Consider the following 54733-nt stretch of genomic DNA (forward strand, 5'->3'; position numbering starts at 1 on the left):
TCCAGTCGAACCAGTCGGTGATGTCAAAAGCCTTGTGGGACAGACCCGGAAGCCATCCGACCGTCTGAAGGGCGCCGATGCCGTAGGACAGGATGCCGGCGGCCACCACCACCAGAAAGGCCCCGGTGTACTTGAAGAACTTGCTCAAGTTGATCTTGATCGCGCCGCGGTACATGCCGTAGGACAACGCGGCCGCGGCGGCGACTCCGGTAACGAGTCCGGCTAGGGGCCAGGCGGTTCCGGCCTTGGCATACCCGACCATGAACAGTGCGGTCTCAACACCCTCACGGCCGACCGAGAGGAATGCGACGGTCAGGATCGCCAACGAGCCCGTTTCCAACGCCTGGGCCATACCGTGGCGCAGTTCGCCGGCGATGCTGGCCGCCGCGGTGCGCATCCACAGCACCATGGTCGTCACGATGGCCACCGCGATCAGCGAGGCCACCCCGGCGATCGCTTCGGCGCCGAGGTCGCTGATGGTGTTACTGCCGAAATGGATCGTCACGAAGATGAGCAAGGTCAGCGCGATCGCACCGGCCACACCCAGCCATACCCATCGCAGGGCATCGCGGCGGTTCGACTTCACCAGGAACGCCACCAGGATCATTACGACGATCCCGCATTCGAGCCCTTCGCGCAGGCCGATGAGGCCGCTGCTGAAGTATTGCGAGAAGCTTGTCGGCCCGTCGGCTAGGACGCCGATACTGCCCATGTCCAGGGTCCTTTTCGTTCATGTGACTTTGGCTAGCCAACGCTTGCCAAGGTGCGGCTGACCTTACCTGAATCGACCGCTGTCGAGCGATGGCACCGCATCGGCTGCGTTCGTGTGTGTCCAGGGCGTGCAACGATGGGGGGCAATCCATCGCACCGTCTAGGAGTTCCGTCGTGTCGTCCCTCGCCGTGCGCTCCCTGTCGGCGCGCTTAGTGCGGATTGTGCTCGTCGTCTCCATGTCGATGTTTCTGCTGGCAGCGGGCTGTTCCTGGCAGTTGGGCGGACGCTCGCCGCTACCGCAGGGGGTGCCGCCGCCCACCGGGGATCCGGTGCCCAACATCGCGACGCCGCCCGCGCACATCCAGGGGCGTCCTGCCGACCAGCTGCGTGAATGGTCGACGCCACGCGCCCAGAAGACGGGAATCCCCGTCATCGCGCTGGAGGCGTACGCCTACGCGGCCAAGGTTGCCGAGCAGGAGAACCCGCGGTGCAAGATCGCCTGGACGACGCTGGCCGGAATTGGCACTGTCGAGAGCCACAACGGCACGTACCACGGTGCGCAGCTGCAGCCCAACGGTGACGCACTGCCGCCGATCCGTGGGGTGCGCCTGGACGGATCCAACGGAAACCTGCGGCTTCCCGACACGGATAAGGGCGTGTTGGACGGCGACGCGAACCAGGATCGCGCGATGGGACCCATGCAGTTCATCCCCGAGACCTGGCGTATCTACGGCGTCCGGGCCGCTGGTGAGGGCGAGCCCAGCCCCGACAACATCGACGATGCGGCGCTGTCGGCGGCCGGGTACCTGTGCTCGCGCGGCGGTGACCTGAGTACCACCGAGGGCTGGATCAAGGCATTGTGGGCCTACAACATGTCGGACGTCTACGCCGAGCAGGTACGGGATTGGGCCACGGCCTACGCCAAGGGCGGCACGCTGTAGCACTAGTCTGTACCCGACGTTCTTCGCCCAAGCGGCTCATCAACGTACGACGACGGAACCGCAGCATCCCAAAAGGAGAGACAGTGCCGATTCTTGAGCAGGTAGGCGCACGCGAAATCCTCGATTCACGCGGCAACCCGACCGTCGAAGTCGAGGTCGCCTTGACCGATGGCACGTTCGCACGGGCGGCCGTCCCCTCAGGTGCCTCCACTGGTGAGCATGAGGCCGTCGAACTGCGCGACGGCGGCGCGCGCTACGGCGGTAAGGGTGTCACCAAGGCGGTGAACGCCGTGCTCGACGAGATCGCCCCGGCCATCATCGGTGAGAGCGCCGATGATCAGCGCCTCATCGATCAGGCTCTGCTCGACCTTGACGGCACCCCGGACAAGTCACGCCTCGGCGCCAACGCCATCCTGGGTGTCTCGCTGGCCGTCGCGAAGGCCGCTGCCGACTCGGCCGGACTGGCCCTGTTCCGGTATCTGGGTGGCCCGAACGCGCATATCTTGCCGGTGCCGATGATGAACATCCTCAACGGTGGCGCACACGCCGATACCGGGGTCGATGTCCAGGAGTTCATGGTCGCGCCCATCGGTGCGCCGAGCTTCAAGGAGTCGCTGCGCTGGGGCACCGAGGTCTACCACTCGCTCAAGTCCGTGCTGAAGAAGCAGGGCCTGGCCACCGGCCTTGGGGATGAGGGTGGATTCGCGCCCGATGTCGCCGGCACTCGGGCCGCGCTGGACCTGATCAGCATCGCGATCGAGGCGACGGGCCTCAAGCTGGGCTCGGACGTGGCGCTGGCACTGGATGTCGCTGCCACCGAGTTCTACAGCGCCGCAGATGGTTACAGCTTCGAGAAAGAGAAGCGCACCGCCGAGCAGATGGGCGCGTTCTACGCCGAACTGCTCGACGCCTACCCGCTGGTGTCCATCGAGGACCCGCTGTCCGAGGACGACTGGGATGGATGGGTGGCGCTCACCACGGCGATCGGTGACCGTGTTCAGCTGGTCGGTGACGACCTGTTTGTCACCAATCCCGAGCGCTTGGAAGAAGGCATCGAGCGGGGAGCCGCGAATGCCTTGCTGGTCAAGGTGAATCAGATCGGCACCCTCACCGAGACGCTCGACGCGGTGACACTGGCGCACAGCAGCGGCTACAAGACCATGATGAGTCACCGCAGTGGCGAGACCGAGGACACCACCATCGCGGATCTGGCCGTGGCGGTGGGCAGCGGTCAGATCAAGACCGGCGCCCCGGCGCGTAGCGAGCGGGTGGCCAAATACAACCAGCTGCTGCGCATCGAAGAGACGCTCGGGGACGCCGCTCGCTTCGCGGGCGACCTTGCCTTCCCGCGCTTCTCGATCGAGACGTCCGACTAGCGGACAAGCCGACGGGCTGAGGCCGAGCTATGGCTGAATCCAAACGCCGCCCCGCGTCCGGTAGGTCGCGTGGCCCAGCTCCGGCTGCCCGTAAACGGACACCGGTGAAGCGGCCGGCGCAGAAGGTCGTCAGGGGACCCGCCCGAAGTGGTCCGGCGGCATCCACCAAGGCCTCCAAGTCCGGCGGGACCACGGACGCGGTGGCCGCATCGATCGAACGCAGCGCCGAGCATCAGTCCGAGCAGCGCCTCGGTTCCACGGCGCGCCGCGCCGCCATCCTGGCGGCCGTGGTGTGTGCACTGACCCTGACCGTGGCCGGTCCGGTTCGCACCTATTTCGCGCAGCAGGCAGAGCGGAATCAGCTCGCGGCCGCGGAAGCCCAACTGCGCGGCCAGATTGCCTTGCTTGAGGATAAGAAGCGCCGGCTGGCGGATCCGGCCTACATCGCGGCCCAGGCGCGCGAGCGGCTGGGGTTCGTCATGCCGGGCGAGGTGCCGTTCCAGGTGCAGCTGCCCAACACCCCCGTCGACGCCCGGCCCCAGGGGCAGGGGCCGGTGGACAACGGCAATCCGTGGTACACCAACCTGTGGCACAACATCGCCGACTCTCCCACGGCCGTACCGACTGCGCCGCCGGCGTCACCGGCCCCGCTGCCGTGATCTCCGACGACGACATCGCTGCGGTCACCGGGCAATTGGGCCGCGCGCCGCGCGGAATGCTGGAGGTCTCCTACCGGTGCCCCAACGGTGAGCCGGCCGTGGTGAAGACCGCTCCGCGGCTGCCCGACGGCACGCCGTTTCCGACGCTCTACTACCTGACGCATCCGGCTCTGACGGCCGCGGCGAGCCGCCTGGAATCCGGTGGGCTGATGCGCGATATGACCGATCGCCTTGCCAACGACGAGGATCTGGCCGCCGCATATCTGCGTGCGCACGAGAGTTACCTGGCCGAGCGTGATGCCATCGAGCCGTTGGGCACCGCGGTCACCGCCGGCGGCATGCCCGACAGGGTGAAGTGCTTGCACGTGCTGATCGCGCATTCGCTCGCGATGGGCCCGGGTGTCAATCCCTTGGGGGATGAGGCAATTCGAGAGCTGACGGGCACCATGCCCGGTGTGCTGCCGGAGGTGTGGTGACGGCCGTTCGGGTGGGCGCCGTGGATTGCGGTACCAACTCGATCCGTCTGCTGATCTCGGATATCGACGACTCCGGGCGGTTGACGGACGTGCATCGGGAGATGCGGATCGTGCGTCTGGGGCAGGGTGTCGACGCGACGGGCGAGTTCGCGCCCGAGGCCATCGCGCGCACCCGGGTGGCGCTCGGGGCGTATGCCGAATTGATGAACTCCCTGGGGGTGCGGCGGGTTCGCATGGTCGCCACCTCGGCCGCGCGTGACGTCTCGAACCGCGAGACATTTTTCGCGATGACGGCCGAGTTACTCGGATTCGTCGTTCCGGGGGCCGTGGCGGAGGTCATCACGGGCACCGAGGAGGCCGCGCTGTCGTTCGCCGGCGCGGTGGGGGAGCTGGACTCGACGGCCGGGCCCTACGTGGTGGTGGACCTCGGCGGTGGGTCCACCGAGACGGTGATCGGTGATACCGGCGGGGTCAAGGCCAGCTTCTCGGCCGACATCGGTTGTGTGCGGCTCACCGAACGGTGCCTGCACTCCGACCCGCCCACCGCCGACGAAATCGCGGCGGCACGCGAGGTGGTGCGGGCGCAGTTGGCGCGGACATTCGACGCGGTGCCGGTCGAGCAGGCGCGAACGTGGGTGGGGGTCGCGGGTACGTTCACCACGCTCGCGGCGCTGGCGCACCGGCTGGACGCGTATGACCCGGCCGCGATCCATCTGTCGCGGGTGCCATTGGGGCGCCTTTCCGAGGTGACGTCCGAGTTGATCGCGATGCCCCGAGCGCAGCGGGCTGCCCTGGGGCCGATGCACGAGGGGCGTGTCGATGTCATCGGGGGTGGATCCATCGTCGTCCAGGAATTGGCGCGTGAATTGTCCGGCCGCGCCGGGATCACCGAGCTGGTGGTCAGCGAGCATGACATCCTCGACGGGATCGCGATGTCCTTACGCAAGTAACTGGGCCTTAACACGCGCCCCTGTGACCTGCGTAACAGTTGACAGTCTTACCCCTCCTCCGGTTGACAAGTGAACCAAATCAACTGACAGTTGATATATCAACACGACCAGATAACGGGCAGTTGAAGTCTGGTAAACGGTCAGTTGAGAGGCGCAGCGTCGCGCACGAGCCCGGATCAGCAGATGTTTGATGACGTGCGGAAGGTTTGGATTCCTAATGTCCGGATTGCTGTCGAACGCCGACGTACGCGAAATTGGGGTCTCGGAAACAGGTTTCGTGCGACGGCCCGACCCGGATGGTGCCGCGGTCGCCTATCGGACATATGGGCGTGCCCGGCCCGGTGTCGCCGACGTGGTGCTGGTGCATGGCAGCCTGCAGAACTCGGCGGTGTGGTCCAAGCACGGTTACATCGCGCAGCTGTCTCAGCAGTACCGGGTGACCACCATCGACGTGCGCGGGCACGGCGCGAGTGAGAAGCCCGAGCACCCCGGTGGATACGCCATCGCCTCGTCGGCGCGGGATGTCTGCGCGGTGCTGGATCACCTGGGCATCCATCAGACCCACTACATCGGCTACTCGCTCGGCGGGCGCATCGGGCTCACCCTCGCGGCCACGGCCCCGGAGCGGCTCACCTCGCTGGTGGTGGCGGGATCCTCGCACCGGCCGCAACGCGGGGCGGTGGACGTGCTGATCTTCCCGAATGCCGTTCGCGTGGTGGAAGAATCCGGGCTGGCGGCCTTTGTCGCGGGCTGGGAGGCACACCGCGGTCAGCAGATGGGGTCGGGATTCCGGGCGACCATCGAGGCGCTCGGTCAGCGCGGGCTGGCGGCGTTGTTGCGACAGTGGGATGCCGAGCCGGGCGTCGCCGAAGAGGTCCTACTTCAAATCGAGACGCCCACACTATTTTTCGCGGGTTCTGAGGATCCGATGCGGCTGGCCGAATCGCGGGAGGCGGCGGTCCGGATGCCGCGTGCCTACTTTGCCCTGCTGGCCGGCTGCAACCACGGCCAGACGGTGACGATGCGCGAGCGCATTCTGGACCGCGCCGAGGCGTTCTTCCGCTTGTCCGAGTTCTCCGATATCGAGAAGCTGCGGGTGGCTGGATGAGCGAGCGTCCTGGATTGGGGACGCTGGCCCGCATTGGTGTGTTCGGTGGCCTGTCGGGCGGCCTACTGGGTGGTGGCACCGGAGTCATCACCGTGCCCGCGCTGGCACGGGCAACGACGTTGAGCCGGGCGGTCATTCACGGCACCTCGACGCTGCCGAACGTGTCCGCCGCGGTGGCGGGCAGCATCGTCTACGCGCTGCACGGGGCCAAGGTAGACGTGGTGGCGGGCGCCGGACTGATGGCCGGCGGGGTGATCGGTGCGGTGGTGGGAGCCAAGCTGGTGGCGCGAATCCCGGAGTGGATCCTCAAGGCGCTGTTTGTGTTTGTGCTGCTGGCGACGGCGCTCAAACTGCTGTTGAGTGCGGCGGGGATCGACCCGTCCGCCGGTGAGGCGTTGCTTCCCGACGCCGTGTTGTCCCATGCCCCCTCGGTCGTCGCGATCGGAGCGGTGGTCGGGTTCGTCGTGGGTGCCTGGTCGGCCGCGCTGGGCCTGGGTGGTGGGCTACTGACGGTTCCGGCGATGCTGGTGCTGTTCGGCTCCGACCTGCACGTGGCGGAGGGCACCTCGTTGATGGTGATGCTGCCCAACGCGCTCGTCGCGTCGACCACCCACTTGCGACAGGGCACCGCCGACGCCCCGATCGGGTTCCGGTTGGCGGCATTCGCGTTGCCGGGAACCGTCATCGGGGCGCTGTTGGCGCTCGCCCTGAACGCGCGATGGCTCGCGCTGGTGTTCGGCTCTTATCTGGTGTTCATCGCCGTGCGCGAGATCGTGCGGGTGTTTATGAGCTCGCCTGCCCGTACGACGACGAAACCAAGTCCGGCGCCGGCGTCGCAGGCGTGTGTTGGCGGTTGATTTTCTGCAGCTCTCGGGCGACGTCCAGGAGCCAGCTCAGTTCTTCCTTGCGATTGGCGCCCGTACGTTCACCGATGATCTTGGTGCCGGAGGTCTTGTCGTTCTGCGGTGCGGTGCGCTGTTGTTCGATGGCCGAATGAACCTGGCGCGCTGCTGACGTGGTGGAAGCGTGCTCGGTGAGGTAGGGGCGGATGGCGCTCAGACCGTCACGAATCTCCACGATTCTGCGGTAGAGCCGGTAATTGTGATCACCGATTGAGGCCTGCGGCGGTGCCAGCGCGATCTGGGTGTTGCCCTCGTACAGCGCAGTCCACAGTGGTTCGAGTTGACGGTGCTGCCGGTAAGCCTGGATGCGTTGGCGCGCCGATGTGACCAGCTGTGAGAAGGACGGTCCCGCAAGGCCTACCACGATGAGGATCTGCCCGATGGTGGCGGCCAGTGGGGCTAGACGCTGCCAGGAGAAGCTGTCGTTGGTGATCATGCCGTAGATGGCCGAGTGCGCCCGCATGAGGCAGAACAACAGGCACATGGCTGCTCCGGCGGCGGTGAGCAGCATGCTGCGTCGCAGCCAGGCTACATCATGAAAACGGGCGTACTGCAGGCATTTGACGGTGATCAGGAGTGCGCCCAGGCCGTAGGTGATCAGATAGATCAGCATGTAGAGCACCCAGGCGGGCTTGTTGCCGTGCGAGGCATAGAAGTCCTGTGGCAGTTCGGAAGTCGGTGCCACAAACCAGCAGAGAACCAGTGCACCGCCGATGGCTACTGCCATGCCGACCCAGAGCCGTGCGCGCTGCACCGCACGCGGACCGGATTCACCCCAGAAGGTGATGACCGTGAGGACGCATGCGGTCCACGCCATCCCGCCCGAGAGGTTCAAGACGAGCCGGCCCATGTTGTGCACGCCGACCAAGTTGTCGAACTTCTCGTACAAGGGTGGAGTCGCCAAGGTGACGGCAATTCCCTTGAAGAGGAAGGACAACAACAGTGCCACCGAGGCGGGTGGGCGGACTCGAGAGCGCAGCATCGCGGCGGCGACAATCACCACGGCGGCAAAGCTGAAGACGGCCGCTACCGAGTACGCCGCGGCGGAGTCTTCAAAAACTGAGGTCACGGTGCCGCCGGTGAGCCTTCCAGCACGAGTGATGCCAGGATGCGCCGGAGGTTGGCGTTGGTGACGGGGATGGGACGGTGGCTGTCGGGGCTGACGCGCTGCCCCATCATGGAGGCGAGCATCTCCGCCTCGACTTCCTGGTCATCCAAATAGCTTTCGCGGCAAAGGATTTCGGCCAGTTCACGGCTGCTTGCCCCAGTGTGTCCGCACATCACATGGCTCAGTTCGTGCAGGATGATGTGCTCGCGATGCATGGTGGTGGTGTCGCTGTCGTACACCACGTAGTCGGTGGCGTCGGTGCGGACCAGCAGGCCGTGCACGCCGCTGCCGGAGAGCGCGTAGGGCACGAGCTGGATATCACGCTCGCTGAGCTCACTGGCCCGGGCGCGGATGTCCTCGACGGTGGTCAGCGTATCCAGGCCCAGATCCGCAAGCTTGCGGGTGCATTGCTTGTGGATCGCCTGAAGTTCGCGAGTGGACCGTAGATCTGTTGTGAGACAACGCATCTTCGGCATGTTTACTGCCCGTTATTGACCGAGTTGTCTACCGTGGGCAGGCCCTGCAGCGCGCGCACGTGATCGAGCACGGCGGCGACAGTTTCCAGGCTCTGCTTGTTCAGGCCGATCGCGCGCAACGCGATCAGCTCCACCTCGTCCCGGGTGGTCTCATCCAGGGCGCCGAGGCGCTCATCGAGCGAGTAGGTGCGCTCTGGGTCGGTGAGAACCGAGAGCGGTACGCGGAAGAAATCGGCCAATGCCCCGAGCAGGTCGATGGCGGGACGGGCGCGCTTACCGGTGCGCAGCGCCGAGAGGTAGGCACCGCCCACCTTGATGCCGGGGCTGGACTTCTTGATGCCGTTGGCGACCTCGTCATTGGTCCACATGCGCCCGTCGGGCCGCCGATGCGAATGGAAGAGCGCATTGATGCGATCAGCAAGGTTCGCGTCGGCGGATTTGGCGTCCTGAAAGGACACCTGCGGCGGGCTCGTCGTGGCCATCTACTAAGTCAAACACCGATGTCGCGAGCCCTCAACGCGAGGGGGCAGACTCACAGTGTGATTCAACCCACAGTTGAGGCGTGAATTAGCCGTATACGCCCGCGAGATACTCGGCCTGGCAGGCCCGGCGCGCGAGCTTTCCACTGGTGGTGCGGGGAATCGCGCCCGCGGCGACCAGCCGTACATCGGCCACCGGCAGGGCGTGCGTGCGTGAGATGGCGGCGCGGATGACTTCGGCTACCGGTGATTGCTCCACGCGTCCGGATCCGGGCGCCCGTTCGGCGACGATCACCAGCCGCTCGCTGGTGTCGGCGATGGCGGCCTCGGCGAGCTGATTGGCCGCCACGGAGAACGCCGCGACGTATCCGGAGCGGACGGCGGGCGAGGACGCCGAGGCGGTCGCCTCGATGTCCTGGGGGTAGTGGTTGCGTCCGTCGATGATGACAAGGTCTTTGATGCGCCCGGTGACGTACAGGCTGTCGTTGAGGTACACCCCGAGATCCCCGGTGCGCAGCCAACGGCTGTCCGCCGAGGTTCCGGTGGCATGGCTGCGGTGTTCGAGCCGGGAGCGCAGCCTGTTGTGGAAGGTTGCCTCGGTCTCCTGGGTGCGGCCCCAGTACCCGCGACCGATGTTGTCGCCATGGAGCCAGATCTCACCGATCTCTCCTTCGGGCAGTTCGGCTCCGGTGCGGGGGTCGACGATCACCAGCCACTGGCTCGAGATCACCTGACCGCAGGAGACGTGGGCTACCGCGGTGGGGGCGTCAGCGGACACAGGGACGGCACGGTCCTCGGCGAGCTGCGTGCGGTCCAGGTAGATCATGCTGGGGCGTTCGTCGGGGGCGATGGTGGCCACGGAGAGCGTCGCCTCTGCCATGCCGTAGGACGGCTTGATGGCGGTGGGCGGAAATCCGTAGGGGGCGAAGGCCTCGTTGAATTTCTCGATCGCCGAGAGGGTGACCGGTTCGGATCCGTTGAGCAGGCCCGCGACATTGGACAGGTCCCAGGTTTCGCCGGCCGGCGGGCGGCCGCGCTGTGCGGCGAGTTCGAAGGCGAAGTTCGGGGCGGCGGCGAACACCCGTCCGTACGCGGACTCGGTGGCGAGCTGTTTGATCCAGCGTCGTGGGCGCCGCACGAAGGCCAACGGGGACATCAGGGTGATGTGACCGCCGCACAGCGGGGGAAACAGGATCATGATCAGACCCATGTCGTGATATAGCGGCAGCCAGCTCACGCTACGGATGTTCTGATCCAGGCCGCCGGCCAGGATCATCTGCAGAACGTTCGTACACGCCGCGCGGTGAGTGATTTCCACGCCGGCCGGAGTGCGTGTGGAACCCGAGGTGTACTGCAGGTAGGCGATGTCCTCGGTATCGAGCGCTGCGGGGATGAATGTCGCCCCCACCGAGTCCGGTACCGCGTCGATGGCGATGACGCGTGGCCGGCGCTGACGGGGAAGCTTGCGCAGGAAGGCGTTTACCGATTCGGCGGCCGCATCGGTGGTCAAGATGACCGACGGCGTCGCGTCGGAGAGCACCGCATCGAGGCGTTCGGTGTGGCCGGGCAGCTCGGGGGCGAAGAGGGGAACCGCGATGTTTCCGGCCTGGATGGCGGCGAAGAACCCGATGACGTAGTCAATGCCCTGTGGCGCCAGGATCGCGACCCGATCGCCCGGTTGGGTGACCTGCTGCAGGCGTGCGCCGATGGCCCGCATCCGGGTGCTGAGCGTGGTCCAGCTCAGTTCGATGGCCACGCCATCGTCGTCACGCGTGAAGTCGAGGTAGCGGTAGGCGGCGGTACTGCCGAACTCGGCGATGTTGTGTTCGAAGTTCGAGAGCAGAGTGCTGCCGGGAGGGAGGTCGATGGCGCCATCGGCGTCGAGATAATCTTCAATTCCGTTCTGGCGAACGGCCACTCCGTCTGACATATCCAACTCCCGACTCACGATGGAAAACACTACCTGCGCTAACTAAGCTATCTCTTGGTTCGCAGGTGACCCGTCGTGCGAGGAGCGGGCGGCAACTGTCAATGTCGGCGATCGCGCGATCTGGTGACGAATCACACCAGAGCTCAATCGAATTCTAGTGGTGTACAAGGGATATCACTATCTGCCGGAAACGTTCAATGTGACGCCGGGGTGTGTCGGGTCGGGGTGTGATTTTTGTCGTAGGTGAGAGGGGGTGGGGCGGAAGTTGGCGCAGGGGAAGCGCCAGGTAGAACTAGGGCTGATCTGCGAGGCCCCCATAGCCCAATTGGCAGAGGCAGCGGACTTAAAATCCGCCAAGTGTCGGTTCGAGTCCGACTGGGGGCACAGAGTAGATGGGCATGTTTTCGTTGCCGATCTGCATGGCGCACCAGTCTGCACACAGCCCGCAGGAATCTCCCACGCTCGTCGCAATGGCGGCACCCAAGTGCAGCGTCCGGGGCAATACAGAGGACCGCTGGCGCCGGCCCGCTCGACGCAAACCCGTTGATGCCGCAAGCTTCGATTCCGAGCTCTCCGCTCACGTCAGCGGACTTGTGTCTACGGGTGACTGGGGAAAAGTTCCTTCCGCTGCAGCTACGTTCGTGGAGCATAAGATTCGAACGTGGTCTGGTGGACAAACCAACTCTGTGGGAAGGGGTCTACGGATGGGCGTTTGGCGTCGCTGGACCATTACGTCTGGGTGCAGTTAAGTCGGAATGGGAAGGGTGGCGTTCCCTTGCCGTATGGTTCGCGCAAGCAGTCGGCAATGTTGATCGGCACCGAATACAAGAACGTGCCGACTTTCGGCAATATGCTATCGGTGCGCTCGGAACCGCCAGTCTCCTGCTTGTTCAAGTTCGCAAGGAAGACGCAGAGACTATCGCTGTGACCGATTCCTCGTAGCGAGGGCGTTAATGATGTTATTCCGGGCAGCCCTCAGTCTTCCACTGAGGCGAGGACGCGATAGACAGTCGCACGCGACACACCAAGCGCCGAAGCAATCTCGGTGGTCGGCGCACTGTTCGCGTGCATACGTTAGACCAGAGGAGTTTTGGACGAGTCAAGCGCCTTCGGGTGTCAAACTGACTGGCTACGTGCCTTTCGTGCCTCTCAAGACGCTGCGCGCCGCTCCCGACCAAGCTCCAACTCAAGCTCGACAAGGCTCGCAAGCACACCCGCTGGATTCGAAGTGTCGATTCCGTCGTGCAGCGACTGCAGAGCAATTCTACGCTCGGCGCTATCTGGCGTCGCGGGCGGTTCGTCGATGATTTGAATGGGGTAATGAATGAGGTACTTGACGGCGGTCACCAAGAGCGGGAGCGAGTTTGATCTTGATGGGTTGACGGTACTGGTCGGACCGAACAATTCAGGAAAATCGACTACTTTGCGTGACATCTATTCGTACGCAATCGCTGACCCACACAATCAACCGATTCTACTTGACAGATTAGTGCCGGCTTCTCCAATGACACCTGAGTCGCTGCGGGCGATAGCGAGCGGCTATAACCCCGATGGATTCAAATATCGTGGTATTGCTCCTGACTTGCGAAGCAGGCACAATTTCGAATCCGACACGCCCAACCTGGAATACTGGATTTCTGAGGAGCTCGCAGGTAATCGTCCTCATTTTCGTGAAAATTTTGGTCGATACGACGTGGCTCTTCTTAATGCCGAGTCGCGGCTAGAGTTGGCAAAAGCATCCGATTCACACGATGCGTCTCGAGACACACCGAACAACATGCTGCAAATGCTCTACAGGAAGAAAGAGATCCAAGCAGCTTTAAATGATGTATTTTTTTCAACATTTAACCATCACATAACCTTTGATTACTCGGGCCTTGCAAAATTATATTTACGTGTCTCGCAGACCGAGCTAATACTTCCAGAGAGTGCCGAGGATGCAAATCCTTTGCTAGCGCAAGTGCCGCAGCTAGATGTGCAAGGTGATGGAATGCGCAGCTTCACGGCAGTTGTGCTTAGTATCCTACTCACTGAAAACAGGATCGTTCTGCTTGACGAGCCGGATGCGTTCCTGCATCCCGAACAGGCACGGCGTCTCGGTCGGTGGATAGCGGATCGTGCATCAGGTGACCAGCAGATTGTAATCGCGACTCACAATGCGCATTTCTTGCAGGGAATGGTCTCATCCCAGAAGCCGCCACAAATTATAAGGCTGAACCGCAATTCTCCAACTACCACCGAGTTTAAGCGGATGTCAAATGCTACGGTAAAGAAATTAGGGGCTGACCCTCTACTGTCTAGTCAGAGAGTGGTTGAAGCGATTTTCCATTCTCAAACGATTGTATGTGAGGCCGACAGTGACAGGACTATTTATCAAGCCGTTGCAGCCCAAGAACTTGGCAATAATCAGGTTTTGTTTGTAAATGCGCAAAATAAGCAGACGTGCGCCAAGGTAGTTGAGACACTCAACGATGCCGATATTCAGGCGCGTTCGGTAGTCGATTTTGACATTCTCCGGATAGCTGATGAACTGGCGGTACTGATGGGGGCGCATGAAGTGCCTGTTGAAGTCCAAGCAAGTGTCGAGGAGGCTCGCAAAGAGATTTGTGCCGCAATTGAGGAGACAGTCGAACCTGGCGAGGCAACGGGCGTCGCAGACGGTTTAAGAGAGCTTGCAGATCGGATTTCAAACGAGTCGTTAAGCAAAAAGAAGCTCGAGTCGGCCGTAGGTGAGCTATTAGGCAAGAGCAAGTGGTCTCCGGTCAAAGCCACTGGCGTTTCGGCACTGGAACCTGCGGTCCAAGCCAAGGCTAGTTTCGTGATCAGTGCGCTCGAAGGCTACGGAATTTGGATAGTTCCAGTTGGCGAGCTTGAGAGTTGGATTTCTCTTGAGCAAACGAAGAGCAAGTGGGTCACACGAGCGCTCGAAGTAATTTATGCAAAGGGAACGCCGGAGCCGTTGAAAAAGTTTGTCACAAGGCTGCTCGCTCCGAAGGCGCAGACTGATGGTGCCTCGGTCGGCGGAGCCGAAGATGTGGTTCCCTAGTTTCGCTTCGCGTATCCCTGCAAGGGCTTATCGACGGTATGTGTGCCTGCCAGCACCCCCCCGCAACAAGGCTCGCGTCCCCGCCCATTGGCAGCAGGCAAAGGGGTAGCCATATCCGTACTCGCATCCGTCGGTAAAGGCTCCGCCGCCCACCTCGCGGCGGAGCTTCGCCATGCGCTGACCTACGTGCTGGCCAGCGCGCGTCATCGTGCACCGTCGCTGCAGTACGCCGCATCGCCGCCTGCGGACGGCCCGGACATGCCTTCGCTGTAACCGGTCGTCGATGGTTGGGAGAATCGTGCACGCGTGACGAGCGAGGACGGAGTCAACGCACCCGATTTCTACGCCGCAGAGGTATTGCCGACCGGGCCAAACGCGGGTGCCATTGCGTCGGCCGCACGAATCACGGCAAGCGACACGGCGTGCCCGAGATCAGCGGTGTCCCTGACTACTGGAAGATGGGGGCTGTATCGGGTAGAGCGAAATTGTCAGCGACAGGTGGGGATGAGTGGCGTCTGAAAAAGACATGCGTAAATGGATGCGTATGGCCGTCGAGTTAGGCAAGCAGAGCGTTTCAGAGAACGAGTTGAATCCTCACGTCGGCGCGGTGGTCGTAAAGGACGGTGAGGTCATCGGCTCCGGCTACCGGGGTCAGACGGGCGAGGGTGACCACGCCGAGTACGGCGTATTGACGAGCCTTGCGGATGCGGACCTCAACGGCGCCTTAGTGTTCACGACCCTTGAGCCATGCTCGAAGCGTAACCACCCCAAAATCCCTTGTGCAACAAGACTCGTAGAAGCCGGTGTCAGTGAAGTTTGGATCGGGCTTTACGATCCAAACCCAGTGATCTATCGCCAGGGCTGGCGAATTCTGCGCGATGCCGGGGTCCAGCTGCACGACTTCCCGTTCGACTTGCGGGATGAAATCGCAGTTGACAATGCCGATTTCATCAACCAGTACAAGATGGCCACCGGTGACGCGGGCCAGGTTACGTTCGATAGTCACGCGACAGCGAGCGGCATCGTTGTGAAAAGCTCCATCGGTGAATTCAAAATTCACACTAGCCCGATGGGTTTGGGCGGGGTATGGCTGATCGACAATAGCCACAACGTTGCGGAGGTTCGTTACGGTCTTGATTTCGACGAGATTGACGATCCGGGAACCCTCGTTTTCGGCGGCAGCCACTATGCGGCGCTGGGGCCTCACCAGATGGCTTGTCTTCGAAGTCAAAACGGATACTTGTTGCTCAAGAACGTTTCGAGTCGAGGGTCTAACGTGATCGACCTGCTATATCAGGTGCGTGGTCGTCCTTCGGCCTAGCCCACTGTATGCCCTCACGCCGCGATGCTCTGTGCCGAATTCCGACGTTTCGACCTCTTCGAATGGGTCGCGCGGCCTATAACTCACTGCTTCGCAGTCTAGATCGGGAATAGTCGGCGTGAAGTGTCTTGGCGGGCCAAGCGCCGGTGAGTAGGAGGAGTTGCCGCCGCTGCCGAACGTGCACACGTTCGAGTTTCATGCACGTCGCGCATGTTGCACGGTGCTGGTCAGCCCGCAACTCGATCTGGCTGGGATGCCGGGCGAAATTGACTCGGATGGAAACCATTTGATCAGCATTCCGCAGGCGATCGCAGATGCCGCGAAGCTGCGTTCCGACGTTCGGGTTTGGCCCTGCCGCAGCTCCCGGGGATAAAACCTGTACAGCCAGCCTGTCACAGTCATACATTGAGCCGTGGAGCCAAAACGGCTCACGAGCCGACCCACGAGGCTGATGCCAGCAGCGAAGGCGCCGCCGCTGCGGGTCATGGTCGTCGGCGCCGGTGTCGGCGGTATCTCCATCGCCCGGGGGCTGTTGCGCGACGGCCATGACGTCACCGTTTACGAGCAGCGCCCGGACGTACACGCGGGCGGCGGCGCGGTGACCATCTGGTCGAACGGCGCGACGGTGCTCAGACAGCTGGGCGTTGATATGGACCGGGCCGGCCAACAACTGTCCACGGTGCGGGTGATGACCTCGACGGGGCGCCCGCTGGCCACTTTGGACGTGGCCACGATCGCCGACCGGCTGGGCGAGCCGGTTCGGATGGTCCCGCGTCATGTCCTGCTTGAGCGGCTGCTGAAAGACTTTCCGGCGGAACGTATTCGGTGTAATGCCCGGGCCGTCGCAGTGGTGAGCAACGGCGACGGGGCTCGGGTCGAGTTCGCGGATGGCAGCGTGGCCGAGGGGGACCTGGTGATCGGAGCCGACGGCAGGCATTCGATGGTTCGCGATGTTGTCGGTGCGGGGCGCGGGGAGCCGACCGGCTGGTGCAGTTGGCAGGGACTGACAACCCTCCCGAATGGCGCCGATGAGCACGTCGCCTTCGTCGTCATCGGTGAGCACGGGAGCCTCGGCCTATGGCCAGCCGGAGGCTCCGAGGTGCAGTGGTGGTTCGACCTGCCCTGGTCGTCTGGTTTTGTCCGGCCGGCACGCCCGATCGACATGATCCGGTCTACGTTCGCCGGGTGGTCCGAGCCCGTCGATCGAGTGCTCGCGACGCTCACCGACGACGATCTGGCCCATTCGCCCTATCCCCATTTCCGGCATCCCATTCCCCGACCGGGCCACGGCGCGCTGACCCTGCTCGGCGATGCGGCTCACACCATGCCGCCCACCCTGGCGCAAGGGGCCAACCAGGCGCTGCTCGACACGATGGTGCTGTGCAAGGCGGTTTCGGAATTTCAGCGCGGCGCCAACACGGACCTGCCCGATGCGCTGCGCTGGTATGAGAAGACCCGCCGACGCCGTGCTGCGGCCGTGTCCCGGGTTGCCTCGCTTCAGGTTTCGCACGGTGAGACCGTGCTGAGGACGGCGGCGATGGTCTCGGACCGTTTCATGACGTGGGCACTAGCGACGTTCTTACAGTCGGTGAGTCATCGCCGGATGGCCGCTGACATCGACCGGGGACATACCGCCGACACAGCCTGCCGGCCGTGATGGCCGTGCCGGCCGTGATGGCCGTGCCGGCCGGCGCCGTCCGTGTGCGAGGTGCGATCGACGCGCCCTCACGCTGGCTCTTTCTCGTCAAATGGTGTGTGCTGGCGGTTCCGCACTACCCGATATTGATCGTCCTTTATGTCATGTATCCGGTATTGACGGCCGTCGCCGGTATCGCGATCTTGTTCACCGGGCGATATCCGCGGATCATCTTCGATTTCAACGTCGGGGTGCTGCGCTGGTCCTGGCGGGTGATGAACTACCGGTTTCCGATGAACAGCACAGATAGGTACCCGCCTTTCACGCTCGCCGCGCGGCCCGACTATCCGGGCGAACTGGAAGTCGACTATCCGGAACAACTTTCCCAGTGGGCGGTGCTGGTGAAGCTGATACTGGCACTGCCGCAGATCATCATCTGCTGGGCCATGGAGCCACTGCTGCAGGTTCTGGCCGTGATTTCCGCGGTGCGGTTGTTGGCCAGAGGCACGGTGTCGCCAGGCATGTTCGACCTCCTCATGGGAATCGTGCGGTGGCGTTACCGGGTGGCGGTGTACGTCTCGTTGATGTGCGACGAATATCCGCCATTTCGAATGGATTTGGGTGGTGGTGACACGTGAAGCATCGTAATCCGTTGTTCCCCTATGTATATCGGCTCGGCATGCCGATATTCGACCGGCTGTTCTATCGCCGATACCGGCGTGAAGCGATGAGTCTTGCGATGGGCAGACTGCTGATCGTGGGCGTTGGCCCGGGAACCGACCTCATGTTTCTTCCGTCCGCGGTGACATCGGTCGCGGCGGTCGAGCCGGAGGCGGCGATGCGTCGGATGGCTGGCTCCCTTGCGCGCCGCCGCGGCCTGGACGTCGACATCCTGGACGGAGTCGGAGAGTCGATACCATTCCCGGACAACAGTTTCGACTCGGTGCATGTCGGCCTGGTGCTGTGCTCGGTGGACGATGTGGCCGCAACCCTCGGCGAGATCCGGCGGGTGCTCGTCCCGGGAGGCAGGTTGGTGGTCCTCGAGCATGTCCGCGGGGACGGCGTGATGGGGCGATTTCAGGATCTGATCGCCACGCCATGGTCGTGGCTTGCCTCCGGGTGCGAGCCGAACCGCCGGACCGTCGAAGCGATTGCCGCAGCCGGATTCGATACCAGGGGACTGCGCAACGTTCGGCGAACCCTGGTGCCGCCGCCGTGTACACCTCACCTGCAAGGCGTCGCCACTGTAGTCGAATAATGCTATTCGACATCGTTATTCGACGCTGATGGCCTCGATGATGTTGAGCCGCGCCGCGCGGCGTGCGGGCGGGACCGAGCCCAGCAGGCTGATCGCCAGCGCGCCCACGGTGAAGGCCACCGCCATCGGGCTCGGCCGGAAGGTGACGGTGAAGTTCATGATGGTGCCGCTGACGAGGCTGAACAGCCACTGATCGACCAGACCGACCAGCAGCCCCGCGACACCGCCCACGACGCCGATGGCCGCGGCCTCGGCAAGAACCATGCCCAAGGTGTACCGGCGGCTGGATCCCATCGCCCGCAGCACACCGATTTCTCGGCGTCGTTCGAGTACCGAAAGCGTCAACGTGTTCAGCAGCGCGACCGCGGCGACGAACACCACGATGATCCACACGGCGTTGGCGATCAGCATGCTCTGGTGCAGTGGGGCTTCCAAACCGGCCAACGCCGCGCGGCCGTCGTACACGTAGTTCGGTGCGGGCACCACAGCGCGAACGTCGGCCAGCAGGCGTCCCGGATCAGTGCCCTCGACGGCGGTGACTTGCAGTGTCGTCGTGCCCGGGCGGTCAAACCATGCCCGCATGCGTTCCAGGCTCATCCCGACGGTGCCGATGACCGTCGAGAAATAGGGCACCAGGGCCAGCACGGGCGTGCGCTGCGGACCGTGGGGCGTTTGCAGCTCCAGCTCGTCGCCCACCCGGACGCCGAGAGTCTTGCCCAGGTTCTGGGAGAGCACCACGCCCCGGCCGGCGAGCACGTCATGACGTACCCGTTCGCCCAGCGCACGGAAAAGCGGATCGTGGGTGCCGGCGGAGAATCCATTGAGCATCACGCGGGTGCCGCCGATGACGGCGAATCCGGAGGCGCCTTCGACGACATTCGCGACGCCAGGGACCGCAGCCACCTTCTCGGTAAGACCTTGCGGCAGAACGTCAGTGGGGTAGCGGTCGGGTGAGTTGGCGCTCACCCAGACATCGACATCGGCGACGGGCGCGAAGATGTCGCGCGCAGATCGGATCATGTCGTTGTTCGTCCCGGTGATGACCACGGTGGTGACCACGGCGATGAGCACGGTCATCACGGTGGCCCACACCCGCCGCGGCGCGCGCTGGACCGTCGGCGCCGCCAGCGCCCCGGGCGCACCGAACACTCGTGCCACCGTGGCTGTCGCGCCGACGATGGGTCCGGCGAGCGCGAAACCCAAGGCGATCTCGGCGACGAACAGGGCGGCGATCGCGACGAAGGCGAGCGCCCCTGGTCGGTAGAGCACTGTCAGGAGCGACGCTGCCAACACTGCCACCGCCACGACTCCGCTGACGATACGCAGCCAACGCGGCACGTTGTCGGCCACGGAAACTCCGACGGGTGCCAGCGCCTCGATCGGTGACACTTTGTATACCTGCCGTGCGGCCATCGCCGACGCGGCAACGCTGGTGAGTACCGTCGCGGCGACGGCGGCCGGAATCGCGTAGTCGGGCAGCCAGTACTCGATACGGGCTTCGAGCCCCTGGGTTACCGTCGGCGGCAAACGGCCAATCGCCTTTCGTCCCAGCAGTATTCCGAGGGCCGAACCGATGGCGCCGCCGATCAGCCCGAGGATCGCGGCCTCGGCGAGCATGTCGCGAACGATCGTCACGCGGCCGCCGCCGATTGCGCGCAGCATCGAGATGACCGGGCGGCGTTGGGCAATCGCCATGGTCATCGTCGTGTAGATCAGGAAGGCCCCGACCACCAACGCGACGGCCGCGCCCATCAGGGCCATGTAGTTCATGAGCTTGACGCCGTCGCCGGCCCGGACCGCCCGCAGGCTCGGATCGGCGACGATCGCCCGGCCGTTCACGGCGGTGGTGACCCCGTCCCGGACTGCGGCTAGATCCGCGCCCGGTGTCGTGGTGACCAGGATCGAGTCGAGCTGACCTTGCCGTCCGGTGACCTCCTGCGCCAACGGCAGTGCGGCGAGCACGTAGTGCCCGCCGTTGAGATCCGCGAGTTGCTTGCCCTGGAGCACCTCGGCGACGGTCACCGAACCTGAGCCGAGCCGGAATGTATCGCCTTTCGCGTGGCCGACGGACGGTCCGATCTGGACACCGGCGGCCGTCCGCGACGGTGCGTCAACCTTGACTCCGACAGCATCTTTCAGGGCGCCTTCCAGTGCGGCGCTGCGGTCGTCGGCGCCGAACAGTAGAACCGGTTCGGTATCGGTGGGTGCGGACATCCGGATCATCGGTGCCGCGGTCGCCACGCCGGGAATCTCGGTGACATCGGCCAAGACCGCTTCGGGGAACCCCGCATCGGTGATACCCGATACCTCGAGTGCGGCGACTCCGGCGACTCCGTCCGCCAGCCGGTTGACCGATCCGGTGATCGACCCGAAGATGCCGAATATCGCCACGAGATACATTGCGGAAACTGCCATTACGGCGATCGAGGCGATGGTGCGTCGACGATGTACGGTCAATTCGCGCAGACTGAACACGCGTAGCCGGCTCGCTGCGGCGGCGATGGTGGCTCCGGGGCCGTGCTGCTCCTCGCGTCCGCCGCTACTCACCCTGGCGCCACCGACATCTCGTCGGAACCGAGCCGGCCGTCCTGCAGTGTGATGACCCGATCGGTTGCCGCGGCGGCGTCGGCGTTGTGGGTGACCATCACCACCAGGCGGCCGGAGCCTTCTTCGTGGGCGACCTCGGCGAGCAGAGCCAGGATGGCGGTGCCCGTATGGGAATCCAGGTTTCCCGTCGGTTCGTCGGCAAGGATCAGCGGTGGGTCCATCATCATGGCTCGCGCCACCGCGACGCGTTGCATCTCGCCGCCGGAGAGTTCGGCCGGGCGGTGTTCGGTCCGCTTACCGAGGCCGACCCGGTCCAGCAGCCGGACCGCGTCTGCTTTGACCTTGCCGAGGCGGACGCCGTCGAGCAGCTTCGGCACCGCCACGTTCTCCCACGCCGAGAGCGTGGGCAGCAGGTTGAAGAACTGAAAGACGAACCCGACCCGATGATGGCGGAACTCCGACTGTTGCTCGTCGCGGAGCCTGCCGATCTCCTCACCGTCGAAGGTGATCGATCCCGAGTCGGGGGAGTCCAGTGCCCCGAGCAGATGCAGCAGTGTGCTTTTCCCGGCCCCCGACGGCCCGACGATCGACACGAACTGGCCGCCGGCCAGGTGCAGGCTGATCTCGTTGAGGGCACACACCGTCTGCCCGCCAACCCTGTACTGGCGCACTACATTGCGCAGTTCGATGGCCAGTTCGCGCTGGGGTGTATCGGCGTTGTCCAGTTGTCTCAAGGTGGCCTCCCGCGAGACCGAGTTACCCGGCGCGCGGAGGCGCGGTCGGGATATGCGGAGCCTACTCCCGGCGTTCTCGCCACATATGGTCTTACGCGAGGTTCTTCGGTGAGCCCGGCAACCCCATTGGTCGAGCACCGCCCACCGGTTCATGCAAGATGGGTGCCATGCCGCAGGAGCTCACCGCCGAACAAGCCGCTGCACTGTTGAACCCCACCGATACGCTGGGAATCCCTCTTGGCCCTGGCCAGCCACCGGCCTTACTGCGTGCCCTCGGCGCACGTAAAGACTGGACGGATCTGCGGGTGTACGGCGCGCTGCTTGCGGTCGGCACCGAATTGTTCTCCCGCCCGGGTGTGCACTACCTGTCGGGCTTCTTCGGGCCGATCGAGCGCGCGCTGCGCGATATGGGCGCCGATATCGAATTCGCGGCTGCGGACTTCCGCCGGTTCGGCCCGTTGCTTGAGCGCCAGTCGCCGCGGGTGATGACGACCGTCGCGACGCCGCCCGACGCCGACGGCTGGTGCTCTCTGTCGCTGCACGCGGGCGGGACGATCGGTGAGTTGCGCCGTGCGGGCGCTGATCCGGAGCGCCTGCTCATTGTCGAAGTATCCGAAGGATATCCGCGCACGTTCGGGTTCGGGGAGCAGCATCGCCACGCACTGCACATTGACGAGATCGACATCATTGTGCAGTCGACGGATGCCCCGCTGGCGTTACCCGGCGGCGATGCGGGGCCGTCGGATATCGATCGGGCCATCGCCCAACACGCCGTGGCATTCATTGGTTCGGGGTCGACATTGCAAACCGGAATCGGGGCTATTCCCAACCAGATTGCGACGCTGTTGGCCGAGGGGGACGGCGGCAGCTACGGGCTGCACAGCGAGATGTTCACCGACGGCTGCATGCAACTGCACCGCGCCGGCAAGATCACCAACACCGGCAAGGGGCAGTACGACGGCGTGAGTGTGACAACCTTCGCCTTCGGATCGCCGGATCTCTATGCGTGGCTGGACGGCAACCCCGAAGTTGCGTTCCTCCCGGTCGAGATTGTCAACGCACCCGAGGTGATCGGCGCCAACAACGACATGATCTCGATCAACGGTGCGCTCGCCATCGACATCCAGGGGCAGGTTGTCGCCGACACCATCTCTGGAGGGCAGTTCAGCGGGATCGGCGGTGCCGAGGACTTTGTGGCCGGGGCCGGGCTGGAGCTGTCGGACCGGTCGTTGATCTGTCTGCCTTCGACATTCGAGAAGGACGGTGTGGTGCAGTCGCGCATCGTGCCGTGGTTTGGTCCCGGTGTCGTTGTCACCACGCCGCGTCACCAGGTCGACGTGATCGTCACCGAGTACGGCGCCGCGGAATTGGAGGGCAGGACGGTACGAGAGCGCGGCGAGGCGCTGGCGGCCATCGCGCATCCACAGTTTCGGGATGCCCTATTGGGGGCCGCCGAGCGTGCGTCGAATGGCCGCTCACCGGTGAGCTGAGCGCCGTCCCTTCAACCCTGCTCTACGGTGTTGTTGTCGCCGGACTTGGAGACTTCCGGTTCCCCGGAGTGATACGTGACCTTGTTGTCGAAACCCGAGGCGCCGATCGTGCGCGCGGCTTCTACGGTCACCGTGTTCTCGACACCCGATACCGTGAGGGTGTCGCAATTCCCAACGATGTCAACGGTATTGGATACTCCGCTGACGCTCACCGAGCAGTCGTCGCAGTTGACCGTTATCTGCTTGTGCGTACCGGAGACGCTGAAGGTTGAGCCGGGCGGCGCATACGTGGGGCCGGGGGTTGACGTGGTCGACGGTGTCGCACTGGTCCGAGTCGGGAGCTTGACGACGGTCGACCTGGCGGGCCGCGTGGCCGATGGGCCCGAGCCCGTCGGAACATTGTGCGGGGCTGTGGGTTTGGCGGCGTAGAAGATAAGCCCGGCCACTCCCGCAGTGATCACGGCGAAGAACACCATGAATCGTCGGAGAAATTTGGGGGCGGGAGAACGGGTCGGATATGGCGTGCCATAGAGCGGCGGTGGATACGGACTCGACGTCTGCGGCGGATACGGGCTCGGGTTGGTGACGCCCAGTTCCGATCTCCGGGCCGTTTCGCTCAGTGAGCGTTCCAGCTCCCGGATTCGGGCTTCGGGGTCACCATCCGGCTCCACCTACAGATGGTCGCACACTGAGACTCGCACGGCGATAGCCTTCGGAAATGACAGACGCGGGGGATGGCACGAAAAACGCTCGCTGCACGCAATGTGGCACCGAGGGCTCCGAGATTGGATTCCTGGGAGACAGTGGGCAGGCCGCTGCCGGACATGTGTGGTGGGTGGGAGGTCCTCTCAAGGTTGGCTTCTTTGGTGCCAAGCGTGGCGGCGCTCGCCGCGCGATTGACGCGTGGCGCTGCCCCAACTGTGGGCATCTGGAGTTGTTCGCGGGCAAATGGTTGTAGCGTTTTGGCTATGGGCTCCACCGAGATTGTGGCCGCCGAACCACAGCTCTTCGTCGCCGACTTCGAACGCGCCGTCGGCTTCTACGTCGACACGCTCGGATTCGAGCTGACCTTCACCTACGGCGAGCCGGCGTTCTATGGCCAGGTGCGGCGCGGCGGCGCGAGCCTGAATCTACGCAAGGTCGCCGCCCCGGTGTTTGACACTAATTTCCTTGCCACTGAGCGTGATCCGATTTCGGCCACGCTCACCACGTACAAGCTAGGACCGCTCCATGACGAGTACCAGGCCGCGGGTGTGGACTTCCATCAGCCATTGCAGGCGGAGGAGTGGGGCAGCGTCACCTTCATCGTGAAGGACCCCGACGGGAACCTGTTGCTGTTCTCGGGCGCCGAGGCCTAAAAGAATTCCTCGCCACCGACGCTGTCGGCGACCACAATGGGCGGCATGCAATTGCCTAGCTCATTTGAAGGACTCGTGACCGACGGCGGCAAGTCCATCGTCTACGGCGAGCCATACACAACTGCTGACGGCACCATGGTGATCACGGTTGCCAAGGTGCGCACCCGGGGCAGCGGCGCTGGCGGCGAACCCCTGGAAACACGGGCGAGACCGCTGGGCGTCTTCGTCGTCAAGGACGGGAATGCTCAATGGCAGCCCTCTTTTAACGCCGATCTAGCCTCGACATTGGGCATACTCACCGGCCTGATCTCGGCCGTACTGGGACTGGCAGCCATCATCCGTCGGCCGCCATGGCCAGATCTCACCTTGCCGGGTTGGTCGCCGGCGGAGAACCCGCGCTGGTTCCGCGACAGGCGCTGACTGCTCAGCGCCCGCCGCGGCCGCCAATCGCTACTTCGGGGTGACGGTGTCCTTGAAGGTTCCGTCGCCCTGGTTCAGCCAGGTGATGGAGCCCTTCTGGAATTCGCCGATCCAGCCGCCCTTGGCCACATCGGGTCCGCCGGCCGTCTCGGCCTCGTCGGCGGTCGGGAAGCCGAGCGTGCCGCCCGCTCCACCCTGCTCGGTGTACACCTTCAGGATTTCGCCCTGTACCAGGTGCGCACCGGTGGCCGGCGAACTGAAAATGGTGCCCTTGGCGAATGCCTGCACCGTGCCGTCGCCCACCTTTTCGGGCTGTCCGGTCGGCAGGCCGAGCTTGGCCTCTCCGCCGGCCTTGGTGTACGCCTCGGCCACTGGCGGCTCCAACGTCACATCGCCGACACCCGGCACATTGACGGTGGAAGGTGCCCCGGCGACGACGGAGGACACCGCACTGCTTGCCGACGATGCGGCACTCGATGCGGCGCTACCACCAGCGCTGATGGCCGACGATGCCGCACTGGTCGCGCTGGATAGCGACTCCTTGGCGGCGTTTTTGTCATCTTGAGAACACGCGACAACGACCGCCGCGGATAAGGCGACGATGGAAACCGCGCCTGCTGCTCGTTTCATCAGATTGGTATCCATGATCCGAACGTAACAACATAAGCGCGCCATTTAGGTGAGTTTGTCGATGTTCACCTATTGGCCATTGAGTGATTTCGTTGCAAATGTCAGGTGCTATTCGCCCGAAAATGCACCGAAATGGCGTGGCGGACTACGAAGCCGGAGTCAGCTCGCAGACGTAGTCGCCGACATCAATGTGCACCTCGGCCGCATCCGGAACGATGGGCGTGGGCACGACGTTCAGTTGGAACTGCTCGCGGCCGAAGTCGTCGGTCGTTCCCGGCCACTGTTCCTGCAGGATGTCGCTGATCAGGCCCGCGACCGCAGGCTCGGTGACCCGGTAGGTCTCGGCCTGGCAGAACTTCGAGTACACCTCGGTGACCCGGATGCGCGCCTTTTCGATGGGCAGCGTGCCCAGGTCATCGCCGGTTTCGGGATCGCGCACGGCGGTCCCGGTGGCCCCGATGACCGAGAAGATCATCCCGACCTCTACGCCGGCGTCGTCACCCTTGTTGACCAGCACCGAGTAGCGGTCGACGATGTCGGCGACCTTCCCGATGATCGGGTCGACGGGCTCTGGCTCCAGGTCACCAGCCGATTGCTCCGCTGGCTTTGTCTCTTCAGGCATTGCCCACGCCGACGGTGTAGTTGTTCGGGCGCGCCGCGGTCTCGATTTTTTGCCGCTCCGGCTGTCCGGCGGTCTCGGCCGTGGCGAAATCGGTTTTGGCCTTGGCCACCGCGGTGCTCGAGACATTCTCCGACTCGCGCAGTGCCTGGAAGGCGTGGCGCAAAGTCAGGCGGCTGATCGTCAGCGCGAGGTTCAGGGCGCTGGAGGCCGACTGCTTGTTGCCCTCGTTGAGGTCGTTCGACGCGCTCGCGAGGTGCTTGTCCACGTCGATCATGCCCTGCAGCGTCACCATCGTCGAGTACGCCGACTGCCCGACATTGCGGTCAAGCTTGTTGCTCTGCTGAATGCGGTGATACAGATCGGCAATCAAGATTCCGGAGACGAGCGCGAGCAGTGGCGTGACAATGCCCTGTACGAATCGGACGAGTTCGGTATCACCCGCCGTGAAGCCGACAACCGCCGCGACGATGGTTGCGACAACTGCCGCTCCGACGATCGTCCAATGAACCAGCGTGGGCTTCGGGGGAAGCTGATCTGAATTTGCCAACGTCGTTACCGTCCGTTCGGTGAGTGGACACATTCATTGCATCCGTGACCCCATGAGCACTGACCGGAGCATGCTAACACCGTGTGCGGGTTCGTCCAAGGTGAGGTTACGAGCATTACTCGATGTTTGCTGAGTGATGCGATCGCGTCAGATTTCTCTGAATGCTGTTGAATCGCAAAGGGTATCGACAGGCGCCCTATCGGGCGGTTCTTAGCACTGCTGCTCGGCGGCGGCATTCGTCGCCACGATCACCGCAGCTTGCCGGTCTGCGGGTAGCTCATGCCAGGACTTATGGAAAGTCCCGGGGCCCACGTTCCCACTGCTCTGAATGGACTCTAAGTACCCCTCGACCAGCTGGGCGGGGCCATCCTGCTTCCCGGTCATCCAGTCGGCGGCCGCGCGGCAGGCTTGGTAGTACTCCTCCTCCAGGGAACTGGGTGCGGCGTCCACGGACGTCGTGACGCCCGCGGGCGACAGTCCCGAGCCGGAGGCGGGGGGCTGTGCGGCGGGTTTCTCGGCTGGGGCGGTGGAGCCGTGGGTTGGGCCCGGAGCTGCCTTGTCGTCGGATTTCGACGTGCATGCCGCGCCGATCAACGGGACACAGAGGGCCATCAGGGTCGCGGCGATGCGGGTTGTGGCGGTCACCACTCCAAAGTAGCAAGTGCCTACCAGCGGCAACATTTACTCACTCAGAGCTTTTGCTCGGAGGGGAAAAGCGCTGGAAAACGCCGGTACCATTTCAGCTGTGATGGGACACAGGGGTTTTCAGGGGTGGTGTTGCGGCTAGCCGCCACCATCCCTGCCCCTGCCATCGATTGAGCCTTCATGACCACTGCATCTGTCCTGGATTTGCGTCGCCCGTCCTCCGCCGGATCCTCACCCACCCGACTGCGACTGCCGGATCTGCTCCGCATCACCGATGAGGGTGCCGACGACGCCCTGCATGGCCGCTTCGACAATCTGCTGCCCGCGGGCGGCCTTCCGGTTGACGAGCGCTGGGCTACCCGCATTCACGCCGACGACGAGCTCGATGTCTGGCTGATCAGCTGGGTGCCCGACAAGTCCACCGAATTGCACGACCACTGCGGGTCGCTCGGCGCGCTGACCGTGCTCAACGGTTCGTTGCATGAATATCGCTGGGATGGAAGTCAACTGGTGCGCCGTCGGCTCGACGCGGGGGATCAAGCCGGATTCCCGCTGGGGTGGGTGCACGACGTGATGCGTGCGCCGGAGGCCCCCGTGCGTATCGCCACCGGACCCACGCTGAGCGTGCATGCGTACTCGCCGCCGCTGACCGCGATGTCGTACTACGAAGTGACTCAAGCCAAGACGCTGCGACGGAGTCGCACCATCCTCACCGATGAGCCCGAAGGACCGGCGGCATGACGATCCACGATCTGCTGGCCACGGCGCGCGGACGCCTGCGCCGTCTGCCCGCCGCCGAGGTGCCGACCGCGCTCGGCCGTGGCGCATTCCTTGTCGATATTCGTCCCGCGGCGCAGCGCGCCGAGGAGGGCGAAGTGGTCAACGCCCTCGTCATTGAGCGCAATGTTCTGGAGTGGCGTCTCGATCCGGAAAGTGACGCCCGGATCCCGGAGGCGGGCAATCACGACGTGGAATGGGTCATCCTGTGCCAGGAGGGCTACACGTCCAGCCTGGCCGCCGCCTCCCTGCAGGAGATCGGCCTCTACCGTGCCACCGACGTCATCGGCGGATACAAGGCCCTCAAGGACAACGACATCTTGATCTAGCCGGAACGTCGGTCGTGGCACACGCTGTTCATCCGAAGTCTCCGGCGTCGCGTCGCAGGTGCGTCAGCACCGACACCAGGGTGCGGGTGCGTGAGGGTGAGAGCCCGATCTGTGCGAACACCTTCGCGTTCAAGTCGGTGGTGGCCACCGAACCGAGATCGCGTCCGGCATCGGTGATTTCCACCAGAGTGCCGCGGCCGTCGGCGGGATTGGGAACCCGACGCACCAGCCCCGCCTCCTCCAGGCGGTCCACCGTGTTGGTCACCGATGTCGGGTGAACCTGAAGGCGTGCACTGGCTTTGGCCATCGGCATGGAGCCGGCCCGGCTGAACGACAGCAGCATCAACAGCTCGTACCGCGAGAATGTCAGGCCGTGCGGGCGCAACACATCTTCGACGCGCGCCAGCATGATCTGGTGGGCCCGCATCACCGAGGTGACGGCCGCCATCCCGTCGGCGACCTCACCCCAGCCGTTCTCAACCCAATGGCGATGGGCATCGTCGACGGGATCGAACGGCAGGGTCATGGTTCCGATGAATCTTTACCGGTGAATGAAGTTGGCAGGACGCTTCTCAACGAATGCGGCCATACCCTCTGACTGGTCCGCGGTTCCGAACGCCGAGTGGAAGATCCTGCGCTCGAACAACAATCCCTCGGTCAGGCTGGACTCGAAGGCCCGGTTGACGGCTTCCTTGGCCATCATGGAGGCCGAGAGTGACATCTCCGAGACGGTCTTGGCGACGGCCTTGGCCTCGTCGAGCAGGCTCTCGGTGGGGACCACGCGCGACACCAGGCCGCTGCGCTCGGCCTCGGCGGCATCCATGTTGCGCCCGGTGAGGATCATGTCCATGGCCTTCGCCTTGCCGATGGCGCGCGTGAGCCGCTGCGACCCGCCCATGCCGGGCAGCACGCCCAGCTTGATCTCGGGCTGGCCGAACTTGGCGTTTTCGGCGGCGATGATCAGGTCGCACATCATGGCCAGCTCACATCCCCCGCCGAGGGCGTATCCGCTCACGGCCGCGATGGTCGGGGTGCGCACGGCGCCCAACTTGCCCCAGGCGGCGAAGAAGTCGGAACCGAACATGTCACTGAACGACTGGTCGGCCATTTCCTTGATATCCGCGCCCGCTGCGAAGGCCTTCTCGCTGCCGGTGATGACGATCGCTCCGACGCCGTGATCGGCATCGAATTCTGCTGCGGCGGTGGTGACCTCGTTCATCACCTGCGAGTTCAGCGCGTTGAGCGCCTTGGGCCGGTTCAGGGTGATGACAGCGACCCGGTCGATCTGCTCGGTGAGGATGGTTTCGAAAGTCATGACACTCCTTGAATTCGCGTGAAGATCGCCGAGAAGTCTAGGCCCGAGCCGCCCGAGGTATTGAAGTCGTCGTAGATATGGGCTGCGGCCAGGCCCAGCTGTGCATCAACTCCGTTGGTGCGCACCGCATTGGCGGCCAGTCCCAAGTCCTTGGCCATCAGGGCGACGGCGAAGCCGGGCGCGTAGTCGCGATTGGCGGGGCTGGTGGGCACCGGGCCGGGCACGGGACAGTTCGACGTGAGTGCCCAACACTGGCCCGAGGCATTGGCGGCGACGTCGAAAAGAGCCTGATGGCTCAGGCCGAGCTTCTCGCCCAGCGCGAACGCCTCGCTGATCGCGATCATCGACACCCCGAGGATCATGTTGTTGCAGATCTTCGCGGCCTGTCCCACGCCGGGGCCGCCGCAGTGCACGATGCGCTTGCCCATTGCCGCCAGAATCGTTTCGGCGTCGCCGAATACGGCGTCTTCGGCGCCCACCATGAACGTCAATGTCGCCGCGGTAGCGCCGGGAACTCCGCCCGATACCGGAGCGTCGGCGAAGCGATGTCCCGCAGTGGTCGCCGCCTCATGTGCGGCGCGCGCATCGGCCACGTCGACGGTGGAGGAGTCGATGAACAGCGTGCCCGGACGCGCCGCGGGCAGCAGGTCCTGATACGCGGCGAGCACATGCTCACCCTTGGGCAACATGGTGATCACCACATCGGCAGTCGCGGCAGCCGCCGCCCCCGATTCCGCCAGCGGCACACCGGCCTCGGTGGCGGCTGCGCGTGCCTGCTCGGACAGGTCGAAGGCGGCCACGGTGTGCCCGGCCTTCGTGAGGTTGACCGCCATCGGTAATCCCATGTGGCCCAGGCCGATAAAGGCAATATTTGTCATGACCACTCCAAATCATCGCTGACTGGTTGGAAGAAGGCCTGGACATCGGCCTTGGTGACCGCGGCGAGTGTCTTCGGATCCCACTGTGGGTTGCGATCCTTGTCGACCAGCTGCGCCCTGATGCCCTCGACGAGGTCGTGGGAGCTCACCGATTGGCTGGACACCCGATACTCCTGGGTGAGCACCGCTTCCAGCGAGGGCAATTCGCGGGCCCGTCGCACCGCGGCGAGCGTCACCGACAATGCGATGGGGGATCGGGTCAGGATCTGATCGGCGGCAGCGCGGGCTCGCTCGTCGCCGTGCGCCTGCAGCGCCGCGACAATGTCGGCGACGGTTTCCCCCGCATAGCACTCGTCGATCCAACTACGTTGGGTCAAAAGGTCACTCGAGGGAGCAATGGCGCCATGCACCGCGAGCGCGGTGGCAATGTCGCTGTCGATGATGGCCCTGGTGAACTTGGCGAGTCGGTCATGCGGCACGTAGTGGTCGGCGAACCCCAATGCGATGGCGTCGGCACCGGAGAACGGGGCGCCGGTGAGTCCGGCGTGCAATCCAAGCTGGCCCGGGGCACGGGAGAGCAGATAGGTTCCGCCCACATCCGGGATGAATCCGATCCCCACCTCGGGCATGCCGACCTTGGAGGTATCCGTGACGATGCGAGTGTTGGCATGCCCTGCCACTCCCACCCCACCACCCATTACGATGCCATCCATCAGCGCCACATACGGTTTCGGGAACCGGCCGACCTGCGCGTTGAGCTGGTACTCCTCGCGGAAGAACCGGCGGGCAACGACACCGTCGATCTTGGCGCTGTTGTGGATCTCCACCACGTCGCCGCCCGCACAGAGGCCGCGCTCACCGGCGCCCGAGAGCACCACCGCACGCACCGCGTCGTCGGCCTCCCATTCGGACAGGGCCGCCGACATCGCGGTGATCATGTCGTTGGTCAGCGAGTTGATGGCCTTGGGACGGTTGAGCGTCAGCAGACCGACACCCTTTTCGACCCGCGTCTCGATCTGATCCGTCACGCGGGGAGCCCTTCCTGGATAAGCTTGCGGGACACAATGACTCGCATGATCTCGTTGGTTCCTTCCAGAATTTGGTGCACCCGTAGGTCACGCACAATCTTCTCGATGCCGTATTCGGCCAGGTAACCGTAGCCACCGTGTAGCTGCAACGCCTCGTTGGCCACCGTGAAACCTACGTCAGTGGCAATGCGTTTGGCCATGGCACAGAGTTCGGCCGCGCGCGGATCGCCCTCGTGTACCGCAGAGGCCGCACGCCAGACCATGGTGCGGGCCGCTTCCAGCTCGGTGGCCATATCGGCGAGCCTGAACTGCAGCGCCTGGAACTTGATCAGCTCGTCACCGAATGCCTTACGCGTGCGCAGGTACTCGATGCTCTTCTCCAGTGCCGAGCGGGCACCACCGAGCGAGCAGGACGCGATGTTGAGCCGGCCGCCGTTGAGGCCGCGCATCGCGATGGTGAATCCGATGCCTTCCTCGCCGATTCGGTTGCCCACCGGCACCCGGGCGTCCTCGAAGACAACCTGCGCGGTGGGCTGAGCGTGCCAGCCCATCTTGCGCTCGGGGGGCCCGAAGGACAGCCCCGGGGTGTCCTTGGGCACCACGATGGTGGAGATGCCCCGCGGGCCGGGACCGCCGGTGCGTGCCATCACCACGTAGAGGTCCGCCGCCCCGGCACCGGAGATGAACTGCTTGACGCCGTTGAGCACGTACTCGTCTCCCTGCCGAACCGCGCTGGTCCGCAAGGCCGATGCGTCACTGCCGCATTCGGGTTCGGTCAGGCAGTAGGCCCCGATCGTCTCCATGGTGCACATCGAGGGCAGCCATCGTTGCCGCTGTTCCTCATCGCCGAATTCATCGATCATCCAGGCGGCCATGTTGTGGATGGAGATGAACGCCGAGACGGCGGAGCACCCGGTGGCCATCGCCTCGAAGATCACCGAGGCATCCAGGCGGGTGAGCCCGGAGCCGCCGACATCGGGGTTGATGTAGATGCCACCCATGCCCAGTGCGGCGGCCTTAGGGAACACCTCGACCGGGAAGTGCTTGTCGCGGTCCCATTCCAGGGCGTGCGGCGCGATGTGGACGTCGGCGAATTCCCGTGCCGTGTTCCAGATTTCGCGCTGCTCGGCGGTTAGTGAAAACACCGCTAGTCCATGGTCGGAATGACGAAGGAGGCGCCCTCTTTGGTGCCCGAAGGCCAGCGCTGGGTCACCGTCTTGGTCTTGGTGTAGAACCGGATCGAGTCGGGTCCGTGCTGGTTGAGGTCGCCGAACCCGGATCGCTTCCAGCCGCCAAACGTGTGGTACGCCACCGGAACCGGAATCGGCACGTTCACTCCGATCATTCCGGTGTTGACCTTGGCGCAGAAGTCACGTGCGGTGTCGCCGTCGCGGGTGAAGATCGCGACACCGTTCCCGAACTCGTGTTCAGAGGGCAGGCGCAGCGCCTCGTCGTAATCCTTGGCGCGCACCACCGACACCACCGGTCCGAAGATCTCTTCCTTGTAGATGCGCATCTCGGGCGTCACGTGATCGAAAAGTGATGCCCCGATGAAGAATCCATCTTCGTGGCCATCGACCGTAAGGTCGCGGCCGTCCAGGACCAGCTGCGCACCCCCGGCGATGCCGATATCGATGTAGTCGCGCACCCGCTTGAGTGCGTCGGCGCCCACCAGCGGGCCGAAGTCGACGCCATCGTCCAGGGACGGTCCGACCACCAGCTCGCGGGCGCGCTTGGTCAGACCGTCGACGAGCCGCTCGGCGGTGGATTCACCGACAGGTACCGCGACCGAGATCGCCATACAGCGCTCGCCGGCCGAGCCGTAACCCGCACCGATCAGCGCATCGATGGCCTGGTCGATGTCGGCGTCCGGCATGATGATCATGTGGTTCTTGGCGCCGCCAAAGCATTGAGCCCGTTTGCCGTTGGCCGTGGCGGTCTCGTAGATGTATTGCGCGATCGGGGTGGATCCGACGAATCCGACCGCGGCGATGCGCGGATCGTGCAGCAGCGCGTCCACGGCAGTCTTGTCACCGTTGACGACGTTGAAGACACCCGGCGGCAGTCCTGCTTCGAGAAACAGCTCGGCAAGACGTAGCGGCACCGAGGGGTCACGCTCGGAGGGTTTGAGCACGAAGGCATTTCCACACGCCAGTGCGGGGCCGGCCTTCCAGAGCGGAATCATGGCGGGGAAGTTGAACGGGGTGATGCCTGCGACCACGCCGAGGGGCTGGCGGATGGAGTACACGTCGATACCCGTGCCTGCTCCGCTGGTGTACTCGCCCTTGATGAGGTGTGGAATGCCGGTGGCGAATTCGCACACCTCAAGCCCGCGTTCGATATCGCCCTTGGCATCGGCGTGGGTCTTGCCGTGCTCCTGGGACAGCATCGTGGCCAGCTCATCGATCTCCGCGCGGACCAGGTCGACAAACTTGGCGAGCACACGTGCGCGTTGCTGGGGGTTGCGCGCGGCCCAGCCGGGCTGAGCTTCCGCGGCGTTCGCGATGACGGCCTCGACTTCGGAAACGTCCGCCAGTGGCACCTGTCGCACCGGCTTGCCCAGTGTCGGGTCATAGACGTCGGCGAAGCGGCCGGAGGTGCCGGGAACGCGCTTACCGGCGACGAAATGCGTCAGTTTGGGCAGGGAATCAGGTAACGAACTCATGGTGTAGCCCCTTGGGAAGCGGTTGGAAATCCGGGAGGTCGGCGCTTCTGAATCTAGTTGGACATCCATGTAATGTCTAGTAGGACTTCCAGCTAAAAACCCTACTGTTCACAGGGATCTCACAGGGATTTGCCGCCACCGTGGAGTCTGGGCGGTAGTCTGAGCTCAGACGTGGCCGGACAGCCGCAGGGACCAGTGGCGTAAGCGCGGAACTCTTGCACTTTCCTGCTCGTTGAATCACCAGTTGACTCGTTAACGTCATCTGCGGAGGCCGCGCATCGCGGTACCGCACTTCCAGGAGAGGATCACGACGGTGCGAACCACCAGCAATCCCATTCTTCGGACGCTGCCCGGAAAAGAGGGTGGCGGCTATGCGCAGTTCGGGGCGGGCGCTGCAGGTGCCGGTGCCATGGCGGCCCAGCAGATGCGACAGGACCCGTACACCGCTTACCCGGAGGCCCAGGCCGGCGTATCCCGGCCGCTGACGATCGACGACGTGGTCACCAAGACCGGAATCACCCTCGGGGTGATCGTCGCCGTCGCCATCGCCTCCTACTTCCTCGTCAGTGCCAACACCGCGCTGGCGATGCCGTTCCTGCTCGTGGGTGGGCTCGGCGGCCTGGTGATGGTGATGATCGCGAGCTTCGGGCGTAAGCAGGACAACCCGGCGATCGTGCTGAGCTACGCCGCGCTCGAGGGTCTGTTCGTCGGCGCCATCTCCTTCGCGCTGACCTTCCAGGTTGCCGGTGCCAACGCCGGCGCCCTGATCGGCCAGGCGGTGCTCGGCACCGTCGGCGTGTTTATCGGCATGCTGTTCGTCTATCGCTCCGGTGCCATCCGCGTCACGCCCAAGTTCCAGCGGATGCTGCTGGCCGGTCTGGTCGGCGTGCTGGTGCTGGCGATGGGCAACATTGTGCTCGGATTCTTCGGCATCGACATGGGCCTGCGCAGCGGTGGACCGATCGCGATCATCTTCTCGCTCGTCTGCATCGGTCTGGCCGCGTTCAGCTTCCTGATCGACTTCGACGCCGCCGACCAGATGGTCCGTGCCGGTGCACCGGAGAAGGCCGCCTGGGGCATCGCCCTCGGCCTGGCCGTCACCCTGGTCTGGCTCTACGTCGAGATCCTGCGGCTGCTGAGCTACTTCCAGAACGACTAGTACTCACGATAGAAAAAGGGGCGCCCCGCGCCAGGGGCGCCCTTTTTTCGTGTCAGTGAGAAACGCGGACCCGCTGCGCGGCTTCGGTGGCATTGCGCCGCGCGGTCTCCACGTTCGCGTCGTATGCCAGGGCCACGCCCATGCGGCGGGTGACGAAGCTTTCCGGCTTGCCGAACAAGCGCAGATCAGTACGCGGCACGCGCAGGGCGTCCTCGACACCGTCGAATACGACGCCCTCGGCGTCGACCCCGCCGTAGATGACCGCGCTGGCACCGGGGGTTTTCAACGTCGTGTCGACGGGAAGCCCGAGGATGGCGCGGGCGTGCAGTTCGAATTCGTTCTGCCACTGCGTGATCATGGTGACCATTCCGGTGTCATGCGGGCGTGGGCTCACTTCGCTGAAATACACCTGGTCGCCCTTGACGAAGAGCTCGACGCCGAAAATGCCCTGCCCGCCCAAGTTTTCGGTGACGGCGAGGGCTATCCGCTGTGCACTCCGTAAGGCAGCGTCCGACATGGGGTGCGGCTGCCAACTCTCGACATAATCGCCGTTGGCCTGGCGATGCCCAATTGGCGCGCAAAAGCTGGTCTCGATCTCCCCGCTTTCGCCCAGCGCCCGGACCGTCAACAGCGTGATTTCGTAGTCGAATTCGACGAATCCCTCGACGATCACGCGCGTGTTGGTTACCCGGCTGCCTGCCATGGCGTAATCCCAGGCGGCGCTGACATCAGCGGGGCCGTCCAGCTTGCTCTGCCCCTTGCCGGAGCTGCTCATGAGCGGCTTGACGACGCACGGGTACCCGACACCGCCGTCGATCGCGGCCTGTAGTTCGGCGAGCGAGTCGCAGAATTGGTAAGGGCTGGTGGGCAATCCGAGTGTTTCGGCCGCGAGGCGGCGGATGCCTTCGCGATCCATGGTGAGCCGTGCGGCTCGAGCGGTGGGGATCACCCGTACGGCGCCCTCAGCCTCCAGCGCTTCCAATGTCGCGGTGGCGATCGCCTCGATCTCCGGTACGACGAGATCGGGCTTCTCCGCCTCGATCAACGCGCGCAGCTGCTCCGGGTCGGACATCGAGATGACGCGCGCGTGATGGGCCACTTGGTGGCCGGGGGCGTTCTGATAGCGGTCGACGGCGATGGTCTCAACGCCCAGCCGTTGCAGAGCGATCAGCACCTCACGGCCCAATTCGCCGGAGCCGAGCAGCATGACCCGCGTCGCGCGCGGTGACAGGGGAGTTCCGATAGTGGTCATCGCGACTGAATCTTAGTGTCGCCGAGACCGAGGTTATGGCGGGAATGTGCGAGACGAACTCGCCACAACCTCGGTTTCGGCGCTGACGAGCTAGTTAGGCGAGCCGCTCGATGACCATCGCCATGCCCTGGCCGCCGCCGACGCACATGGTCTCGACGCCGAAGGTCTTGTCGTAGGTGGTCAGGTTGTTGAGCAGCGTGGCGGTGATGCGCGCGCCGGTCATACCGAAGGGGTGGCCCAGGGCGATTGCACCGCCGGACACGTTGAGCTTGTCCTCCTCGATGCCGAGCTCACGAGCCGAACCCAGCACCTGCACCGCGAATGCCTCGTTGATCTCGAACAGGTCGATATCGCCAATCGACTTGCCCGCATTCGCCAGTGCGCGCTTGACGGCCTCGATCGGTCCCAGGCCCATGATCTCCGGGGACAGGCCGGACACGCCGGTGGACACGACGCGCGCCAGCGGGGTCAGACCCAGCTCCTTGGCGCGAGTGTCGCTCAGGATGACCAGAGCGGCCGCACCATCGTTGAGGGGGCAGGCGTTACCGGCGGTGATGGTGCCGTTGGGGCGGAACACCGGCTTCAGCTGGCTGATCGCCTCGTAGGTGGTGCCGGCGCGCGGGCCGTCGTCCTTGGACACGACGGTGCCGTCGGCCAGGGTCACCGGGGTGATCTCACGCTCGAAAAAGCCGTCGGCGATGGCCTTTTCGGCCCGGTTCTGGCTGCGCACACCCCAGTGGTCCTGGTCCTCACGGCTAATGCCGGTGTGCAGTGCCACGTTCTCGGCGGTCTGGCCCATCGCGATGTAGACATCGGGGGTCAGGCCGTCGTTACGCGGGTCATGCCATTCGGTGGCACCTTGCGCGGCAGTGACGGTGCGGGCCTCGGCATCGCCGTACAGCGGGTTGTGGCTGTCCGGCCACCCGTCGGAGGTGCCCTTCGGGAAACGCGAAACCGTCTCCACGCCAGCGGAAATGAAGGCGTGGCCCTCGCCGGCCTTGATGGCGTGGAACGCCATCCGGGTGGTCTGCAGTGAGGACGAGCAGTAGCGGTTGACGGTGGTGCCGGGTAGGAAGTCGTAACCCAACTGCACCGCCACGGCACGACCGATGTTGAAACCGGCCTCACCGCCGGGCTGACCGCAGCCCAGCATCAAGTCGTCGATGTCCTTGGGGTCCAGTGCGGGCACCTTGTCGAGCGCGGCGCGCACCATCTGGGCGGCCAGGTCGTCCGGCCGCATGCTCACCAGCGAGCCCTTGCCTGCGCGCCCGATGGGGGAGCGGGCGAGGGAAACGATCACGGCTTCGGGCATGAAAACTCCTGATATAGGGGAATTAGTACTCGTTCTACTCCCCTGGAATCTAATGCAGCGACGCGACGGGCAGATTGTCGGGCTGGGCAGCGGGCTGGCCGACCGCTACCCCGATCTCCGTAGCAGCGCGCCGCCAGATCCTTCCCATGACGCGCATCCGAGCGCCGATGGTCTGCGCCTCCGCGGCGGCGGACACCCATGGCAAATCCGGAATGGGTCCTCCCGTCCATTCGCCGAGGGCATGCGCGACGGCCGGGAGCAACAGCCGCGCTGCCAGCGCGTATCCCGCGGCCGATGGGTGGTAGTGGTCGTCGGCGAACATCTCCTCGGGTGCCTGCAGAAACTCCGGTGAGAGCAGATCAGCAAGCGGGACAGGCACGCCACCGGCAGCCCGCACCGCCGCCGCCTGGAAATGGGCAAGGCGTAGCCCGCGGGATCGCACCACCGCGCGCAGCGGCTGCGGTATCGCGGTGATCACCCCGAAATCGGGGCAGGTACCCACCACCACGGCCGACCCGGCCGCGCGCAGACGCCGCACGGCCAGACCCAGGCGCTGCGCGGAGGCCCGCACCGCGTTGAGCGAGGTCACGTCGTTGGCGCCGATCATGATCACGGCGATGTCCGGCGGCGGGCCGATGATCGACATGGCGTCGATCTGCGCGGCCAGCCCCTTGGATGTCGCACCCGATATCGCCTTGGTGGACAGCCGGATTCGCTTCCCAGATTCTTCGGCCAAGCCGCGCGCCAGCAGCACCCCGGGCACCTCGTCGGGTATGTGGCAGCCATAGCCGGTGGCTGTGGAGTCTCCGAAGATCGCCAGGTGCAGGTCGTACTGCACGCCGCGGCTGTATCTGGTCACCGGAGCGCCACCGGGTTCGTACAGGCCGTCGGCCACCGGGGGAGCGTCGTGAGTCTTCGGGATCACCAGGCGAACCTGTCTGGCCTGGGAGTTCAGAAAGCTGTACGCGCCCCAGAGCCCGGTACCCATCGCCGCACCCGCGGCCCCGGTGCTCAGGGCCGCCCAGATCGTCCGTCTGCGTGTGGCGAGGATGCTCACGGTGGCTATTTTCACGGAAGGCGACACACCGCGCCAGTCCTCTGACCAGCATCACGCGAAATGAGGCGTGGACGATGCGGTATCGAAAGCGGTTTGTTGCCTGTTGATAGGTATAGTCCATCGGGCGCTAGCTCCCAGCTAGCAGCCTGAGTAGACGCAGGACACTGGCTAGGCAAAGGAGCCTGAACAGATGACCGCACCGAAGCGCACCCCCGAATACGGGCATGCGGGATCTACCGGATCCTCGCTGAACACGCTGGTACGCGCCCTTCCAATGAGCGATGGCGCCGCTGTCGAAGTGATCGAGGACGCGGCGAGTATGGCCGCGAGGCTGCTGGGATTCGGTGTCCGGATGACGGTGCGCACGGTGCTGCAGATTGGCAGCCACGCCCCCACTCTTCCTTACCCGTTTGGGCTGATCGAAGAACTCGGCCGGGTGCTGGTTGCCCCGCGCGGCACGGTCAAGGCGACCGTCACGCTGCCGAACACCAACGCGCGCCTGGTTCGCGCCAAGGGTGTCGGACCGGTGGACGGTACGGGCCGGGTGGTGCTGTACCTGCATGGTGGCGCGTTCATCGTGGGTGGCCCAAACACCCACAGCGCCATGGTTTCCACGATCTCCCAGCACGCCGACGCGCCATGCCTGGTGGTCGATTACCGCATGCCGCCCAAGGCCTCCCTGGATCAGGCTGTCGATGATTGTCTGGACGGGTACCGGTGGCTGCGGGCGCAGGGATATGCGGCGGAGCAGATTGTGCTGGCTGGCGATTCGGCCGGCGGTTTTCTCTCGGTGGCCGTGACCGAACGCTTGCTGGCCGAGGACGGTGAAGCTCCGGCCGCGCTGGCACTCATCTCGCCGCTCATCGAGCTGGATCCCGCGCCCAAGGTCGCGCATGAGAACGCCAAGACCGACCTGATGTTGCCGCCCAACTGCTTTGAGGCGCTGGAGAAGATCCTGACCAAGGCCGGCGGCGGGATCCCGCCGCGGGAGATCATCGACAAGGTCGACAGCCGGATGCCGCAGACGCTGGTGCATTGCTCCGGGTCGGAGGTGCTGCTGTACGACGCGCGCCTGCTGGGGCAGCGCCTCGCCGAGCAGGGTGTGCCGGTGGAGATCAAGATCTGGCCCGGTCAGATGCACGTTTTCCAGGTGGCCACCAAGATCGTGCCGGAGGCCAAGAGGTCGCTGGCGCAGATCGGTCAGTACATCCGCGATGCGGTGCCCGAGACTTCCTCGGCGGAGTTCGTCGCGCCAGCGGCGGTTTGATCACTCCGTTAGCTCCCCTGTGCGCGGGCCGGTCGCGGGTCTAATAGCGTTACCGGCATGCGCATCGCCCAGCATGTCTCCGATCTGATCGGTAACACCCCCCTCGTCCAGCTCAACTCGGTGGTGCCTCAGGGCCCCGGGGGTGCAGGAGCGGTGGTGGCAGCCAAGATCGAGTACCTCAATCCCGGCGGTAGCTCCAAGGACCGCATCGCCGTCAAAATGATCGAGGCTGCCGAGGAAGCGGGCCTGCTCAAGCCCGGTGGCACCATCGTCGAACCCACGTCGGGCAACACCGGCGTCGGGTTGGCGCTGGTGGCCCAGCGCAAGGGCTATCACTGCGTGTTCGTATGCCCGGACAAGGTCAGCGAGGACAAGCGGAATGTGTTGCGAGCCTATGGGGCCGAGGTCGTTGTGTGCCCCACGGCCGTGCCGCCGGAGCACCCGGACAGCTACTACAACGTCTCAGACCGTCTGGTGCGCGAGATCGACGGCGCCTGGAAGCCCGACCAGTACTCCAATCCGAACGGGCCGGCCAGCCACTACGAGACCACCGGCCCGGAGATCTGGGCCGATACCGACGGCAAGATCACCCATTTCGTCGCCGGGGTGGGAACAGGCGGGACGATCACCGGTGCGGGCCGGTACCTCAAGGAGGTTTCCGGTGGCGCCGTGAAGGTCGTCGGTGCGGATCCGGAGGGGTCCGTCTACTCCGGTGGCACGGGCCGCCCGTACCTCGTCGAGGGTGTGGGAGAGGACTTTTGGCCCACCGCGTACGACCCCAGCGTTGTCGACGAGGTCATCGCGGTATCCGATGCCGACTCGTTCGAGATGACACGCCGGCTGGCGCGCGAAGAGGGATTGCTGGTCGGCGGATCCTGCGGTATGGCAGTGGTGGCGGCAATTCGATTGGCTGAGAAGGCCGGACCCGATGCCGTGATCGTGGTGCTGTTGCCCGACGGTGGCCGGGGATACCTGTCCAAGGTGTTCAACGACTCGTGGATGTCCTCTTACGGGTTCCTGCGTAGCCGCCTCGATGGCAGCAAGTCTGAGCCCACGGTCGGCGACGTGCTGCGTGGAAAGTCCGGTGCGCTACCGGATTTGGTGCATACGCACCCGTCCGAGACGGTGCGCGACGCCATCGAGATCCTGCGCGAGTACGGGGTGTCGCAGATGCCGGTCGTCGGCGCCGAACCGCCGGTCATGGCCGGTGAGGTCGCCGGGTCGGTATCCGAAAGGGAGCTGCTGTCAGCGGTATTCGAGGGCCGGGCGCAATTGGCCGATGCCGTGTCCCAGCACATGAGTCCGCCGTTGCCGCTGGTCGGTGCAGGCGAGCCGCTGAGTACCGCGGGGTCCATGTTGCGTGACACCGATGCGGTGATGGTGATCGACGAGGGCAAGCCTGTCGGTGTCATTACCCGCCATGACCTGCTCGGATTCGTCTCCTCGGGTAGAGGCGTGCGGCACTGAATTTGGTCCCAAATCGTTTCACAGAAGCCAACCTGTGGAAACGCTGAAAGCGTAATGTGCTCTGTTGCTCGACGCTGATGCGTGTCATACGAACTGGAGGACAACCGTGACTGAAGTTCCACCACCCTCGCCGCAGGATCCGGGCGGGTACCCGCCGCCTCCTCCGGCAGCCGGTGCACCAGCCCTGCCGGGTAGCAATTTTGAGATCTGGATCAAGCGTGTCGGTGCCTGGATCATCGACCTCATCCCCTACGCCGTACTGGTCGGCATCGGCCAGCTGATCGCCGGCGCGACGATGACCTCCGACACGGAGTGCGTGGGCGAGGTGTACGGCGATCCCATGAGTGGTGGTGGGATGACCTTCAGCAGCTGCAGCGCCGGGTACTCCGGATTGGGTATTGCTGCACTGGTCGTGTTCTGGCTCCTGGGCGTCGGATGGCTCGTCTGGAACTGGGGCCTGAAGCAGGGCACCACGGGTTCAAGCATCGGCAAGGGTGTGCTCGGCATCCAGGTGCTCGGCGAGGCCACCGGCCAGCCGATCGGGTTCGGTATGTCCGTTGTCCGTTCGCTGGCGCATGTTCTCGACGCGATCATCTGTTACATCGGCTTCCTGCTGCCGTTGTTCACGCCGAAACGCCAGACGATCGCCGACATGCTAGTGAAGACCGTCGTCGTTCCCAAGTAGAAGTAACCCGATTGGCGGCGCTGGGCTGTCTCACTTCCACGGGTCCGTATAGGCTCGGACCTGATGAGTGAGCAGCGCAGCGCCGCCGACGCGTCTCGGTGGCAAGGGTTTTCCACAAGAGCCATCCACGGTGGCTTCCACGCCGATCCGCAGACCGGTGCGGTCAACGTGCCGATCTATGCCAGCTCGACGTTCGCCCAGGACGGTGTCGGTCAGCTGCGCGGTGGTTTCGAGTACGCACGCACCGGCAATCCCACCCGGGCGGTTCTCGAATCCTCGCTGGCGGCATTGGAAGACGCCCATTTCGGTCGGGCATTCAGCTCGGGGATGGCGGCCACCGACTGCGTCCTGCGCGCGCTGTTGCGCCCGGGTGATCATCTGATCATCCCCAACGATGCCTACGGCGGCACCTTCCGGCTGATCGATAAGGTTTTCTCGCAGTGGGGAGTTACCCACACCCCGGTCCCGGTGGCCGATGTCGACGCCATTCGTGCGGCGATCACCCCCAGCACCAAGCTGATCTGGCTCGAGACCCCCACCAACCCGCTGCTGAGCATCGCCGATATCGCGGCCGTCGCCCAGGTGGCAACCGAACATTCGGTGAAGCTCTTGGTGGACAACACCTTCGCATCGCCGGCGTTGCAACAACCGCTGAATCTTGGCGCTGATATCGCGTTGCACTCCACCACCAAATACATTGGCGGACACTCCGATGTGGTGGGCGGCGCGTTGCTCACCAATGACGAGGAGTTGGATACCGCATTCGCGTTCCTGCAGAACGGCGCGGGCGCCGTGCCGGGCCCGTTCGACGCCTACCTGACCTATCGGGGCATCAAGACATTGGCGCTGCGCATGCAGCGACACAGTGAGAACGCTCAAGCGGTGGCCGAGTTCCTGGCCGGCCATTCGGCGGTCGCGCACACTGTCTACCCGGGGCTGGACAGTCATCCCGGGCACGCGGTAGCCGCCCGGCAGATGCGTGGATTTGGCGGGATGGTCAGCGTGCGGTTGGCCGGCGGGCGTCAGGCGGCACTCGATTTGTGCTCGCGAACAGAGCTTTTCATTCTTGCTGAGTCCTTGGGCGGCGTGGAGTCGCTGATCGAGCATCCGGCTGCCATGACGCACGCGTCGACTGCCGGGTCACTGCTGGAGGTGCCCGAGGACCTGGTGCGGTTGTCGGTGGGTATCGAAGAGGTGGGCGACCTGATCGGTGATCTGGAACAGGCTTTGCGCTAACCGCTAGTTCATCGAATGAAGAGCCGCCGAGATCACCGCGGCAGTCACCGCGAGGTTGACCGCCGAGCCGCGATTGTCGCGGATCTGGGCCGACCATCCGCCGTCGGCGATTGTCTGCGACCATCGGGACACCTGCTGCTTGCCGACGGGGTCGAGGCTCAGTATCGCGTCGAAACCGTTGACCCCGTGGAGGACTGCGATGATCGCGGCGGTGCTGGGAGCGGGCGGGGCGTAGTGGAACAACACATCCGTGACGCCCTGTCGCACTGCGTTGGCGCGCTCGTTGTTGGTCACCGGCCAGTACTTCTCCGGGAAGAGACGGCTGCCCATGCGGACCGTGTGGATATCCCCGGTGATCTCCAGCCTGTGCAGCATCTGGGAGTTCACGCCGCGGCCAACCTTGGTGATCGCCTCGACCGGGCTCATGGGTCGTCGTCGCAGTCGGTGCGCCGCCCGGTCCAGTACTGGATCTCCGATATCCGGCGCCTGCAGCACCAGCAGATTGCCGGCCTTGGCCGGTTCACCGTGGGTGGCCGGTCGGACGCGTTGCGCCAGAGCAAGATCCAGGATGATCGCGGCGGCCAGGGCCTGTGTGCGCCGATCCTTGTCCAGCAGGGGCCGTCCGGAGGCATTGTTCAGCAACAGAAGCAGGAGGTCCTCCGCAATCTGTGGCATGAGGGGACAATAGCGGCAGAACTGGTGACATGATGCCTGGCATGGGCATCCAGGCAGCGGGAGCAACAGGGTTGGTGACGGTTGAGGAGATCCAGGAGGTGGCCGAGCGGCTTGCCCCTGTGATGCGGCGCACACCGGTGGTGGCCTTCCGTGCACTCAGTGAACGCTGCGGGCACGAGGTGCGTCTCAAATGCGAAAACTTGCAACGCACAGGATCTTTCAAACCGCGCGGCGCCTACAACCGGATCAGTCTGCTGCCCGACGACCAACGGGTGAATGGGGTGGTGGCCGCCAGTGCGGGTAATCACGCCCAGGGCGTGGCGTGGGCGGCGACTACACTGGGCATTCAGTCGACAGTGTTCATGCCGGTAGGGGCCGCGCTGCCCAAGATCGTCGCGACCCGTGCGTACGGCGCGACCGTGCACCTCACCGGCACCACCATCGATGATGCGCTGTTGGCCGCGACGGAGTTCGCGGCGGAGACCGGCGCGGTACTCATCCATCCCTTCGACCATCGGGACGTCGTGGCCGGGCAGGCCACCGTCGGGCTGGAGATTCTGGAGCAGCTTCCCGATGTCGGCACCATCGTGGTGCCCGCGGGCGGTGGCGGGCTTGTCGCGGGTATCGCCGCGGTGGTCAAGGCGGCGCGACCCGAGGTACGGATCGTCGCGGTGCAGGCGGCGGGTGCTGCCGCTTGGCCGCTGTCGTTGCAGGCCGGGCATCCGGTGGCACTGCAATCGATGGACACCATGGCAGACGGCATTGCGGTCGGTAAGCCGGGAGCCGTGCCGTTCGAGCATGTGGCCGCACTGGTCGACGACGTGGTCACGGTCAGTGAGGAGGCTCTGTCGCGCGGGCTGCTGCTGTGCCTGGAGCGGGCCAAGTTGGTAGTGGAACCTGCCGGCGCCGCCGCGGTGGCCGCGTTGCTCACGCTGTCCGCCGAGGAACTCCGTCTCAGCGGCCCGGTGTGCGCGGTGCTCTCCGGCGGGAACATCGACCCGCTGTTGCTCACCCATGTCATCACTCATGGTCTGCGGGCCGCCGGGCGCTATCTGACGGTGCGGGTGACCGTCGCGGACGCACCGGGTGGACTCTCGGGTCTCCTCGACGTCTTTCGGGCGTCAGGTGCCAGTGTCGTCGACGTCACGCACTGGCGTAACAGCGAGCGTCTGCGTCTGGGTGAGGTGGATGTGTTGGCTACCGTCGAAACGCGAGGGCCAGAACACCGTCAGGCCGTCCTCGACGCAATCGTCGCGGCCGGCCTGACGGTTCAAGAAGAGCGCTAGTCCCACACCCCTTACCCATCGAGCGCGAGCCTCACGCGGATTTCAGATCAGATTTCCGCGTGAGGCTCGCACTCGATCGACGAACTCATCGAGAATCAGTCGTGGTACGGCTCTGCGCTGACCAACGTCACCTTCACCTCGGCGCCGTTGGGCACGGTGTAGGTGCGAGTCTCGCCGACCTTGGCGTCGATAAGCGCCCCACCCAGCGGTGAGCTGGGGGAGTACACCTCGAGCTTGCCGTCCTTGACGCCCTCCTGGCGGGTGGCGATGAGGAAGGTCTCGGTGTCGTCTTTGTCGCCGTCGTAGTAGACCTTGACGACCGAACCGGGCAGCGCGACACCGGACTGCGTCGGGACCTCACCCACCTTGGCGTTGTTGAGCAGCTCTTGTAGCTGACGGATGCGAGCCTCCTGCTGACCCTGCTCTTCGCGGGCAGCGTGGTAGCCGCCGTTCTCGCGCAGGTCTCCCTCTTCGCGGCGCTCGTTGATCTCAGCGGCGATGACGGGGCGGTTGGCGATCAGTTGGTCGAGTTCCGCCTTGAGCCGATCATGTGATTCCTGGGTCAGCCAGGTCACCTGGGTGTCGGTCATGGTGCAGGTACTCCTTGTCTCAGGCCAGCAAAGTCCACTGGCGCTCCTCTATCGGGTGCCGGGTCGGGTGCATTGCTGCGGGATTGACTCTCCAGAATGCAGCAATACACGGTCCCAGCAGGGATCCGTGTATCCGGCCAGCATACCACTGTCGCTGTGATGTTCAGCCTATTTTTGGGCGAGGTTTGCCCGATGTGAACGTTGCCGACGTGTCTCTGTCGGCCCCGGCGCCGTCCCGTGGCGCCGATGCTCAGGAAATTGGGGTCAGGCCGCGATCAGATACGACGGAACCGCCAGGCTGCAGCCGTAAACATCCCCGGTCACGGGGGGCCGGGTCGACTTCACCAAGGCGGTGACCGGCACGGATCGCTGTGAGGACGGTGGCACCAGCACCTCGCGTCGTCCGGTCTCGCTGCCGTCGATAGAACGCGCCCGCAGGATGCAGACGGCCGGCTTAGACGGGTCCTTCCGTTCCACCGAGGCGGTGACGGAAACCGTCGACGAGTCCACGATCTTGTACGCGGAGAGTTCGCCCTTGACATCTCCTGGGCCCAATCGGGCATATCCGATCGCCGCGATCCCCACCCCGGCCACGATGACCAATGCGGTCAGCGCGATCGCGATCCAGCGGCCACGGTTGGGCTTGGCGGGCTTGGTCCCGTAACGGTCCTCTGGTCGCTGCACGGGTCAACGGTATGACGGGTATACCGGGGATGAAACGATGGGGGCGCGAGAGCAGTGACGGCTGACAGAAAGAGGCGGGCGCGCGGGTGACCGGATGGCGATTGATGGCGGTGCACGCCCACCCCGATGACGAGGCCAGCAAGGGTGCCGCGACCACGGCGCGGTACGCCGCCGAGGGCAACGATGTCATCGTGGTGACTCTGACGGGCGGGGAGCGCGGTGACATCCTCAATCCGGCCATGGACCGCCCCGAGGTCGCCGCGAATATCGGAACCATCCGTCGCGAGGAGATGGCGAAGGCCGCGGCCGAGTTGGGTGTGCGACACCGCTGGCTCGGCTATGTGGATTCGGGGCTCCCGCAGGGCGACCCGCTACCGCCGCTGCCGAGCGATTCGTTTGCGCTGGTGCCCATCGAAGAGCCGATCGCCAAGTTGGTCGCGGTGATCCGGGAATTCCGGCCGCATGTCATGACGACCTACGACGAGAACGGTGGCTATCCGCATCCGGATCACATTCGGTGCCACGAGGTATCGATGGCTGCTTTCGAGGCCGCGGCGGACCCGGAGCAGTTTCCGGAGGCGGGTGAGCCCTGGACCGTCAGCAAGATCTACTACAACCATGGATTCATGCGCGCGCGTATGCAGTTGCTCAACGATGAGTGCAAGAACCATGGATACAAGGGACCGTTCGATGAATGGCTTGAGCGCTGGCCCGCCGATGACGACACCTTTGATCGCCGGGTGACCACCCGCGTGGCCTGCGCCGACTTTTTCGATGCCAGGGATGCCGCGCTGCGTGCACATGCGTCTCAAATCCCGCCGGACAGTAGTTTTTTCGCAGTGCCGCGCGAGTTCGAGCGACGGCTGTGGCCCACTGAGGACTTCGAGCTCGCGAAGTCACGCGTGCCGACGAGCACCCCCGAGGACGACTTGTTCGCAGGAGTTGAAGCCAAATGATGTTGATGGACGCCGTACTGGTACTCGCCGACGAGAAGAGCCCGACCAATGTCGGACCCGATTTCGGTAAGGCCGGTCCGTTCGGTTTGACGGTGGTGGTGCTACTGCTGGTGGGCACCTTCTTCCTGGTTCGGTCGATGAACGCGCATCTGCGTAAGTTGCCGGAGACATTCGACCCCGAACATCCCGAGCCCGATCAGGCCATCGACGATGGCACGGTCGGAACCTCCGCCGTGGAACCCGAAACGCCTTCGGGTTCCTCCGATCAGCGGGGCGATGACCGTTAACCGGCTGGGCGAGGCGACCAGCCCATACCTGCGCCAGCACGTCGACAATCCGGTGCACTGGCAGCAATGGACGCCAGAGGCGTTGCAGGAAGCGCAGTCTCGCGATGTGCCCATCCTGCTGTCGATCGGGTATGCGGCCTGTCATTGGTGCCATGTGATGGCCCATGAGTCTTTCGAGGATGACGAGGTTGCCGCCGTCATGAACGCGGGGTTCGTCAACATCAAGGTCGACCGCGAGGAGCGCCCGGACCTGGACGCCGTCTATATGAATGCCACCGTCGCGATGAACGGGCAGGGCGGCTGGCCCATGACGTGCTTTCTCACCCCGGATGGGCGGCCCTTCTACACCGGGACCTACTACCCGAAACAGGGTTTTCTGCAGTTACTTTCGGCGGTTCGTGAAACCTGGGATCAGCGCCGAGACGAGGTAGAAGAGGCCGCGTCGAGCATCACCGGCCAGCTGCAGGCGATGTCCGGCCGCCTACCCGCCGGGCCCGGGGTGGATATCGCGCTATGCGATACCGCGATCGCCGCGATTCTGCCCGCGGAGGACATGCGCTTCGGGGGATTCGGTGGGGCGCCCAAGTTTCCGCCCTCGTCTCTCCTGGAGGCACTGCTGCGCGGATACGAACGCACCGGAGACGCCGCCGTGCTCGGGGCGATATCCCGGACCGCGACGGCGATGGCGCGCGGCGGTATCTACGACCAGTTGGCCGGAGGCTTCGCGCGGTACAGCGTGGATGTGGCCTGGGTAGTGCCGCACTTCGAGAAGATGCTCTACGACAACGCACTCCTGTTGCGTGCTTACGCGCATTGGGCCCGCCGCACCGGCGACGCACTGGCACGGCGAATCGCCTCCGAGACGGCCGATTTCCTGCTGCACGAGCTGCGGGTGGGTGACCTGTTCGTCTCGTCGCTGGATGCCGATGCCGACGGCTCGGAAGGCTCCACATATGTGTGGACGCCCGAGCAGCTCGCCGAGATCCTGGGGCCCCAAGATGGTGACTGGGCCGCAACGCTTTTCGAGGTGACGTCGACGGGAACTTTCGAACACGGGAGCTCGGTGCTGCAGCTGTTGCGCGACCCCGAAGACGTGGACCGGTGGCGTCGGGTGCGCGAAACGCTACTGGCGGCGCGGCAGCATCGGGTGCAGCCCGGCCGCGACGACAAGGCAGTCACCGCCTGGAACGGGTTGACCATCACCGCGCTCGTCGAAGCCTCGATCACCCTGGACCGCAATGATCTGTTGGATGCGGCGGCCGGCTGCGCCGCCGCGCTGCTGGATTTACATCTGCGCGACGGCAGGCTGCGGCGCGCAAGTCTGGGCGGGCAGGTGTCCGAAGGGGACGGTGTGCTTGAGGACTACGGCACGTTCGCGACGGGCCTGTTATCCCTGTACCAGGTGACGGGTGAGTGGCGCTGGCGCGAGGCCGCCGCGCAGCTGCTCGATACCGCACTGGATCACTTCACCGATCCGGAATCGCCGGGCGCGTGGTTCGACGTCGCCGACGATGCCGAGCAGCTGGTACTCAGGCCGAGTGATCCGCTGGATGGCGCGACCCCGTCGGGGGCGTCAGCGGTGACCGAGGCGCTGCTTATCGGCGGGTATCTGCTGGAGGACTCTCGCTATCGGGAGGCCGCGCACGCCTCGCTGTCGGCGGCGTCCATGGCGCTGGCGCGCGCACCACGATCGGCCGGCCATTGGTTGGCGGTGGCCGAGGCCGCGGTGCGGGGCCCGATTCAGATCGCGGTGGCGTGCGTCGCCGCGACCTCGCCACTGTTGCGAAGAGCCCGACTGTCGGCACCCGGGGGCGCGATTGTGGTTGGTGGGGTTAAGGATTCGAGCGAGTTATTGCGCGACAGGGGGCAGGTGGGCGACGTCGATGCCGCCTACGTGTGCCGGGGAACCGTCTGCGATCTCCCGGTGACCGGGACCGAACAATTAGACGCGGCGTTGGGTAGGTAGCGTCCGGGAGCATGACCGTAACCCGCGAAGATGTTCTCGCCGTCGTCCAGAGCTACTGCGACCTGCTCACCACGGGCACCGCAGCACAGATTGCCGACCTGTACGCCGAGGACGCCACTGTCGAGGATCCGCTGGGCGCCGATGTCCTCACGGGCCGTGAGGCGATCCAGGGCTTCTACGCCACCATCGAGCCGCTGGACCGTCATGGCGAGCTGAAGTTGGTGCGGGCCACGAACAACGAGGCCGCGTTCCACTTCGAGCTGACCATCAAGCACGAGAACGGTGGCATGGTCATCGCGCCGATCGACGTGATGACCTTCGACGACAACGGCAAGATCAGCTCGATGCGGGCCTTCTGGACCCAGGACGACATCAAGCAGCTCTAGTCCCTTGTGCCTGCTGGTTCGCCGTCAGAAGACGGCGAACCAGACAGCGATGTAATGGCAGGTCGCGGCGATGACGGTCGCGGCATGGAAGAACTCGTGGTGACCGAAGTGCAGCGGCCACGGGTTGGGCCATTTCACGGCATACAGAATCGCGCCGACGCTGTAGAAGGCCCCGCCGACGATCAGCAGCACCAGTGCCGGCACCCCGGCGCCGTGTAGGAGCGTCGATGAGAAGCCGATCGCTACCCATCCCAGCATCAGGTACAGCGGCACCCCCACCCAGCGCGGAGCCGTCGGCCAACACATCTTGAGAATCACCCCGGCGACCGCGCCGCCCCACACGATGGCGAGCACCAGGTTGCCTTCTGCGGGCGGCATCGCCAGCATCGCGAACGGCGTATAGCTGCCCGCGATGAAGATGAAGATCATCGAATGATCCATCCGCTTCATCCAGGTGCGGGTGGTCTCGGATTTCCAGTTCACCCGGTGATAGGCGGCGCTGACTCCGAAGACGCCCAGCACCGTCAGGCTGTAGATGGCGGTGGCCAGGCCGGCTTGCGGTGAGCGCACTGACCAGGCGACCGACACGAGAACGATTCCCGCGACCACGGCGGTGACGCACGCGTAGAAATGGATCCAGCCACGCGCCTTGGGTTTGATCGGGAGAGTCTCGATACCGCCGACGAATGCGGCCATGGGCAGGGAATGCTCAGAACCTTGTGCGTCGGGTGCAAGCTGGGGGTCCGTCCCGCTTGCGGGGGCCTCATCGGTCTGCATGCGTCACAGTATCCCCTCTTGTCTGGGCGGTGATTGTGAACGTTCTGTGCAGATCGATATCTGCTGCTCCGGCGCGCGGTGGGCTCGCTAGGCTGGGTCCGTGGAGATCATCCCGCCGAGGCTGAAGGAACCGCTGTACAAGCTCTACGAAATGCGGCTCCGGCAGGAGTTGGCCAAGGCGTCGAAACCACGGCACATCGCGGTCCTGTGCGATGGAAACCGCCGCTGGGCCCGCTCGGCGGGGTACACCGACGTCAGCCATGGGTACCGGATGGGCGCCCGCAAGATCGGTGAGATGCTCGGCTGGTGTCAGGACGCCGGTGTCGAGATGGCCACCGTCTATCTGCTGTCGGCCGAGAATCTGACCCGCGACCCCGATCAGCTTGGCGAGCTGCTGGAGATCATCACCGACGTCGTCGAGGAGCTGTGTGCCCCGCAGAACAAGTGGAGTGTGCGCAGCGTCGGAGACCTCGACCTGCTGCCCGACGAGGTGGCTGAGCGCATGCGTCAAGCGGTGAAGTCCGCACCTGCGGATGCCGCTTTTCATGTGAACGTGGCGGTCGGATATGGCGGCCGGCAGGAGATCACCGATGCGGTGCGCACCCTGTTGAACAAGGAGCTGGCCAACGGGGCCACCGCCGAGCAGCTGGTGCAGGCGGTGACCGTCGAGGCCATCTCCGAGAACCTGTACACGTCGGGGCAGCCGGACCCGGACCTGGTGATCCGGACATCGGGGGAGCAGCGATTGTCGGGGTTCCTGCTCTGGCAGAGCGCGTATTCGGAGATGTGGTTCACCGACGCGTACTGGCCCGAGTTCCGGCGGGTGGACTTCCTGCGCGCGCTGCGCGATTACGCCGCGAGGAACCGGCGGTTCGGACAGTAGTTATCGACGGCCCATCAACTCATCGATCTCCTGGATCGACCAACGCGTGGATTCCGTGTGGTCTCGGTAGCCCAGCGGGGTGGGGACCTGTCTTCTGAACCGCCCGATGAATCCGCCTGCCGCGATGAATATTTGGCCCGTGATGCGTGCGGAGAGATCGCTGGCGAGATAGGCGTAGAGCGGTGCCACGCACTCGGCCGGCGCGGGTTCGAGCGACGCCTGCAGGGTCATCTCGTCGAGTAGTCCCCGTGCATACAGATTGTGCAGATGTGCGATGTACTCCGCGCCCTCGGAAAGCCTGGTGCGGGCACCCGGGCAGACGACGTTCGCGCGCACACCGCTTTGCTTCAACTCGGCGGCGATGGCCAAGGTCAGTCCGTTGACGGCTGCCTTGCCCGCTGGATAGCCGGTACCGCCGTAGATGCCGAGGGCGGCAGTCGATCCGGTGTTGATGATGGTTCCGTGTCGCTGGGCGGCCATGAGCGGTGCGACCACGCGGCTGGTGTGGAACACGGTGCCCAGATGCGCATCGATCAGCTCGTGAAAGTCATCGGGGGTGATGGTCAGAATGGAGGAGCCGGCGGGCTCCGGTATGCCCGCACAGTTGAGCAACGCGTCGATGCCGCCAAACTCACTGCGGCAGGTGTTGATCAGATCCGTGGCTGTCCGCTCGTTGTCGGGCGACCCGACAAACCCGACCGCCGTGTTGCCGCTGGATGTGATCGCGTCGACCGTCTCATCGACCGCGTCGGCATGCCGGCCGTTCACCACCACATGGGCGCCGAGCTCGCCGAGGAGCTGTGCTGCCGCTCGGCCGATTCCGCGGCTACCGCCGACGACAACGCAATTGGGCATCAGTGCGTGACGGGGCAGTAGTCCGTGTCGAATTTCTTGATGCCGTTGATCCAGCCCGAATGGAACCGGGGCGCGTCCCCGATCCGCGAGATGTCAGGCATGCGATCGGCGATCTTGTTGAAGATGATCTCCAGCTCTACCTTCGCGAGGTTGGCCCCCAGGCAGTAGTGGGCTCCCGTGCCACCGAAGCCCAGGTGCGGGTTGGGATCGCGGGTGATGTCGAAGGTATGCGGGTTCTCGAACACCTCCTCGTCGAAGTTGGCTGACGGGTAGAGCATGACCACTCGCTCACCGGCCTTGATGGGTGCACCACCGATCATGGTGTCCTGTAATGCGGTTCGTTGTTGTGAGATCAGCGGTGAGGTGTACCGGACTATCTCGTCGACGGCGGAGGCCGGCCTGTCCCTTTTGAACAGTTCCCATTGTTCGGGGTGTTCCAGGAAGGCCATCATGCCCATCGTGGTTGCGTTGCGGGTGGTTTCATTGCCCGCCACCGACAGCATCACGACGAAGAATCCAAACTGTTCCGGGGTGAGCCGTTCACCGTCTACCGTGCCGGTCAGCAGGCGAGAAACCACGTCATTGCCCGGACAGTCGCGGCGCTGCTCGGCGAGCTGATACGAATACCCGAGGATCTGGGCGGCGCCGACACGTGGGTCGACCTCAACATCGGCCTCGTCGTAACCCGTCATCTGGTTGCTCCACTCGAAGAGCTTGACGCGGTCCTCCTCGGGAACGCCGATCAATTCGGCGATGGCCTGCATCGGCAGCTCGCTGGCCACCTCGCGCACGAACTCACCGTGTCCACCATCGAGGGCTGCCCGGACAATCCGCTCCGCCCGCTCCTCCAGGGTGACGCGTAACGCCGCGATGGAGCGCGGGGTGAACATGCGAGACACCAGCCCGCGCAGCTGGGTGTGTTCGGGGGCGTCCTTGTTGATGAGGACGGACAGCGTGGCCTGGAACTCCTCCGGGCTGATGTGGTCCTCGAGGCGGGGGATGGCACCCTTGTGGCCCGACGAAAAGATGTCGGTGTGCAACGAAACCTCGCGTACATCCCGGTGTTTGGAAATCACCCAGTAGCCGTCATCGGCGAATCCGCCCACCGTGCGCGGCTGCGGGTTCCACCACACTGGAGCCTCGCGACGCAGCGTCGCGAACTCTTCGTGTGGCATCCGCTCCCCGTACAACCCGGGATCGGTGAAATCGAACCCTTCCGGAAGGCCAAGCTCCGCAGCGCTTTTCATGGCGGTCACCAGAGGGGTACCGGGGTCTTGCCAAGTGGGTAGTAGCCGGGCACCTTCTCGCCCGAGAGGCCGCGCTGGATGCGCTTCTGCATCCCCTCGCTGAGCTTGCCCGCCTTGATGAGGTCCATGTACAGGGCCGACACATGACCGAAGTCGAAGAAGTCGCGTTGCCAGTTCCATTGACCGTTACCGGCATACCGGAACCAACTGCCGCCGATACCGTAGATCTCGGACTCGGTTCCGTCGGACCCGGTCGCGATCTGCTTCCAGAACCCGATCACCTCGCCCTGCTTGTCGTCGACGATCACCTTCTGGTACGGATACGTCCAGCCCTCGAGGCCCT

The 54733-nt window shown here is 64.6% G+C and carries 59 protein-coding genes, 1 tRNA gene and 1 pseudogene (2 of these 61 running past the window's edge); 31 read left to right on the top strand and 30 right to left on the bottom strand.

Annotated features, from left to right (window positions below):
* Nucleotides 1-712: the 5' portion of an iron uptake transporter permease EfeU gene (gene efeU / locus DSM43276_RS05080; RefSeq protein ID WP_078329377.1), read on the bottom strand. 194 nt of this gene lie to the left of the window's left edge; only the first 712 of its 906 coding nucleotides appear in the window; the start codon lies at nucleotides 710-712; its stop codon lies off the left edge, out of view.
* A gap of 221 nt (nucleotides 713-933) precedes the next feature.
* On the opposite strand from efeU, the gene DSM43276_RS05085 reads away from it, so the two are divergent.
* From DSM43276_RS05085 to DSM43276_RS05115, 7 genes are all read left to right on the top strand, one after another.
* Nucleotides 934-1653, top strand: coding sequence for a lytic transglycosylase domain-containing protein (locus tag DSM43276_RS05085; RefSeq protein ID WP_078329491.1), 720 nt, complete (start codon nucleotides 934-936; stop codon nucleotides 1651-1653).
* A gap of 83 nt (nucleotides 1654-1736) precedes the next feature.
* Nucleotides 1737-3029: a phosphopyruvate hydratase gene (gene eno, locus DSM43276_RS05090; RefSeq protein ID WP_078329378.1), complete on the top strand. Its 1293-nt coding sequence runs from the start codon at nucleotides 1737-1739 to the stop codon at nucleotides 3027-3029.
* Between the two features lie 29 nt (nucleotides 3030-3058).
* Nucleotides 3059-3688 (top strand): FtsB family cell division protein, encoded by a 630-nt coding sequence (locus DSM43276_RS05095; protein WP_109556054.1) that lies wholly within the window; start codon nucleotides 3059-3061, stop codon nucleotides 3686-3688.
* Complete coding sequence (locus DSM43276_RS05100) at nucleotides 3685-4164, top strand: DUF501 domain-containing protein (protein ID WP_078329380.1); 480 nt, start codon at nucleotides 3685-3687, stop codon at nucleotides 4162-4164. Before DSM43276_RS05095 ends, DSM43276_RS05100 begins: the two co-directional genes overlap by 4 nt.
* Nucleotides 4158-5114 carry a Ppx/GppA phosphatase family protein gene (locus DSM43276_RS05105; RefSeq protein WP_272948611.1) on the top strand — a complete coding sequence of 319 codons (957 nt, stop codon included), beginning with the start codon at nucleotides 4158-4160 and terminating at the stop codon, nucleotides 5112-5114. Before DSM43276_RS05100 ends, DSM43276_RS05105 begins: the two co-directional genes overlap by 7 nt.
* Before the next feature lie 217 nt (nucleotides 5115-5331).
* A complete protein-coding gene (locus tag DSM43276_RS05110) occupies nucleotides 5332-6222 on the top strand; it encodes an alpha/beta fold hydrolase (protein WP_078329381.1) in 891 nt (296 codons plus the stop codon).
* A complete protein-coding gene (locus DSM43276_RS05115; protein ID WP_078329382.1) occupies nucleotides 6219-7079 on the top strand; it encodes a sulfite exporter TauE/SafE family protein in 861 nt (286 codons plus the stop codon). The genes DSM43276_RS05110 and DSM43276_RS05115 overlap by 4 nt, the downstream gene beginning before the upstream one ends.
* On the opposite strand, the gene DSM43276_RS05120 is transcribed toward DSM43276_RS05115, so the two are convergent.
* From DSM43276_RS05120 to DSM43276_RS05135, 4 genes are all read right to left on the bottom strand, one after another.
* On the bottom strand, nucleotides 7006-8193 hold the full coding sequence (locus DSM43276_RS05120; RefSeq protein ID WP_078329383.1) for an MAB_1171c family putative transporter: 1188 nt from the start codon (nucleotides 8191-8193) through the stop codon (nucleotides 7006-7008). The two genes, DSM43276_RS05115 and DSM43276_RS05120, sit on opposite strands and share 74 nt — an antisense overlap.
* Nucleotides 8190-8708: an ImmA/IrrE family metallo-endopeptidase gene (locus DSM43276_RS05125; RefSeq protein ID WP_078325088.1), complete on the bottom strand. Its 519-nt coding sequence runs from the start codon at nucleotides 8706-8708 to the stop codon at nucleotides 8190-8192. Before DSM43276_RS05125 ends, DSM43276_RS05120 begins: the two co-directional genes overlap by 4 nt.
* A 2-nt stretch (nucleotides 8709-8710) precedes the next feature.
* Nucleotides 8711-9190 (bottom strand): transcriptional regulator, encoded by a 480-nt coding sequence (locus DSM43276_RS05130; RefSeq protein ID WP_078329384.1) that lies wholly within the window; start codon nucleotides 9188-9190, stop codon nucleotides 8711-8713.
* Between the two features lie 85 nt (nucleotides 9191-9275).
* Nucleotides 9276-11117: a fatty acyl-AMP ligase gene (locus DSM43276_RS05135; protein ID WP_078329385.1), complete on the bottom strand. Its 1842-nt coding sequence runs from the start codon at nucleotides 11115-11117 to the stop codon at nucleotides 9276-9278.
* Nucleotides 11118-11427: 310 nt separating this feature from the next.
* Between DSM43276_RS05135 and DSM43276_RS05140 the strand changes: the two genes are divergently transcribed.
* A tRNA-Leu gene (locus DSM43276_RS05140) sits at nucleotides 11428-11501 on the top strand.
* A gap of 591 nt (nucleotides 11502-12092) precedes the next feature.
* Here the strand turns inward: DSM43276_RS05140 and DSM43276_RS23755 are convergent.
* Nucleotides 12093-12389, bottom strand: a pseudogene (locus tag DSM43276_RS23755) (helix-turn-helix domain-containing protein); the annotation flags it as partial.
* Nucleotides 12390-12450: 61 nt separating this feature from the next.
* On the opposite strand from DSM43276_RS23755, the gene DSM43276_RS05150 reads away from it, so the two are divergent.
* The 6 genes from DSM43276_RS05150 (at nucleotide 12451) to DSM43276_RS05175 (ending at nucleotide 18378) form a co-directional block, all read left to right on the top strand.
* Nucleotides 12451-14163, top strand: a complete 1713-nt coding sequence (locus DSM43276_RS05150; RefSeq protein WP_234803012.1) for an ATP-dependent nuclease — start codon at nucleotides 12451-12453, stop codon at nucleotides 14161-14163.
* Nucleotides 14164-14205: 42 nt separating this feature from the next.
* On the top strand, nucleotides 14206-14436 hold the full coding sequence (locus DSM43276_RS05155; protein WP_136628995.1) for a hypothetical protein: 231 nt from the start codon (nucleotides 14206-14208) through the stop codon (nucleotides 14434-14436).
* Nucleotides 14437-14671: 235 nt separating this feature from the next.
* A complete protein-coding gene (locus DSM43276_RS05160; RefSeq protein ID WP_078329387.1) occupies nucleotides 14672-15484 on the top strand; it encodes a deaminase in 813 nt (270 codons plus the stop codon).
* Between the two features lie 451 nt (nucleotides 15485-15935).
* On the top strand, nucleotides 15936-17141 hold the full coding sequence (locus DSM43276_RS05165; protein ID WP_078329389.1) for an FAD-dependent oxidoreductase: 1206 nt from the start codon (nucleotides 15936-15938) through the stop codon (nucleotides 17139-17141).
* 44 nt (nucleotides 17142-17185) lie between these two features.
* Nucleotides 17186-17758 (top strand): DUF4389 domain-containing protein, encoded by a 573-nt coding sequence (locus DSM43276_RS05170; protein WP_078329493.1) that lies wholly within the window; start codon nucleotides 17186-17188, stop codon nucleotides 17756-17758.
* Complete coding sequence (locus DSM43276_RS05175) at nucleotides 17755-18378, top strand: class I SAM-dependent methyltransferase (RefSeq protein ID WP_109556055.1); 624 nt, start codon at nucleotides 17755-17757, stop codon at nucleotides 18376-18378. Before DSM43276_RS05170 ends, DSM43276_RS05175 begins: the two co-directional genes overlap by 4 nt.
* A gap of 15 nt (nucleotides 18379-18393) precedes the next feature.
* Here the strand turns inward: DSM43276_RS05175 and DSM43276_RS05180 are convergent, their stop codons facing one another.
* Together DSM43276_RS05180 and DSM43276_RS05185 are read right to left on the bottom strand one after the other, a co-directional pair.
* Nucleotides 18394-20793 (bottom strand): ABC transporter permease, encoded by a 2400-nt coding sequence (locus DSM43276_RS05180; RefSeq protein ID WP_234803020.1) that lies wholly within the window; start codon nucleotides 20791-20793, stop codon nucleotides 18394-18396.
* A 128-nt stretch (nucleotides 20794-20921) separates the two neighbouring features.
* Nucleotides 20922-21620 (bottom strand): ABC transporter ATP-binding protein, encoded by a 699-nt coding sequence (locus DSM43276_RS05185; RefSeq protein ID WP_078329496.1) that lies wholly within the window; start codon nucleotides 21618-21620, stop codon nucleotides 20922-20924.
* Nucleotides 21621-21826: 206 nt separating this feature from the next.
* Between DSM43276_RS05185 and DSM43276_RS05190 the strand changes: the two genes are divergently transcribed.
* Nucleotides 21827-23149 carry an acetyl-CoA hydrolase/transferase family protein gene (locus DSM43276_RS05190; protein ID WP_078329497.1) on the top strand — a complete coding sequence of 441 codons (1323 nt, stop codon included), beginning with the start codon at nucleotides 21827-21829 and terminating at the stop codon, nucleotides 23147-23149.
* 11 nt (nucleotides 23150-23160) lie between these two features.
* On the opposite strand, the gene DSM43276_RS05195 is transcribed toward DSM43276_RS05190, so the two are convergent.
* Entirely contained in the window at nucleotides 23161-23820 is a 660-nt protein-coding gene (locus tag DSM43276_RS05195; protein WP_078329390.1) for a DUF3060 domain-containing protein, read from the bottom strand.
* Between the two features lie 47 nt (nucleotides 23821-23867).
* Here DSM43276_RS05195 and DSM43276_RS05200 point away from each other — a divergent pair, with 47 nt between their 5' ends.
* Genes DSM43276_RS05200 through DSM43276_RS05210 form a run of 3 tightly spaced genes read left to right on the top strand, consistent with a single transcriptional unit; the run spans nucleotide 23868 to nucleotide 24927 of the window.
* Nucleotides 23868-24107 (top strand): hypothetical protein, encoded by a 240-nt coding sequence (locus DSM43276_RS05200; RefSeq protein ID WP_078329391.1) that lies wholly within the window; start codon nucleotides 23868-23870, stop codon nucleotides 24105-24107.
* Nucleotides 24108-24117: 10 nt separating this feature from the next.
* Complete coding sequence (locus tag DSM43276_RS05205; RefSeq protein WP_078329392.1) at nucleotides 24118-24507, top strand: VOC family protein; 390 nt, start codon at nucleotides 24118-24120, stop codon at nucleotides 24505-24507.
* A 36-nt stretch (nucleotides 24508-24543) separates the two neighbouring features.
* Nucleotides 24544-24927, top strand: a complete 384-nt coding sequence (locus tag DSM43276_RS05210; RefSeq protein WP_078329393.1) for a hypothetical protein — start codon at nucleotides 24544-24546, stop codon at nucleotides 24925-24927.
* Between the two features lie 30 nt (nucleotides 24928-24957).
* On the opposite strand, the gene DSM43276_RS23980 is transcribed toward DSM43276_RS05210, so the two are convergent.
* The 4 genes from DSM43276_RS23980 to DSM43276_RS05230 form a co-directional block, all read right to left on the bottom strand.
* Nucleotides 24958-25572: an LGFP repeat-containing protein gene (locus tag DSM43276_RS23980; RefSeq protein ID WP_109556056.1), complete on the bottom strand. Its 615-nt coding sequence runs from the start codon at nucleotides 25570-25572 to the stop codon at nucleotides 24958-24960.
* A 130-nt stretch (nucleotides 25573-25702) separates the two neighbouring features.
* Complete coding sequence (locus DSM43276_RS05220; RefSeq protein WP_078329394.1) at nucleotides 25703-26179, bottom strand: hypothetical protein; 477 nt, start codon at nucleotides 26177-26179, stop codon at nucleotides 25703-25705.
* Nucleotides 26172-26759, bottom strand: a complete 588-nt coding sequence (locus DSM43276_RS05225; RefSeq protein ID WP_078310056.1) for a hypothetical protein — start codon at nucleotides 26757-26759, stop codon at nucleotides 26172-26174. Before DSM43276_RS05225 ends, DSM43276_RS05220 begins: the two co-directional genes overlap by 8 nt.
* Nucleotides 26760-26936: 177 nt before the next feature.
* Nucleotides 26937-27407 (bottom strand): lipoprotein LpqV, encoded by a 471-nt coding sequence (locus DSM43276_RS05230; RefSeq protein ID WP_109556057.1) that lies wholly within the window; start codon nucleotides 27405-27407, stop codon nucleotides 26937-26939.
* Between the two features lie 144 nt (nucleotides 27408-27551).
* Between DSM43276_RS05230 and DSM43276_RS05235 the strand changes: the two genes are divergently transcribed.
* Together DSM43276_RS05235 and DSM43276_RS05240 are read left to right on the top strand one after the other, a co-directional pair.
* Complete coding sequence (locus tag DSM43276_RS05235; protein ID WP_078329397.1) at nucleotides 27552-28112, top strand: cysteine dioxygenase; 561 nt, start codon at nucleotides 27552-27554, stop codon at nucleotides 28110-28112.
* Entirely contained in the window at nucleotides 28109-28477 is a 369-nt protein-coding gene (locus DSM43276_RS05240; protein WP_078329398.1) for a rhodanese-like domain-containing protein, read from the top strand. The genes DSM43276_RS05235 and DSM43276_RS05240 overlap by 4 nt, the downstream gene beginning before the upstream one ends.
* Before the next feature lie 28 nt (nucleotides 28478-28505).
* Here DSM43276_RS05240 and DSM43276_RS05245 read toward each other — a convergent pair whose 3' ends face one another.
* From DSM43276_RS05245 to DSM43276_RS05270, 6 genes are read right to left on the bottom strand one after another with little or no spacing between them, the layout of a single operon-like run.
* A complete protein-coding gene (locus DSM43276_RS05245) occupies nucleotides 28506-29003 on the bottom strand; it encodes a MarR family winged helix-turn-helix transcriptional regulator (protein ID WP_030094637.1) in 498 nt (165 codons plus the stop codon).
* A gap of 15 nt (nucleotides 29004-29018) precedes the next feature.
* Nucleotides 29019-29792, bottom strand: a complete 774-nt coding sequence (locus DSM43276_RS05250; protein ID WP_078329399.1) for an enoyl-CoA hydratase — start codon at nucleotides 29790-29792, stop codon at nucleotides 29019-29021.
* Nucleotides 29789-30670 (bottom strand): 3-hydroxyisobutyrate dehydrogenase, encoded by an 882-nt coding sequence (gene mmsB, locus DSM43276_RS05255; RefSeq protein WP_078329400.1) that lies wholly within the window; start codon nucleotides 30668-30670, stop codon nucleotides 29789-29791. Before mmsB ends, DSM43276_RS05250 begins: the two co-directional genes overlap by 4 nt.
* Nucleotides 30667-31698, bottom strand: a complete 1032-nt coding sequence (locus DSM43276_RS05260; protein WP_078329401.1) for an enoyl-CoA hydratase/isomerase family protein — start codon at nucleotides 31696-31698, stop codon at nucleotides 30667-30669. The genes mmsB and DSM43276_RS05260 overlap by 4 nt, the downstream gene beginning before the upstream one ends.
* On the bottom strand, nucleotides 31695-32843 hold the full coding sequence (locus tag DSM43276_RS05265) for an isobutyryl-CoA dehydrogenase (protein ID WP_078329402.1): 1149 nt from the start codon (nucleotides 32841-32843) through the stop codon (nucleotides 31695-31697). Before DSM43276_RS05265 ends, DSM43276_RS05260 begins: the two co-directional genes overlap by 4 nt.
* Nucleotides 32844-32845: 2 nt before the next feature.
* A complete protein-coding gene (locus DSM43276_RS05270) occupies nucleotides 32846-34363 on the bottom strand; it encodes a CoA-acylating methylmalonate-semialdehyde dehydrogenase (RefSeq protein ID WP_078329403.1) in 1518 nt (505 codons plus the stop codon).
* A 313-nt stretch (nucleotides 34364-34676) separates the two neighbouring features.
* Between DSM43276_RS05270 and DSM43276_RS05280 the strand changes: the two genes are divergently transcribed.
* Nucleotides 34677-35522, top strand: coding sequence for a Bax inhibitor-1/YccA family protein (locus tag DSM43276_RS05280; protein WP_078329404.1), 846 nt, complete (start codon nucleotides 34677-34679; stop codon nucleotides 35520-35522).
* A gap of 52 nt (nucleotides 35523-35574) precedes the next feature.
* Here the strand turns inward: DSM43276_RS05280 and purT are convergent, their stop codons facing one another.
* The 3 genes from purT to DSM43276_RS05295 all read right to left on the bottom strand — a co-directional run bounded on the left by purT (nucleotide 35575) and on the right by DSM43276_RS05295 (nucleotide 39143).
* Nucleotides 35575-36774, bottom strand: a complete 1200-nt coding sequence (gene purT / locus DSM43276_RS05285) for a formate-dependent phosphoribosylglycinamide formyltransferase (protein ID WP_078329405.1) — start codon at nucleotides 36772-36774, stop codon at nucleotides 35575-35577.
* A gap of 94 nt (nucleotides 36775-36868) precedes the next feature.
* Nucleotides 36869-38086, bottom strand: coding sequence for an acetyl-CoA C-acetyltransferase (locus tag DSM43276_RS05290; RefSeq protein ID WP_078329406.1), 1218 nt, complete (start codon nucleotides 38084-38086; stop codon nucleotides 36869-36871).
* A gap of 49 nt (nucleotides 38087-38135) precedes the next feature.
* The gene (locus DSM43276_RS05295) at nucleotides 38136-39143 is read right to left on the bottom strand and encodes an SGNH/GDSL hydrolase family protein (RefSeq protein WP_078329407.1); all 1008 of its coding nucleotides are present in this window, start codon (nucleotides 39141-39143) and stop codon (nucleotides 38136-38138) included.
* Between the two features lie 190 nt (nucleotides 39144-39333).
* Between DSM43276_RS05295 and DSM43276_RS05300 the strand changes: the two genes are divergently transcribed.
* The 4 genes from DSM43276_RS05300 to DSM43276_RS05315 all read left to right on the top strand — a co-directional run bounded on the left by DSM43276_RS05300 (nucleotide 39334) and on the right by DSM43276_RS05315 (nucleotide 43798).
* Nucleotides 39334-40410, top strand: coding sequence for an alpha/beta hydrolase (locus DSM43276_RS05300; protein WP_078329408.1), 1077 nt, complete (start codon nucleotides 39334-39336; stop codon nucleotides 40408-40410).
* A 57-nt stretch (nucleotides 40411-40467) separates the two neighbouring features.
* Nucleotides 40468-41877 (top strand): cystathionine beta-synthase, encoded by a 1410-nt coding sequence (locus DSM43276_RS05305; RefSeq protein WP_078329409.1) that lies wholly within the window; start codon nucleotides 40468-40470, stop codon nucleotides 41875-41877.
* A 106-nt stretch (nucleotides 41878-41983) separates the two neighbouring features.
* Complete coding sequence (locus DSM43276_RS05310) at nucleotides 41984-42562, top strand: RDD family protein (RefSeq protein WP_078329410.1); 579 nt, start codon at nucleotides 41984-41986, stop codon at nucleotides 42560-42562.
* Between the two features lie 63 nt (nucleotides 42563-42625).
* Nucleotides 42626-43798 carry a cystathionine gamma-synthase gene (locus tag DSM43276_RS05315; protein WP_078329411.1) on the top strand — a complete coding sequence of 391 codons (1173 nt, stop codon included), beginning with the start codon at nucleotides 42626-42628 and terminating at the stop codon, nucleotides 43796-43798.
* A gap of 3 nt (nucleotides 43799-43801) precedes the next feature.
* Here DSM43276_RS05315 and DSM43276_RS05320 read toward each other — a convergent pair whose 3' ends face one another.
* Nucleotides 43802-44473, bottom strand: coding sequence for a GOLPH3/VPS74 family protein (locus DSM43276_RS05320; protein ID WP_078329412.1), 672 nt, complete (start codon nucleotides 44471-44473; stop codon nucleotides 43802-43804).
* Nucleotides 44434-44649, bottom strand: coding sequence for a hypothetical protein (locus DSM43276_RS23760; protein ID WP_234803014.1), 216 nt, complete (start codon nucleotides 44647-44649; stop codon nucleotides 44434-44436). The genes DSM43276_RS05320 and DSM43276_RS23760 overlap by 40 nt, the downstream gene beginning before the upstream one ends.
* On the opposite strand from DSM43276_RS23760, the gene ilvA reads away from it, so the two are divergent.
* The gene (gene ilvA / locus DSM43276_RS05325) at nucleotides 44611-45759 is read left to right on the top strand and encodes a threonine ammonia-lyase (protein WP_234802634.1); all 1149 of its coding nucleotides are present in this window, start codon (nucleotides 44611-44613) and stop codon (nucleotides 45757-45759) included. The genes DSM43276_RS23760 and ilvA overlap by 39 nt on opposite strands.
* Nucleotides 45760-45854: 95 nt before the next feature.
* Here the strand turns inward: ilvA and greA are convergent, their stop codons facing one another.
* Nucleotides 45855-46349 carry a transcription elongation factor GreA gene (greA, locus tag DSM43276_RS05330; protein ID WP_078325120.1) on the bottom strand — a complete coding sequence of 165 codons (495 nt, stop codon included), beginning with the start codon at nucleotides 46347-46349 and terminating at the stop codon, nucleotides 45855-45857.
* Nucleotides 46350-46613: 264 nt separating this feature from the next.
* Complete coding sequence (locus DSM43276_RS05335) at nucleotides 46614-47033, bottom strand: DUF4307 domain-containing protein (RefSeq protein ID WP_078329413.1); 420 nt, start codon at nucleotides 47031-47033, stop codon at nucleotides 46614-46616.
* An 86-nt stretch (nucleotides 47034-47119) separates the two neighbouring features.
* On the opposite strand from DSM43276_RS05335, the gene mca reads away from it, so the two are divergent.
* From mca to DSM43276_RS05355, 4 genes are read left to right on the top strand one after another with little or no spacing between them, the layout of a single operon-like run.
* Nucleotides 47120-47989, top strand: a complete 870-nt coding sequence (gene mca, locus DSM43276_RS05340; RefSeq protein ID WP_078329414.1) for a mycothiol conjugate amidase Mca — start codon at nucleotides 47120-47122, stop codon at nucleotides 47987-47989.
* Nucleotides 47986-48276 (top strand): hypothetical protein, encoded by a 291-nt coding sequence (locus DSM43276_RS05345; protein ID WP_078329415.1) that lies wholly within the window; start codon nucleotides 47986-47988, stop codon nucleotides 48274-48276. The genes mca and DSM43276_RS05345 overlap by 4 nt, the downstream gene beginning before the upstream one ends.
* Entirely contained in the window at nucleotides 48266-50242 is a 1977-nt protein-coding gene (locus DSM43276_RS05350; RefSeq protein ID WP_078329416.1) for a thioredoxin domain-containing protein, read from the top strand. Before DSM43276_RS05345 ends, DSM43276_RS05350 begins: the two co-directional genes overlap by 11 nt.
* An 11-nt stretch (nucleotides 50243-50253) precedes the next feature.
* The gene (locus DSM43276_RS05355; protein ID WP_078329417.1) at nucleotides 50254-50628 is read left to right on the top strand and encodes a nuclear transport factor 2 family protein; all 375 of its coding nucleotides are present in this window, start codon (nucleotides 50254-50256) and stop codon (nucleotides 50626-50628) included.
* Nucleotides 50629-50652: 24 nt separating this feature from the next.
* Here DSM43276_RS05355 and trhA read toward each other — a convergent pair whose 3' ends face one another.
* Entirely contained in the window at nucleotides 50653-51405 is a 753-nt protein-coding gene (gene trhA, locus DSM43276_RS05360) for a PAQR family membrane homeostasis protein TrhA (protein ID WP_078329418.1), read from the bottom strand.
* A gap of 100 nt (nucleotides 51406-51505) precedes the next feature.
* Between trhA and DSM43276_RS05365 the strand changes: the two genes are divergently transcribed.
* Nucleotides 51506-52288: a (2Z,6E)-farnesyl diphosphate synthase gene (locus DSM43276_RS05365; protein ID WP_078329419.1), complete on the top strand. Its 783-nt coding sequence runs from the start codon at nucleotides 51506-51508 to the stop codon at nucleotides 52286-52288.
* Here DSM43276_RS05365 and DSM43276_RS05370 read toward each other — a convergent pair whose 3' ends face one another.
* The 3 genes in view from DSM43276_RS05370 to DSM43276_RS05380 are tightly spaced (at most 5 nt apart) and all read right to left on the bottom strand, a layout consistent with a single transcriptional unit that may run on beyond the window.
* The gene (locus tag DSM43276_RS05370) at nucleotides 52289-53143 is read right to left on the bottom strand and encodes an SDR family NAD(P)-dependent oxidoreductase (RefSeq protein WP_078329420.1); all 855 of its coding nucleotides are present in this window, start codon (nucleotides 53141-53143) and stop codon (nucleotides 52289-52291) included. It abuts the gene before it with no gap.
* The gene (locus DSM43276_RS05375; protein WP_078329498.1) at nucleotides 53143-54390 is read right to left on the bottom strand and encodes a cytochrome P450; all 1248 of its coding nucleotides are present in this window, start codon (nucleotides 54388-54390) and stop codon (nucleotides 53143-53145) included. The genes DSM43276_RS05370 and DSM43276_RS05375 overlap by 1 nt, the downstream gene beginning before the upstream one ends.
* Before the next feature lie 5 nt (nucleotides 54391-54395).
* Nucleotides 54396-54733, bottom strand: partial view of a Cif family virulence factor gene (locus DSM43276_RS05380; protein ID WP_078329499.1) — the 3' portion only. It continues 208 nt past the right edge of the window; the window shows 338 of its 546 coding nt (coding positions 209-546); its start codon lies off the right edge, out of view; its stop codon occupies nucleotides 54396-54398.

It is taken from the genome of Mycobacteroides salmoniphilum, assembly GCF_004924335.1.
GTDB classification, from domain to species: domain Bacteria; phylum Actinomycetota; class Actinomycetes; order Mycobacteriales; family Mycobacteriaceae; genus Mycobacterium; species Mycobacterium salmoniphilum.

What these genes read in the sequence shown, in the direction of transcription:
- DSM43276_RS05095 (WP_109556054.1), top strand. Translation starts at nt 3,059, where the DNA reads ATGGCTGAATCCAAACGCCGCCCCGCGTCCGGTAGGTCGCGTGGCCCA.
- DSM43276_RS05110 (WP_078329381.1), top strand. Translation starts at nt 5,332, where the DNA reads ATGTCCGGATTGCTGTCGAACGCCGACGTACGCGAAATTGGGGTCTCG.
- DSM43276_RS05115 (WP_078329382.1), top strand. Translation starts at nt 6,219, where the DNA reads ATGAGCGAGCGTCCTGGATTGGGGACGCTGGCCCGCATTGGTGTGTTC.
- DSM43276_RS05125 (WP_078325088.1), bottom strand. Translation starts at nt 8,708, where the DNA reads ATGCCGAAGATGCGTTGTCTCACAACAGATCTACGGTCCACTCGCGAA.
- DSM43276_RS05130 (WP_078329384.1), bottom strand. Translation starts at nt 9,190, where the DNA reads ATGGCCACGACGAGCCCGCCGCAGGTGTCCTTTCAGGACGCCAAATCC.
- DSM43276_RS05135 (WP_078329385.1), bottom strand. Translation starts at nt 11,117, where the DNA reads ATGTCAGACGGAGTGGCCGTTCGCCAGAACGGAATTGAAGATTATCTC.
- DSM43276_RS05165 (WP_078329389.1), top strand. Translation starts at nt 15,936, where the DNA reads ATGCCAGCAGCGAAGGCGCCGCCGCTGCGGGTCATGGTCGTCGGCGCC.
- DSM43276_RS05180 (WP_234803020.1), bottom strand. Translation starts at nt 20,793, where the DNA reads ATGGCAGTTTCCGCAATGTATCTCGTGGCGATATTCGGCATCTTCGGG.
- DSM43276_RS05190 (WP_078329497.1), top strand. Translation starts at nt 21,827, where the DNA reads ATGCCGCAGGAGCTCACCGCCGAACAAGCCGCTGCACTGTTGAACCCC.
- DSM43276_RS05200 (WP_078329391.1), top strand. Translation starts at nt 23,868, where the DNA reads ATGACAGACGCGGGGGATGGCACGAAAAACGCTCGCTGCACGCAATGT.
- DSM43276_RS05205 (WP_078329392.1), top strand. Translation starts at nt 24,118, where the DNA reads ATGGGCTCCACCGAGATTGTGGCCGCCGAACCACAGCTCTTCGTCGCC.
- DSM43276_RS05210 (WP_078329393.1), top strand. Translation starts at nt 24,544, where the DNA reads ATGGGCGGCATGCAATTGCCTAGCTCATTTGAAGGACTCGTGACCGAC.
- DSM43276_RS23980 (WP_109556056.1), bottom strand. Translation starts at nt 25,572, where the DNA reads ATGGATACCAATCTGATGAAACGAGCAGCAGGCGCGGTTTCCATCGTC.
- DSM43276_RS05220 (WP_078329394.1), bottom strand. Translation starts at nt 26,179, where the DNA reads ATGCCTGAAGAGACAAAGCCAGCGGAGCAATCGGCTGGTGACCTGGAG.
- DSM43276_RS05225 (WP_078310056.1), bottom strand. Translation starts at nt 26,759, where the DNA reads ATGTGTCCACTCACCGAACGGACGGTAACGACGTTGGCAAATTCAGAT.
- DSM43276_RS05230 (WP_109556057.1), bottom strand. Translation starts at nt 27,407, where the DNA reads ATGTTGCCGCTGGTAGGCACTTGCTACTTTGGAGTGGTGACCGCCACA.
- DSM43276_RS05235 (WP_078329397.1), top strand. Translation starts at nt 27,552, where the DNA reads ATGACCACTGCATCTGTCCTGGATTTGCGTCGCCCGTCCTCCGCCGGA.
- DSM43276_RS05240 (WP_078329398.1), top strand. Translation starts at nt 28,109, where the DNA reads ATGACGATCCACGATCTGCTGGCCACGGCGCGCGGACGCCTGCGCCGT.
- DSM43276_RS05245 (WP_030094637.1), bottom strand. Translation starts at nt 29,003, where the DNA reads ATGACCCTGCCGTTCGATCCCGTCGACGATGCCCATCGCCATTGGGTT.
- DSM43276_RS05250 (WP_078329399.1), bottom strand. Translation starts at nt 29,792, where the DNA reads ATGACTTTCGAAACCATCCTCACCGAGCAGATCGACCGGGTCGCTGTC.
- mmsB (WP_078329400.1), bottom strand. Translation starts at nt 30,670, where the DNA reads ATGACAAATATTGCCTTTATCGGCCTGGGCCACATGGGATTACCGATG.
- DSM43276_RS05270 (WP_078329403.1), bottom strand. Translation starts at nt 34,363, where the DNA reads ATGAGTTCGTTACCTGATTCCCTGCCCAAACTGACGCATTTCGTCGCC.
- purT (WP_078329405.1), bottom strand. Translation starts at nt 36,774, where the DNA reads ATGACCACTATCGGAACTCCCCTGTCACCGCGCGCGACGCGGGTCATG.
- DSM43276_RS05290 (WP_078329406.1), bottom strand. Translation starts at nt 38,086, where the DNA reads ATGCCCGAAGCCGTGATCGTTTCCCTCGCCCGCTCCCCCATCGGGCGC.
- DSM43276_RS05300 (WP_078329408.1), top strand. Translation starts at nt 39,334, where the DNA reads ATGACCGCACCGAAGCGCACCCCCGAATACGGGCATGCGGGATCTACC.
- DSM43276_RS05305 (WP_078329409.1), top strand. Translation starts at nt 40,468, where the DNA reads ATGCGCATCGCCCAGCATGTCTCCGATCTGATCGGTAACACCCCCCTC.
- DSM43276_RS05315 (WP_078329411.1), top strand. Translation starts at nt 42,626, where the DNA reads ATGAGTGAGCAGCGCAGCGCCGCCGACGCGTCTCGGTGGCAAGGGTTT.
- DSM43276_RS05320 (WP_078329412.1), bottom strand. Translation starts at nt 44,473, where the DNA reads ATGCCACAGATTGCGGAGGACCTCCTGCTTCTGTTGCTGAACAATGCC.
- greA (WP_078325120.1), bottom strand. Translation starts at nt 46,349, where the DNA reads ATGACCGACACCCAGGTGACCTGGCTGACCCAGGAATCACATGATCGG.
- DSM43276_RS05345 (WP_078329415.1), top strand. Translation starts at nt 47,986, where the DNA reads ATGATGTTGATGGACGCCGTACTGGTACTCGCCGACGAGAAGAGCCCG.
- DSM43276_RS05350 (WP_078329416.1), top strand. Translation starts at nt 48,266, where the DNA reads ATGACCGTTAACCGGCTGGGCGAGGCGACCAGCCCATACCTGCGCCAG.
- DSM43276_RS05355 (WP_078329417.1), top strand. Translation starts at nt 50,254, where the DNA reads ATGACCGTAACCCGCGAAGATGTTCTCGCCGTCGTCCAGAGCTACTGC.
- trhA (WP_078329418.1), bottom strand. Translation starts at nt 51,405, where the DNA reads ATGCAGACCGATGAGGCCCCCGCAAGCGGGACGGACCCCCAGCTTGCA.
- DSM43276_RS05370 (WP_078329420.1), bottom strand. Translation starts at nt 53,143, where the DNA reads ATGCCCAATTGCGTTGTCGTCGGCGGTAGCCGCGGAATCGGCCGAGCG.
- DSM43276_RS05375 (WP_078329498.1), bottom strand. Translation starts at nt 54,390, where the DNA reads ATGAAAAGCGCTGCGGAGCTTGGCCTTCCGGAAGGGTTCGATTTCACC.